Source organism: Raineyella sp., assembly GCF_034933565.1.
Taxonomy (GTDB): domain Bacteria; phylum Actinomycetota; class Actinomycetes; order Propionibacteriales; family Propionibacteriaceae; genus Raineyella.
This window is the reverse complement of record NZ_JAYFNG010000015.1, coordinates 1-57,671: the sequence shown is the minus strand read 5'-3', so window position 1 is coordinate 57,671 and position 57,671 is coordinate 1. Positions and strand designations below refer to the sequence as shown.

The following is a 57,671-nucleotide window of genomic DNA, read 5'->3' as shown; positions in this document are numbered from 1 at the left end:
GTCCGCTGATGGTCACGGCGGTGATCTGCGTCTTCATCGACCGCTTGGCCGCCGACTTGGCGCCGCGCAGCAGCTCGAGGGCCGCGGCGACGTCGGTCAGCACGTCCGGGTCGCCGACCGCGGTCAGCCCGTCGGTCAGCTCGCCGGGGGTCGGCCAGGCGGTGCGGTGCACCGAGCCCTCCTGCCACCAGGACCAGACCTCCTCGGTGACGAACGGCATGATCGGCGCGAACAGCCGCAGCTGCACCTTGAGGGCAAGGGCCAGGGCGTTCTGCGCCGAGGCGGCCTTCGCCTCGCCCTGCGCGCCGTACGCCCGCTCCTTGACCAGCTCGAGGTAGTCGTCGCAGAACTGCCAGAAGAACTTCTCCGCGGTCTCCAGCGCGACCGAGTAGTCGTACGCCTCGAAGGCCTCGGTGGCCCGGCGCACCACGTCGGCCAGCGCGGTCAGCATCGCCAGGTCCGCCGGCTCGGTGACGGCGGCGGCATCCGTCGCGGTGCCGTAGCCGAGGACGAACTTCGACGCGTTGAGGATCTTCATCGCCAGCCGGCGACCGACCTTCATCTGCTTCTCGTCGAACGGGGAGTCCATGCCCGGCCGGGCCATCGCCGCGCGCCACCGCACCGCGTCGGCCCCGAACTTCTCCAGGATCTCCGAGGGCACCACGACGTTGCCCTTCGACTTCGACATCTTCTTCCGGTCGGGGTCGACGACGAAGCCGGAGATCGTGGCGCGGGCCCACGGCAGTGAGTCGAACTCGAGATGCGACCGGACGATCCGGGAGAACAGCCAGGTGCGGATGATGTCGTGTGCCTGGGGGGCGATGTCCATCGGGAAGACCTTCCCGAACAGCTCCTCGTCGCGGCCCCAGCCACCGGCGATCCACGGGGTGAGTGACGAGGTGGCCCAGGTGTCCATCACGTCGGGGTCGGCGATGAATCCGCCCGGCCGGTTGCGCTGCGACTCGTCGTAGCCGGCGGGGCATTCGGAGGCCGGGTCGACCGGCAGCTTGTCCTCGTCGGCGATGATCGGGTGGTCGTGGTCGGGCTCGCCGTCGGCGTCCAGCCGGTACCAGACCGGGAACGGCACGCCGAAGTAGCGCTGGCGCGAGATCAGCCAGTCACCGTTCAGGCCACCGACCCAGTCCTCGTAGCGGTGCCGCATGTGTGCCGGCACCCAGTCGAGCTCCTCGCCGCGCTGCAGCAGCGCCTGCTTGAGGGCCTCGTCGTGGCCGCCGTTGCTGATGTACCACTGACGGGTGGAGACGATCTCCAGCGGCTTGTCGCCCTTCTCGTAGAAGTTCGTCTTGCGCTGGGTCGGCTCGGGATCACGGACGAGCTCGCCGTTCTCCCGCAGCATCGCCACGGTCTCCTCGCGCGCCGAGAAGGTCGTCTTGCCGGCGATCCGCTCGTACGCCGCCGCGTTGACCACCCAGTCGGGGGTCTCACGGGACAGTCGGCCGTCGCGGCCGATGATCGTCCGGGTGGGCAGGTTGAGCTCCCGCCACCAGGTGACGTCGGTGAGGTCACCGAACGTACAGCACATCGCGATACCCGACCCCTTGTCGGGCTCGGCGTCGCGGTGGGGCAGCACCGGCACCTCGACCCCGAAGACCGGCGTCGTCACCGTGCTGCCGAACAGCGGCTGGTAGCGCTCGTCGTCGGGGTGGGCGATCAGGGCGCAGCAGGCGGCCAGCAGCTCGGGCCGGGTCGTCTCGATCACGACCTCGCCGCCGTCGGGGCGGTGGAAGTTCAGCGCGTGGTAGAAGCCGGGGTAGTCGCGGGCCTCGAGCTCCGCCTGGGCGACCGCGGTCTGGAAAGTGATGTCCCACATCGTCGGCGCCTCGGACATGTACGCCTCGCCGCGCCGGAAGTTGTGCAGGAAGGCCCGCTGGGCGACGGCCTGCGACTCGTCGGAGATCGTCGTGTAGAGCAGGCTCCAGTCGACCGACAGGCCGACGTGCTTCCAGAGGTTCTCGAAGACCTGCTCGTCCAGGGCGGTCAGCCGGTGGCACAGCTCGACGAAGTTGCGGCGGCTGATCGACACCTGGCGCTTGGGGTCCGGCTTGGCCGGCGGGGTGAAGTCCGGGTCGTACGCGATCGACGGGTCGCACCGTACGCCGTAGTAGTTCTGCACCCGCCGCTCGGTCGGCAGGCCGTTGTCGTCCCAGCCGATCGGGTAGAACACCTCCTTGCCGCGCATCCGCTGGTAGCGGGCGATGACGTCGGTGTGCGTGTAGGAGAACACGTGGCCGACATGCAGGGAGCCGGAGACCGTGGGCGGCGGGGTGTCGATGGAGAACACCGAGGCGCGCGGCACGGACCGGTCGAAGGCGTACGTCCCGCCCTCGTCCCAGCGGCTGCCCCAGGTGTCCTCGAGCCCTTCCAGAGCGGGCTTCTCCGGTACTCGGGCCTCGCCTACCGGGGTGACCGCGCGGGGCGGTGCCGGGGTGGACGGGGTGTTCCGGAGGGGTTCGCTCATGGGGTGCATCTTACGGACCGGCCTCGCCCCCACGCACATCACAGGTGGGGGCGAGACCGGTCACGGCCGGGCACGAGAGCCGTCCCGGGTGGGGCGCCGGGAGAGTCCGGGGTGTCTCCGGGGCAGGCCCTGCCGGTCGGCCTGACAGAGCCCGGGAGGTTGGCCTGACGACTCCGGTCGGTTCGTCCGACGGACCGGGTCAGGTGGTCCGACGGGTTCCGGTCACTGCCCGGCGGCGGCCTTGGCGACGGCGGCACCGAACTGGTCGGCCGCGGTCAGCGTGGAAAGGTCCAGATTCTTGCCGTTCACCCGGACCGTCGGGGTGCCGGTCACCCCGTCCTTGGCGGCGGCGGTGTTCGTCCGGTTGGCGAAGCTCTTGTACTTGCCGGTGTCGTAGCACTGCTGGAACTGCGTCAGCTTGTCGCCGGTGGTGCCGAGCTGGGCGGGCAGCTGGTTGCGCAACAGGTCGTCGGAGTAGCCCTGACCCTCCTGGGTGGGCTGGTTGTTGAACACCGCCTGGTGGTAGGCGGCATAGTCGCCGACCTCGGCATAACAGGCCGCCGCGTTCGCCGCGCGGAGCGAGGCGTCGTTGCGCAGGTTGGTGTCCAGGAAGGTCATCGGCCGGTAGATCAGCTGGTAGTCACCGTGCTGGGCGCCGCCGACGATGTACTGACCGGCGGACCGCTCCAGCGAGCCGCAGCCCGGGCACTGGTAGTCGAAGAACAGCTCGACGACCGGCTTGCCGTCCGCCTTGCCCGGATTGACGATGATGCCGGTGCCCGCCGCCGTCGTGTTCGGCGGGACCGCGCCGTTCGCGGCCGGCTTGGAACGTCCCTGTGCCCAGACCAGACCGCCGATGACCAGGACGGCGACGGCGACGACCGAGACGGCCGTGATGACGATCTTCCGGGTCCGGGCGCGCTTCGCGTCGGCCTCGGCCTGTGCGCGCAGCTGGGCCCGGCGGTTGCTCGCCGGGGTGGGGCCTGCCGACTTCTTGCTGCTCATCCAGGAGCCTTCCTTCACTCGTTGCTGGCGGTGATCGTGTCATGCGGCCGGTCCGACCCGGCGTCGCATCGTGCGGGCGCCGGGCTCCTCCGGATCGTACGGCCGGTCGGAGCGCCGGTCGGCCGGGTCTCAGCGGCTCAGGAGCGCGGCCCCGACGGGTCCTCGCCCGTGCCACGCCGGTCGTCCGTGCCACGCCGGTCGTCCGGGTCGCGCGGGGCGTCGTCGAGGACCGTCGGGGTGACGGCGAACAGCCGATCCTCCGCGGCGAACGACGTACGGGGGCGGACGACCAGGAAGACGCCGAGGGCCGTCAGACCGACGTCGCGCAGGATCTCCAGGCCGTACTTCGTCTGGTTGGCCGCCACCTGGCCGCCACCGCCGAAGCACCCGCAGTCGATGGTGAGGCCCCGGGCCCAGGCCTGCGTGATCCCGGCGACGAACGCGACCATGAACAGACTGCCGACCAGAGCCGCCCACCGGGTGAACAGCCCGACGATGAGCAGCAGGCCGACGATGATCTCCAGTGGCGGCAGCGCGTGGCCGACCACCACGGCCAGCTCATACGGCAGCACCTGGTAACCGCGGACGGCGAGCACGGACTGCTCGAGGTCGGTGACCTTCAGCGCGCCCGCGACGACCAGGACGCCGCCCAGCCCGAGCCGGCACACCAGGCCGATCCGGTCCAGGAGGCGCGAGCCGGCGGGACCGGTGCCCGACGCGGGGGCGGGCGCGTCGAGAGAGTGGGTCGCGGGGATCATGTTGAAAGTCTAATGGGGGCCGGCAGGACTCCCGCGGCGGTGCGGGCCGGTCCGCCCGCCCCGGTGGCCCGGTGGCCCGGTGCGTGGTGGCCGGGCACCGTCGGTCCGCGGCAGCTGCCGACCGCGTGGCGCGTCTAGACTGCGGGACGATATGTCTGAGATTCCCCCTGACCCGTCGGCCGCGCTCAACGGCGAGGCCCACCACCGCGTCCTCACCGCGCAGCTCACCTCGCGGTGGCCCGAGCACCGGGTCGGCCCGTCCCTGGCCCGGATCGGGGCTCTGTGCGAGCTCCTCGGCGACCCCCAGCACACGATGCCGGTGATCCAGATCACCGGCACCAACGGCAAGGGCAGCACGGCGATCATGATCGACGCGCTGCTGCGCTCGGTCGGGCTGCGGACCGGCCGGTTCAGCTCGCCGCACCTCACCGACGTCCGGGAACGGATCAGCATCGACGGCGCCCCGATCAGCGTCGAACGGTTCGACGAGGTCTGGGAGGACATCGCCCCGTACGTGGCGATGGTCGACGAGCAGAAGCTCGACGGCATCCCGATGACGTTCTTCGAGGTGATCACCGGCATGGCGTACGCGGCCTTCGCCGACGCGCCGGTCGACGTCGCGGTCGTCGAGGTGGGGATGGGGGGTCGGTGGGACGCCACCTCCGTCGCCGACGCCTCGGTCGCGGTGTTCACCCCGATCAGCTACGACCACATGCACATCCTCGGCGACACCCTCACCGAGATCGCCACCGAGAAGGCGGGGATCATCAAGGACGGCAGCCACGTCGTGACCGCCGGTCAGGAGCTCGAGGTGGCCACCGTGCTGCTGCGCCGGGCGACCGAGACCGGCTCGCTGGTCTGCGCGGAGGGCGTCGACTTCGGCCTGATCGACCGGACGCCCGCGCTCGGCGGCCAGGTGATCGCGGTGAACGCCGGCTCCGGCCCGGTCCGCGACCTGCACCTGCCGCTCTACGGGGAACACATGGCGCACAACGCCGCCCTGGCGATCAGCGCCGTCGAGACCTTCCTCGGGATGAAGGCGCTCACCCCCGAGGTCATCCAGGACGGTTTCGACCAGGTCGTCGCCCCCGGGCGGATGGAGGTGGTCCGTACCTCGCCGACGATCGTCCTCGACTCGGCGCACAACCCGCACGGCGCCGCGGCCGTCGCCCGGACCGTCCAGGAGGCGTTCACCTTCAGCCCACTGATCGGCGTCTTCGCGGCGATGCGGGACAAGGACGTCCGCCAGGTCCTGGAGACCCTCGAGCCGGTGATGCACCAGATCGTCGTCACCACCGTCGCCTCGACCACCCGAGCCCTCACCCCCGAGGAACTCGGCGAGCTCGCCCGGGAGATCTTCGGCGGTGACCGGGTGCGGGTCGCGCCGACCATGGCCGACGCGCTGGAACAGGCCACCCTGATCGCCGACACACTGATGGCCGAGGGGGTCGATCCGCAGCTGCTGGCGGGGGAGGACGCGGTGCCGCCGACCCCGGGCATTCTGGTCACCGGCACGGTGATCGGGATCGGCGAGGCCCGTGGGATCCTCGTACCCGGGGAACGGGCCGCCGGCGAGAGCCGGACGGCCGCCCGGGCGGCGACCACCGACGTCGCGGCCCAACTGGAGATCGGCACCACCGGCTGGGGCGCCGAAGGGGAGGACTGACCGTGCTGCTGGGCAAGGACAACCCGATGATGCGGGTGCTGCTGATGACCCTCTACTGCGAGGTGGTCGTCTTCGGCCTGTCCCTCGCGGTGATGATCATGGTCGACGGCGTACGCCCGGCGCTGGCCGGTGCCTTCGGCGGCGCCGCGGCCCTGCTCGCGCTGGTGGCGGGCGTCCTGCTCAGGCGCGGCCCGTACGGCCAGGTGCTGGGCTGGGCCGCCCAGGTGGCCGGCATCGCCCTGGGGATCGTCAGCCCGATCATGTTCGTGGTCGGCGGCGTCTTCGCGGGCATCTACCTGGCCATGTACGTACTCGGGCGCCGGATCGAGACCGGCCGCACCGCCTGAGTCCGCTAGGGTGGCGCCATGACCGAAGCGCAGCGCACTCTCGTCCTGATCAAGCCTGACGCCGTCGCGCGGGGCCTCGTCGGACCGATCCTGGCGCGCTACGAGAGCAAGTCGCTGCGCATCGTCGCGATGGAGCTGCGGACGATCGACGCCGCCCGGTCCGACGCCCACTACGCCGAGCACCTCGAGCGGGACTTCTACCCCGGGCTGCGCGACTTCATCACCTCGGGCCCGCTGGTCGCCCTCGTCCTCGAGGGTGATGCCGCGGTCGACGCCGTCCGGGCCCTCAACGGGGCGACCGACGGCCGCAAGGCCGCGCCCGGCACCATCCGTGGTGACTGGTCGCTGTCCAACCAGGCCAACCTCGTGCACGGGTCCGACAGCCCGCAGAGCGCTGCGCGCGAGATCGCCCTCTGGTTCCCCTCCCTGGCCTCCGGGCCGGGCGGTCAGTGCCAGTCCTGATCGCCGCCCACTTCGGGCTGGCGATCCTGGCGCCGGCACTCAGTCGTCTCCTCGGTCGGCGCGTCTTCCTCCTGTTCGCCCTGGCCCCCGCCGCGGCCGCGGTGTGGCTGGCCACGCTCCACCCCACGATCACGGCCGGTGGGGCCTATGTCGTCCACCAGCCGTGGGTGCCCGGCATCGGCCTCACCTTCGACCTGCGGATCGGGCTGGTGCAGTGGGTGCTCGGCCTGGTGGTCAGCGTCGTCGGGGCGCTGGTGCTGTTCTACTGCCGCTGGTACTTCGCCGGCGGCCCGCCCCAGGCCCGGGTGGCGGGCCTGCTGGTGGCCTTCGCCGGGTCGATGCTCGGCCTGGTCAGCGCCGACAACCTGCTCTACCTGTACGTCTTCTGGGAGCTCACCACCGTCTTCTCGTACCTGCTGGTCGGGCACAACCCGCTGCGCGCCGCCAACCGCGGTGCCGCGCTGACCGCCCTGCTGGTGACGAGCTTCGGCGGCCTGGCAATGCTCGCCGGGCTGCTGATGCTGGGCGCGGCCGCGCACAGCTACTCGTTGGCCGCCGTGGTGGCGGCGGCACCGCGGGGGGCCGGCGTGGTCGGTGCCGTGGTGCTGGTGCTGCTCGGCGCCCTCACCAAGTCCGCCCAGGTGCCGTTCCACTTCTGGCTGCCCGCGGCGATGGCGGCGCCCACCCCGGTCTCCGCCTACCTCCACTCGGCGGCCATGGTGAAGGCCGGCGTCTACCTGCTGGCGGTGCTGGCGCCCGGTTTCGCCGGGGTGCCGGGATGGCGCCCGATCGTGATGACGGTCGGCGCCGTGACGATGGTGCTGGGCGGCTACCGGGCGCTGCGCCAGCACGACATCAAGCTCCTGCTGGCGTACGGCACGGTCTCCCAGCTCGGCTTCCTCGTCGTGCTGCTCGGCTCGGGCACCAGAGCCGGTGCCGTCGCCGGGCTGGCGATGCTGGTGGCCCACGCCGTGTTCAAGTCCACCCTGTTCCTCACCGTCGGCATCATCGACCGCTCGACCGGCACCCGCGACCTGCGTGAGCTGTCCGCCGTGGGACGCCAGCTGCCCTGGGTCGCGACCGCGGCCACGCTGGCCGGGATGGCGATGGCCGGCCTGCCGCCCACCGCCGGCTTCCTGGCCAAGGAGGCCGCCTTCGAGGCGGTGGTCAACTGGGCCGTGGACCCGGCCTCCGACGGCACCGGCATGCTCCCCGGACCCTCGATCGTGATGGCCGCGCTGCTGGTCGTCGGCTCGGTCCTCACCGTGGCCTACACGCTGCGTTTCCTGTGGGGTGCGTTCGCCACCAAGCCGGCGGTGCCGAAGCGGACCCTGGTCCAGGCTGTACCGGTCGGTTTCGCCACGGCGCCGCTGCTGCTGGGGGCGGTCTGCGTCGTCCTCGGCGCGCTCGGCCCGGAATGGACCGGGATCATCGCGCCGTACGGCGAGACCCTCCCGGTCGGCAAGGCGTCGCACGGGCTGACCCTGTGGAGCGGGTTCACCCCGGCCCTGGCGCTGTCGGTGTCGGCCTGGGTGCTCGGCGGCCTGATGTTCGTCCTCCGCGACCGGGTCAGCGCCCTGCAGGAGACGATGCCGGCGATCCCGCCGGCGGACCAGACCTTCCACCGACTCATCCGCTGGCTCGATCGGCTGGCGGTGGAGGTCACCTCGCGGGTCCAGCCGGGCTCGCTGCCGCTCTACCTCGCCGCCATCCTGGGCATGCTGGTGCTGTTCACCGGCACCGCGGTCTTCACCCAGACCGGCCTCGGCACCGGCGTACGCCTCTGGGACACGCCGGTGCAGGCGATCATCGGCGCGGTGATGTGCGTCGCGGCCTGGCTCGCCGCCAGCTCCCGTGGCCGGCTCAAGGCGGTCATCCTGGTCGGGGTGACCGGCTACGGCCTGGCCCTGCTGTTCCTCATCCACGGGGCGCCCGACCTGGCCCTCACCCAGGTGCTGACCGAGACGGTGTCGATCGTGGTGTTCGTCCTGGTGCTGCGGAAGCTGCCGAAGTACTTCACCGACCGCCCGCTGACCTCGATGCGGTGGTGGCGGGTCGTGCTCGCCATCGCGGTCGCCGGCACGGTCGTCGGCGCGGTCCTGGTCGCCGCCACCGCCCGGGTCGCCGAGCCGGTGTCCACCGAGCTGTACACCCAGGCCTGGGAGATCGGGCACGGCACCAACATCGTCAACGTCACCCTCGTCGACGCCCGTGCCTGGGACACCCTGGGGGAGATCTCCGTCCTGCTGCTCGCGGCCACCGGCGTCGCCTCGTTGATCTTCATCAGGGCCCGGTACAGCCTCCGGACGCCGGCTCCGACCCGGGCCCCGGCCGGCCGCGAGCCGACGGGCGCCGAGGGCCGGGGGACCCGCTACAGCTGGCTGCGCGGCGGTCAGGCGCTGTCCCCGCTGCGACGCTCACTGGTGATGGAGGTGGTCACCCGGCTGCTGTTCCCGGTGATGATGATCACCTCCGGGTACGTCCTGATGGCCGGCCACAACTGGCCGGGAGGTGGGTTCGCCGGCGGGCTGATCGCCGGGCTGGCGCTCGTGCTGCGTTACCTGGCCGGGGGCCGGCACGAGCTGGACGACGCCGCCCCGGTCGACGCCGGTGCGGTGCTGGGCTCCGGCATGGTGGTCGCGGTCGGCTCCGCGGTCGCGCCGCTTGCGGTGGGCGGCTCGGTGCTGGAGTCGTACGCGGTGGACATCCACCTGCCGTTCCTCGCCGAGGCGCACGCCTTCGGCCGGACATGGCCGTTGCTGGGCGACATCCACCTGGTCACCTCGGTCTTCTTCGACATCGGCGTCTACCTGGTGGTGATCGGGCTGCTGCTCGACATCGCCCGCTCGCTGGGCGCCGGCATCGATGTCCAGACCGAGCAGGACCGGGCCCCGCACCCGGCCGAGGGCGGCGGGGTCCGCGGCGGCCGTAGCGCACTGCGACTGCCGGGCCGCCCGTTCGAGGAACCCCGCGAGACGGAGGTGTGATGGCGCCCGACCTCACGCTCCTCCTCGTCGCCGGCTTCCTGATCGCCTGCGGGGTCTACCTGCTGCTGGAGCGATCGCTCACCCGGATCCTGATCGGGATCCTGCTCGCCTCGAACGGGGTGAACCTGCTCTACCCGATCATCGCCGGGCCGGCACGGCTGCCGGCCTTCATCGGCATCAGCCCGCGCGACGCGATCACCGACCCGCTGCCGCAGGCGATGGTGCTGACCTCGATCGTGATCACCCTGGCGACCACCGCGTTCCTCCTGACGATGGCCTACCGGGCCTTCCAGGTGAACGGCCACGACGAGGTCCAGGACGACGTCGAGGACGCCGTCATCCGCCGCCTGGCGCTGCTGGACGAGGCCTCCGAGTCGTACGACGCCGGGGTCATCAGTGGCGAGCCCGGTGAGGAGGCCGGCAGCGATCCTGCCGGGCAGGCGGGAGCGGGGACCGGCGCCGGGCCCGGTCCTGGGACCGGCCAGGGGACCGTCATCGGGACAGGAACGGGGGAGGGGGATCGATGACCTGGCTGGTGCCGATGCCGATCCTGCTGGCCCTCTTCGGGGCCGGTGTGACCCTGATCCTGGGGCGCCGGCCGAACGCCCAGCGTGCCGTGTCCGTCACCGTCCTGGCGCTGATCGTGGCCGTCGCCGCCGTGCTGGCGTACCGGGCCGATCGGGTCGGTACGCAGGTGGCCCGGATCGCCGGCTGGCCGGCACCGCAGGGCATCTCGCTGGTGGCCGACCGGCTCTCGACGCTGCTGCTGCTGGTGTCGTCGGTGATCTGCCTGCTGGTCCTGCTCTTCTCGCTGGGCCAGGAGGAGGAGCAGCGCCGCCGTGAGACGCCGATCTCGATCTTCCACCCGACCTTCCTGGTGCTCACCGCCGGGGTGTCGAACGCCTTCCTCACCGGCGATCTGTTCAACCTGTACGTCGGTTTCGAGATGCTGCTGTTCGCCTCCTTCGTGCTGCTCACCCTGGGCGGCACCGGGGAGCGGATCCGGGCCGGCACCACCTACGTCGTGGTGTCCCTGGTCAGTTCACTGCTCTTCCTGGTCGCGCTGGCGGCCGTGTACGCCGCGACCGGCACGGTCAACATGGCCCAGGCCGGGGCCCGGCTCGCCACGTTGCCGGTCGAGGTCCAGCAGGTGATCCACTTCCTGCTGATCACCGTCTTCGGGATCAAGGCCGCCGTCTTCCCGCTGTCCGCCTGGCTGCCGGACTCCTATCCCACCGCCCCGGCGCCGGTCACCGCGGTGTTCGCCGGCCTGCTCACCAAGGTCGGGGTGTACGCGATGATCCGGACCCAGACCGTGCTCTTCCCCGACAACGCACTGCAGGTGCCGATGCTGGTGATCGGCATCCTCACCATGGTGATCGGCATCCTGGGCGCCATCGCCCAGGGCGAGATCAAACGGATGCTCTCCTTCACCCTGGTCAGTCACATCGGCTACATGGTCTTCGGCATCGCGCTGGACTCCGACGCCGGCCTGTCGGGCGCGATCTTCTACACCGCGCACCACATCCTCGTCCAGACCGCCCTGTTCCTGGTCGCCGGTCTGATCGAACGCCGTGGCGGCTCGACCTCGCTGAACGAGCTGGGCGGGCTGGCGTCCGCCTCGCCGGTGCTGGGCGCGCTGTTCCTGGTCCCGGCGCTCAACCTGGCCGGTGTCCCGCCGCTGTCGGGCTTCATCGGCAAGGTCGGACTGCTGCGGGCCGGCCTCGGCGCCCACGACTGGCTGGCCGGGGTCGGAGTGGGGGCGGTGCTGCTGACCAGCCTGCTCACCCTGTTCGCCGTGGCGAAGATCTGGAACCGGGCGTTCTGGCAGGCGATGCCCCTGGTCGAGAACGAGGACGGCAAGCTGGTCGAGGCGGGCCTGCCGCTGCAGCCGTCGATGGCCGCCGTCGCGGGGGCGCTGATCGCCGTCAGCCTGGCCCTGACCGTGTTCGGCGGCCCGTTGTTCGGGTTCACCGACCGGGCGGCGCACGACGCGCGCAGCGGCGCGTACGCCGCCGCCGTGCTGCCGGAGGGGGTGCGATGAGCCGGGAGCCTCGCGGCGGGGACGGCAGCCGGGTGCCCACCCGGCGGGTCCGGCCCGGCTGGCGGTCGATCCTGATCGGCGTCCTGATCTGGTGCATCCTGTGGGGCCGCGCGGATGTGAAGACGATCCTCGGCGGTCTGATCGTCACCGGCGGGGTGGCGCTGCTGTTCCCGCTGCCGGCGATCCGTTTCCGCGGCCGGATCCGGGTGCTGGGCGTGATCCGGCTGGTCGGCAGCACGCTGCTGGACCTCGTCGAGTCGTCCTGGCGGGTCGCGGTGCTCGCCGTGGCGTGGCGCCGACCGGTCCGCAGCGCCATCGTGCGGGTGCGACTGCGGACGAACTCCGACCTGCTGATCGCGATGATCGTCGAACTCATCGGTCTGGTCCCCGGGTCGGTCGTCGTGGAGCAGACCCGTGCGCCGTCCCAGGTCTTCGTCCACGTCCTCGACGTCCGTGACCGGTCGCACCTGGACGAGGCGTACGCGACCGTCCGTACGGTCGAGGAACGGGTGATCCGTGCCTTCGGCACCGACGAGGAACTCGCGGCGCTGGGCTCCCCACCCGGCGCGGTCCCACTCGCCGGGGCGGTGACCGAGCCGGCGGCGGGTGCGCCGCGAGCCGTTGCCGGGGATCTCCCGTCGACCGATCCGGAGGTGGACCGATGACCGCGGTGGACAGCATCGAGGCGGTCCAGGGGGCGGTGGCGGTGGTGGCGGTCGCCGTCCTCGGTCTGGCCGCCGCCGTCACCCTGTTCCGGCTCGCGAAGGGGCCCACCAGTCTCGACCGGATCATCGCCAGCGACCTGATGGTCGGGATCGCGGTCGGCGGGCTGGCCCTCCAGATCGTCCTCAGCGACCGGCTCACCACACTGCCGATCCTGCTGGCGTTGTCCCTGGTCGGGTTCATCGGAGCGATCTCGATGGCCCGCTTCGTCCACGACCAGGTGCCCGGATCGGCCGGAGAGGTCGGGCGGCGCTCGCGTCGACGGGGCGAGGGACGCCGACCTACCGTGCGGGCGGAACGGCCGGCGTCGACCCCGCCCACGGCTCCCGGACCCGGCGGCCCGGTCACGCCACTCGGAGACAGCGGCCCGGACGTGCCCGCTCCCGGGGCAGCCGGCCCCGAGCCACCGGCGCGCCCGGAGACATCAGGAGGCCCGGAGACACCGGGGGACTCGGAGACATCAGGGGACTCGGAGACATCAGGAGGCCCGGAGAGGTCGGGGGCCCCGGACGGGTCGGGAGGGGCGGCATGATCGGCGCGATCCTCGATCTGGTGGCGGCGGTGCTGTGTCTTGTCGGGGCATTGCTGTGTCTCACCGCTGCGGTGGGCCTGGTCCGGTTCCCCGACCTGATCTCGCGGATGCACCCGGCGGCCAAGCCGCAGAGCCTCGGGCTGCTGGTGCTGCTGGTCGGGGTGGTGCTGCACGTACGGACCTGGTCGGCCTTCTTCCTGCTCGCCCTGGTCACCATCCTGCAGATGATGACGGTGACCCTGGCCTCCCATGTGGTGGCCCGCACCGGCTACCGGGCCCGGCTGGTCGACCCGCGCACGCTGGTCGCCGACGAGCTGGCGGAGGCGGTCGCGGAGCGGGCGCGTGCCGATCCCGAGGGCCGCGGCGGTCCCGGGGCCACCGGCTGAGAGGATCTGCGCATGACTCGTCCCGGTCGCACCGCCCTCCTCCCACCGCCCCCTGCGCTGCCGGTGCGGAGCCAGGACTACTACGGCTTCCTCCGGACGCCCCGGTACCGCTGGTGGAAGGGGCTGTTGGCGGCGCTGGCGCTGCTCGTCGGCTTCCTGGTGGTGGACGGCGTGCTGGCCGCCGCCGGCCTGATCGTCGACGTCATCCTCGGCGCCGTCAGCCCCCAGGACCTGCGCGGCGCGGCGAACGGGGTGATCCCCATCGGACCGGCCACCTTCATCGGCAACAACCTCGGGCTGGCGCTGCTCATCCCCCTGGTGATGCTGCTCGCCCGGGTGTTCTTCGGCCAGACCCCGGGGTGGTCGGCGTCGGTCGTCGGTCGGTTCCGGTGGCGCTGGCTGGGCTGGTGCCTGCTGGTGGTCGGGCTGCCCTGGTGCGTGCTGCTGACGGTCTCCACTGCCGCCACCGGAGGGTTCCCGACCCCTGTCCTCACCCCGTCGGTGTGGCTGATGCTCGGTCTCACCTTGCTCACCACCCCGCTGCAGTGTGCGGGGGAGGAGTGGGCGTTCCGCGGCCTGCTGCCGCGCTGCTTCGCGGCGATGGTGCCGCAGCCGGCGGTGGGCACTGTGGTGGGCGTGGCGGTGTCGTCGCTGCTGTTCATGACCGCTCACGCCGCCGCGGACCCGTGGTTGAACGCCTTCTACTTCGGCTTCGGTCTGGTGATGAGTGCCCTGACCTGGCGGACCGGCGGCCTGGAGGCCGCAGTGATGTTCCACACGGCCAACAACCTGACCGGCCTCATCCCGGTGGTGCTGACCGGTGACTATGCGTCGATCGGCGACCGGGGTGCGGGCTCCGGTTCCCCTGCGGTGCTGCTCCCGCTCGCCGTCGGCGTCGGACTGGTGTTCCTCACTGATCTGGTCCGCCGCCGACGGGGAGTGACCCGGACGGCCGCCCCCGGCCTCGACCTGCTGCCGCCACCGGCCATGACCTCCCTCCCGCCGGCCGGGATGTCGTTCCCACCGGCGGGGACATCCCTCCCACCGGCCAGGGACTCGGACAGTCGGGAATCGGGGGATAGTCTGGGCCCCTATGAGCATCGCGACCAGCCACCCGGACCTGGCGGCGAGCAGCGGCCCTGAATCGCTGTTCCCGCGACTCGAGCCCCTGCTGGCGCGGGTCAGCAAGCCGATCCAGTACGTCGGCGGGGAGCTGAACTCCGTCGTCAAGGAGTGGGGGAGCACCGACGTACGCTGGTGCCTCTGCTATCCCGACGCGTACGAGGTGGGACAGCCCAACCAGGGCGTGGCGATCCTCTACGAGATCCTCAACGAGCGGGAGTGGATCCTCGCCGAGCGGACGTACACCGTCTGGCCGGACCTGGCCGCGATGATGCGCGAGTCGGGTGTGCCGCAGTTCACTCTCGACACGCACCGGCCGGTCCGGGCCTTCGATGTGCTCGGCTTCAGCTTCTCCACCGAGCTCGGCTACACCAACATGCTCGAGACGATCGACCTGGCCGGCATCCCGTTGCACGCGGCCGACCGTGGCGAGGACGACCCGATCGTGCTCGCCGGTGGTCATGCCGCCTTCAACCCGGAGCCGATCGCCGACTTCCTCGACGCCGCGGTGCTCGGCGACGGGGAGGAGGTCTCGCTGGCGATCTCGGCCGTGATCCGGGAGTGGAAGGCCGAGGGCCGGCCCGGTGGTCGCGATGGGCTGCTGCTGCGGTTGGCGGAGTCGGGCGGGGTGTACGTGCCGCGGTTCTACGACGTGGACTACCTGCCGGACGGCCGGATCCGCCGGCTGGCGCCGAACCGTCCCACCGTGCCGTACGCGGTCCGCAAGCACACGCTGATGGACCTCGACCGGTGGCCCTACCCGAAGCACCCGCTGGTCCCGCTCGCCGAGACGGTCCACGAGCGCTACTCGGTCGAGATCTTCCGCGGGTGCACTCGCGGCTGCCGGTTCTGCCAGGCCGGGATGATCACCCGTCCGGTGCGGGAACGGTCGATCGAGACGATCGGCGCGATGGTCCAGGCGGGCCTCGAGGCGACCGGTCTGGAGGAGGTCGGCCTGCTGTCACTGTCCTCGGCCGACCACTCCGAGATCGCCGAGGTCACCAAGCAGCTCGCCGACCGCTACGAGGGGTCGAACGTGTCGCTGTCGTTGCCGTCGACGCGGGTCGACGCCTTCAACATCGACCTGGCCGACGAGCTGTCCCGCAACGGCCGACGCTCCGGCCTGACCTTCGCCCCCGAGGGCGGCTCGGAACGGATGCGGCGGGTGATCAACAAGCAGGTCGATGAGGAGGACCTGATCCGTACGGTCGCCACCGCGTACTCCAACGGCTGGCGCAACGTGAAGCTGTACTTCATGTGCGGCCTGCCGACGGAGACCGACGAGGACGTCCTGGCGATCGCCGACCTGGCCCGCAAGGTGATCGAGACCGGTCGGAAGGTGTCAGGGCGCAAGGACATCCGGTGCACGGTCTCGATCGGCGGGTTCGTGCCGAAGCCGCACACGCCGTTCCAGTGGGCCCCCCAGCTCGATGTCGAGACCACCGACCGGCGGCTGGAGCGGCTCCGCGACGTGATCCGGGCCGACAAGCGCTACGGGCGCTCGATCGGCTTCCGCTATCACGACGGCCAGCCGGGCATCGTCGAGGGGATGCTGTCGCGCGGCGACCGCCGGGTCGGTGCGGTGATCGAGGCCGTCTGGCGCGACGGCGGCCACTTCGACGGCTGGTCGGAGCACTTCTCCTACGAACGCTGGGTGCGGGCGGCGGAGCGGACCCTCGCCCCGCAGGGCGTCGGCATCGCCTGGTACACGACCCGGGAACGCGACTACGACGAGGTGCTGCCCTGGGACCACCTGGACGCCGGTCTCGACCGCGACTGGCTGTGGGACGACTGGCAGGACGCCCTCGACGAGCAGCCGGTCGACGACTGCCGCTGGAACCCCTGCTACGACTGTGGCGTCTGCCCGCAGCTGGACACCGAGATCCAGGTCGGTCCGAGCGGCCGTACGCTGCTGCCGCTGAGCCCGGTCCGCAACCCACTGGCTGCGGACTGAGAGCTCACCCCGACTGCTCCGAGCGGCCCACTGTGAGTGTCGGCTCACTGCGAGGCTCGGAGCAGTTCACTGCGACTGCTTCGAGCGGCTCACCACGAGTGTTCCGCGGGCTCACGGCGATCAGGCCGGGGGCTCACCTCGCTCGTTCCGAGGGGGTGGTGACGAGGGCGCGCGTCTCCATGGTCGCCTCGGTGGTGTCCGTCGAGCCGGACTCCGCAGAACGGGACTCCGCAGAACGGGACTCCGTCGAGCCGGACGCCGCGGCGCCGAGCGGGGTGGCAGGCGCTGCCCCGGCGCCGGCGGAACGCACCGGAAGGAGCTCGGGACGTCGCCGCCCGGCGACGTCCTCGACCCAGCCCAGGCACAGGATGGCGACGAGCAGCACCGCCAGGGTCGCGCCGAAGGCGATCAGGCCGGACTGCCACGGGGACGTGCCGGCCTTGCCCAGGATGCCGAACTTCCGGAGACTCCACAGCGCCACGAAGATCGCCGTGTTGCCCCACAGATAGATCGTCATGGCCCGGCGGTTGGAGAGGGTCACCCACTGTGAGAGCACCGGGACGCGGCTGACCCACTGCAGCGTCAACGGCAGGCGCAGGAGGATCATCGTGAAGCCCAGGTTGTAGAGAGCGGTCGCCATCGGGATGTCGGACACGTTGAACAGTCCCTGGCCCGGGCCGTGGAACAGCAGCGACCACGTCAGGGCGGCCACCGCCAGCAGGGCGCCGATGAGGACGGTCCTGGCGATCGAGAGACGGCGCAGGAGGCCGTCGTGGTGGTAGAAGCCGACCATCCAGCAGGCCGCGTACGTGGACACGGAGAGGACTCCGTCGGCGAGGGCGCTGTCGAGGGTGAGGATGTGTCCCGCCTCCAGCAGGAGCACCCCGAAGGGGAACACCATCATCAGCCGGCGCCAGTGACGCCACAGCCACAGCATCGGGCCGGACAGCAGCATCAGCCACAGGTACGTGCGGATGTACCACAGCGGAACGGCCCAATCGGCCCCGAGGTCACTGGCCGGCGGCTTGACCAGCGGGAAGACCCACCCCAGCACGGTGAGATCGAGCGGGCTCGCGTCCTCGCTCGTCGCGGTCCAGCCGGTCGCCAGCATGATCGGCACCAGGACCAGACCCATCGCCCACAGGGGTGGCAGGAGCCGACGCAGGCGCTTCCTCACCACCGGGCCGATCCCGGTGGTCGACCTGTCCAGGGACGCGGCCATCAGCGAACCCGCGAAGGCGAACATCACCCCCATCGACGGGAAGAGCAGCGGAAGCCAGGCCCACCCGAAGAGGTGGAACAGCAGGACACGGGTGAGTGCCACGGATCGCAGGACATCGATGTAGCGGTTGCGCATCCGGCCACTGGCGGCCGGGGACGGTGAACCCGCCGGCGATGGTGGGACGGCCGGAGACGGTGAGCCCGCGGCGGGGAGCGAGGAGTTGCCGGTCGGGGTCGCCGACTGATCGACCGCAGTCATGATGAGGCTCCTGCCCATGAGGGCCGACCGGCCGGCGCGGAGCCGCGGTCGGCGTCCATCGATCCGGTGCGCTCGAGCTTGTTCCACCTGACCTTGGTGCCCTTCCAGGCGGCGAACACCGATGCGTAGAGCAGGTAGGCGCGCAGCGGCTCGTACATCAGGCGGTAGATCGGCACCATCCACAGATGCGCCCAGTCCTCGTGCATCATCCGGATGGACAACACCACGAACAGCAGCTGGACGCCGACGAAGATCGCGAAGAAGGTGAGCGCGATCCGCGGCCCCTCCCGGTCGAGGCTGAGCACGGCCATGAGCGTGGTGAAGGGGATGAACACCAGCGGGATGAGCAGCGACAGCAGGTAGTTCGGGAGCACATACCAGCCCAGGCCCGGATGCTTGGGATTGAACAGCAGCCCGCGGTGCTTCCACATCGCCTGCATGGTGCCGTACGTCCAGCGAACTCGTTGCTTGAGCAGGTCATCGACCGACTCGGGCGCTTCGGTGAAGGCATAGGCCTCATCGTCCTGGGCCACGCGCCACCCGAGCTCGTGCAGCGTCAGGGCCAGATCGCAGTCCTCGGCCAGGTTGTCGGTGGCGTATCCACCGGCACTGGCGATCGCCGACTTGCGCCACGCCGCGCACGCGCCCGGAATGATCGAGATGCCCTCGATCGCATCCTGCGCCGAGCGGTCCAGCCCGATCTGGGTGAGGTACTCCAGGGCCTGCCACCGGGTCAGGAGATTCGTCCCGCGGTTGCCGACCCGGACCACCCCCGCGACCCCGCCGAGCGTGCCGTCCGGGTCGTTGGCGAAGTGCCGCACTAGGTTGCCGACGGTGTCCTCGGTGACGATGGTGTCGGCGTCCAGGGTGACGATGATCTCCCCCTGGGCCAGGGTCAGCCCGTTGTTCAGGGCCTGGGACTTGCCGGCGTTGGGCTGGCTGACGAGGCGGACCCGGGGGTCCTGGGCGGCCAGCGTCGCGATGATGCCGCCCGTGCCGTCGGTGGAACCGTCGTCGACCACGAGGACCTCGGTGATCGGGAACCGCGACGCCAGGACGGTCCGGATCGTACGTTCGATCACGGGTGCCTCGTTGTAGGCGGCGAGGAGCACGCTGACCGGAAGATCCATCTGCGCCGCATCGGGCCAGACCACCTTGCGGCGGCGACGGAAGCGGCCCACCGCGAGGATGGCGTTCAGACCGCCGAACACGATGGTCAGCAGCACCGTCAGCCCGAACATGACGACCATGATCCGGGTCGGCCAGGTGTTGACGGCGGTGAGCGTGAAGAGGGCGGCCCGGTCGGCCCGGGGCACTGCGGCCGGCGCATTCACCGGCCCGATCACCGGGTTGGACTCGGCCATCGAGGTGAACGTGTAGCCGTACTTCTTGGCCTCAGGCACCAGCCGCTTCGTGATGTACTCGATGCCGCGCTCGCGATTGGGGCCACCCGCGTCGTGCATGAGCACCGTGAAGTTGTTGTCCGAACTGAGGTCGGGGAGACTGATGTCCGCGGCGGTCGCCCGAGGATCAGTGGCATGCTGCCAGTCGAGGGTGTCGAAGTCGTACGTCGCGTGGGCGTAGCCGATCCGCTGGGCGCGCAGGAGTGCCTCGAGCTGGTCCTGGGAGGTGCCGATGCCGCTGCCGTCGTCGTACGGCATCCGCCACAGGGTCGTCGTGTACCCGGTGATCGCTCGGATGACACGTTCGGTCACCACCAGCTCGAAGGTCTCGCGCCATCGCGGCACGGCACCGAGGTTGGGGTGGTAGATGGAGTGGCTGGCGATCGTGTGGCCCTCCGCGACCATCCTGCGGACGATGTCCGGGTGCAGGATGATGTTGCGTCCCTGCATGAAGAACGTGGCGTGGATGCCGTTCGCCTTCAGGGCATCGAGGAGTTCCGGGGTCACCTTGCCGTCGGGTCCGTCGTCGAAGGTCAGCGAGAGCGTCTTCCGGACGTCCGCGCCGTAGCCGTACGACTGGACCGCGTACGGCTTGTCCTTGACCTTCTCGGCTTCCTCCGGCGTCAGCGTGGCGAGACGCTGGCGCGTGAAGGGCTCGATCGCCTCGACGTGGCCGTTGACGTGGGTCAACTGGACGATACGGAGCATGGGCCCCACGCCGAACGACGGCACATCGGTGCCCAGGTCGGCGGCGGTGAGCTGTGAACTCTTCGCGTTCGCCGGGGCGTGCAGCGGCCGCATACCGATGCTGAGCAGGTAGCCGCCGCCGACGATCGCCACGGCCAGGAACACGGCCAGGACATATCGCGTGCGGCGCCATCGCCTCCCCTCAGGGTCAGCGAAGATATGGGTCCCGGAGACGCGGGACGTGTTTCGGGCAGCCTTCGGCCGCGGAGTCGTTCTGGACACTATGTTCTTACCCCCCGTAAGAGCTGTGTGGAGCCTGAGCGTTTTCCCCGATGGTGGAGGTTCCCCCCCGATGGTGGAGAGGAGCAGCGGTCTTCCTCGGGAAGCCTACCCGGCCCCACGACAGGGGTGAAATCCCGGCCCATCGTGGATCCGGCGGTCACGGGGTCGAGGGGGCGGAGGTCGGCACAGGCTGGGACGGTTGGGTCGTAGGACCCGGGGCAGAGGACGGGGACGCGGGGACGACCGGGACAGTGGGTGACACGACATCCGGCGGCGCGAGCGAGGCCGAGGGATGCAGTGCCGACGCCGCCGGGGGAGCGGGGGCGTCCGGGGCTCCCGCCGTCGAACGCCCGGCCGAGGTGGCCGGCGGCGTGCCCTTGACGGCGACGGGGGCCAATGAACTCCGTGGCGGCCTGGTGGCGTACGAGGACGTGTCGAAGTCCTCCACCGGGCGGCCTGTGGTGGCCACCTTCATGTAGTCCAGCCAGGTCATCGTCGGGTAACCGGCTCCGAAGAAGGTCTGGTCCCCCGGCGCACGATAGGGGTCGAGGTCCGCGGTGCCGTCGTCGCCCGCCACGAACATCACTGCGGTCGAGATCTGCTTGGTGTAGGCGACGAACCAGCCCGCCGCGATCCGGTCGCCGACACCGGCGGTGCCGGTCTTGCCCGCCACAGGACGTCCCAGCGCGGAGGCACGGGCACCGGTGCCCTCGTTGACGACCGACTCCAGGGCGTACGTGGTGTCGGCCGCGGTCTTCGCGTCCACGGTGTTCTGCTCGGCAGGATCGGCCTGGTAGAGGACGTTCCCGGCACTGTCCTTGACCTCACGGATGACATGGACGCCATTGCGGACGCCGCTGTTGGCGAGGGTGGCGTACGCGTTGGCCATGTCGACCGGGCTCGCCTCCGCTCCGCCCAGGGCGACGCGGTCGGTCGGATCCCAGCCGCCCGCCCGAGGGACACCGGCGTCGTTCGCGGCCCGGATGACCTCCTGCGGACCGTTCTTCATCTTCGAGGTCAGGTCCACGAAGGCGGTGTTGATCGAGGCCGCGGTCGCCTGCAGCAGGGTCACGGTGCCGTACTGGATGCCGAACTCGTTGCGGACAGGCTGGGACTCTCCCCGGGGAGTGAAGCTGTCGCCGCGCAGTGGGGTGTCGAGTGTGAAGCTGTTGCGGATCCCTGCGACGAGGCCGAACGCCTTGAACGTCGAGCCGGTCATCCGGGCCGTGGTGGCCCAGTTGCGAGAGTTCTTCACGAAATCGTCACCGCCGTACAGGGCGATCAGCCCACCTGTCTCGGTGTCGACCGACGCGATCGCGGCATGGACACCGGCACCCTGCTGCTTGCGTGCCCCGGCCGCGTCGGTCGCCTGGCCCTGGTAGGTCCGGGCCGCCTTCTCCGCGGCCGCCTGGGCCGCCGGCTCGAACGTCGTGGTGATCTGCAGGCCCCCACCGTTGATCTGGGCGTCGGTGAAGTCGAGGGACCGCAGCTCCTTTTGGGCCATGTGGACCAGGAACCCCCGTGGGCCCGCGTAGACGGCCTGCGGCGGGACGTTCGCCAGTGTCGGCAGTGCACCCCGGTATTCGTCGAACTGCTGCTGCGTGATCGACTTCTCCCCGAGCATGCCCGAGAGCACGTACTGGTAGCGGGACTCGAGGCGGGCCGTGTTGTCCGCGGTGATGCTGGGATCGAGCAGACTGGGGTTCTGGACGACCGCCGCGAGCACGGCCGCTTCGGGCACCGTCAGATCCTTGGCATCCTTGCCGAACCAGCTCTGGGCCGCGGTCTGGACGCCGTACGCTCCGCGACTGAAGTAGACAGTGTTGAGGTAGTCCGTGAGGATCTCGTCCTTCGACTCCCGGTTGTTCACCTTCAGCGCCAGCACCACTTCCTTCAGCTTGCGGGTGACGGTGCGCTCCGATGTCAGGTACATCAGCCTGACGTACTGCTGGGTGATGGTCGAGCCGCCCTGCAGGTCACGGCCGGTCACGATCGCGCCGAGGGCACGGGCCATGCCGGTGGGAGAGATCCCCGGGTTCGTCCAGAACGTACGGTCCTCAGCGGCGACCGCCGCGTCCTTCATCGCCCGGGGGATCTGCTCACTCGGCACGGCGATGCGGTTCTGTTCTGCCAGCGCGGCGAGCTCGGTCGTCCCATCGGCGAAGTAGAGGCGAGACTGGCTGGACTGGAAGCTTGCGTTCGGGTCGGGGAGCCGTGTGACGCCGTACAGGCCGCCGAAGGCCAGGCCGGCGGCCAGCGCGAGGCCGACGACTCCGGCCACCAGCCCGACGAGGATCTTCTTCCCGACAGCGAGCTTCGCCCACCGTGACGTGGCAGGGCTGTTCTCGGCACTGTCGGCCACGTTGGCACTGTCGGCACGGTTCTCGGCACTGTTGTCGGCCATGTCAGCCATGGATCTCCTGGGTGATCGACGATCTGCGGCGGGTCTCATCGGGAGTGACCACAGAGGGACAGGGGGTGTGCTTGCCCGGGGCGTTCGGCTCGCGGGCCGTGACAGTCAGGGGGTCTGCGAGGCGCGATGGTCACGGGGTCCGCAGACCGCGGCAGTCATGGGGTGCACAGGGGGGACACCTCGAGGCGGAAGTGGTCGCCATAGATGTCCCAGGCCAGTGGGGCGCGCAGGTCCAGCTCTCCCGCGGCCAGCAGGCCCCGTTGGGCGGTGGACACCCGGGTGGCGGTCCCGGATGAGACCTCCTGCAGCATGTACGCCTCCCGGGCGGTCAGCCAGGCCTCCAACCAGGTCTTCTCCTGGCCGCCCTCGGACGGCGGCCGGGCATGCCGCCGGGCGTCGTCATGGATGGTGCGGAAGCCGCTCTCGCCGTGCTGGATCATCGCGTCGTAGTAGGCGAACTGCCCGAAGGACCGCAGTCCGTCCCGGTCGGCGGCCTGCAACGCCGGGGTCAGGTACCAGTCGTGGGCCAGCTGGAGCTGGGTGTCGCGGAAGACGGAGTCGGTCGCCGCCGCCTGCCAGGCCTGGACGAACGCCGGGCCGAGTCCGGCCTGCGAGGAGGTCCCGTTCACCGCCTCGAGCGCGGACCGGTACGGTGCCAGCTTGTTGTCATCGGGCCGGGCGGCGGCATAGCGGCGGACCAGTTCGAGCATGCTGGAGGTCTTCGAGGTGAAGCCGATGATCCCGCCGGTGTAGCCCCGATTCCACTGGTCGCTGCCCTCGACGTTGTACTGGAGGAAGCCGACCTGGTCCTCCCAGTACAGCGAGGAGTTCTCCGCCGAGGAGACCATCATCTGGGCCACCGCCTGCTTGCGCGGATTGCTGTGGAGATCTCCGCTCAGCGCCAGCGGCGACACACATCTGACGAACTGGCTGTGTCGGGGTAGCGACGGCTGCACCACTGTCAGCAGTCCCATGACCAGCACCAGCGCACCGATGACAGCGGCGACCCAGCTGATCCGACGACGACGGCGGCCGCGGCGCCGGCCGGGGCCGGCATCACCCGACGCAGCCGTGCCGACCGCCCGACGACGTCGCGCTCCCGCTGACGGGTCATGCCGGTCACCCGGGACGTCAGTCCCGGTCATCGGGCCACCAGGGCCGGGCGGGAACGGCTCTCACCGGTGGTGCGCTGAGTGCTCAGGACGACCGTCACGGCGAGAAGGCCGCCAAGGGCCTTCGGGAGAGGCCGACGCCTGCCCGCCGGATCAACGCGGACGATCTTCCGCTGGCCGGGGACCGGTCGCCGGATCCTGGCACAGCGCCGCAGAGCCGAATCTCTCAACAATGGTCGTTCCCCCCCAGGTCGGCCAAGGTGTCGCGCCTGCCCACGTGAGTGGGCCTGCGCCGGTTACCTCGCCCCAACGTAACCCAACCGACCCGGCTGGACAACCGGGCGTTCCCGGCCGCCCACCGGCATCGCGGTCAGGCGGCCGGCGGTCAGGCGCCCGGAGCGGGGGGAGCGGGGGCGTGGGGACGCCGGCGGGAGGGGCGGGGAAACCGAGGCGCCCGGGAGGGGTCAGTCCGCGATGACCTTCGGGTACCGCGGATCCCACATCTGGTCGTAGACGCCCTGGATCCGGTCGCTCAGCGGGCGAGTGGCCAGGCCTTCCTCCTCCGCGGCGGCGACGACGGCCAGCGCGACGGTCGCCGAGACCGCCCGCAGGTCGTGGATGCCGGGCAGCAGCGAGGCGCCCCGGACGTTGGTGCGGCTGAGCGTCGCCACCGCCCTGGCCGAGGCGGCGATCATCCCGTCGGAGACCCGGGTGGCGCGGCAGGCGGCGACGGCGAGCCCGATGCCGGGGAAGACCAGCGCGTTGTTGGCCTGGGCGATGGTGTGGCGGACCCCGTCGTATTCGACCGGCCCGAACGGCGACCCGGTGGCGATCAGCGCCCGCCCCTCGGTCCAGGCCAGCAGGTCGGCCGGGACGGCCTCCGCCTTCGTCGTCGGGTTGGACAGCGGCAGGATGATCGGACGCTCGACGTGGGCGGCCATCTGACGGATGACCGGCTCGGTGAAGGCACCAGGCTGGGCGGAGGTGCCGATCAGCACGGTGGGTCGGACGTTGCGGACCACGTCCGCGAGGTCGTACCGGCCGGGGGCGGTGAGCTCCCAACCGCTCAGCTCCGCGTCCCGGCGGGCGTACTCCACCTGGAACGGGCGCATCCGGTCGCCGAGGCCCTCCCGTAGCAGGCCCCGCGACCCCAGGCACCAGAAGCGCCGGTCCGCCTCTGCCACGCTGAGGCCGTCGGCGACCATCATGTCCCGGAGCAGGTCGGCGATGCCGATGCCGGCGGTCCCGGCGCCGTACACGACGATCCGCTGCTCGTCGAGGCGCCCACCGGTCGTCCGTAGTGCCGCCAGCACGGCAGCCACCACCACGGCCGCGGTGCCCTGGATGTCATCGTTGAAAGCGCAGTAGTCGCCCCGGTAGCTGTCCAGGACCTTGTGCGCGTTCGCGGCCCCGAAGTCCTCGAAGTGGACCATCGCGTGCGGGAACATCGAGGTCGCCGTCTCCATGAACTGCTGGATGAACGCGTCGTAGCGCTCGCCGCGGACCCGGGAGTGCCGCTCACCCAGGTAGTGCTCACTGCTCAGCAGGGCCACGTTGTTCGTGCCGACATCGAGGACGACGGGCAGCACCCGCTGCGGATGGATGCCGGCGGCGGCGGTGTAGACGGCCAGCTTGCCGACCGCGATCCGTACGCCACCGACGCCCTGGTCGCCGATGCCGAGGATCCCCTCGGAATCGGTCACCACGATCAGGTCGACGTCCTCGGGTGCCTGACCGTACGCACCGAGTGCCTGGACCATGTCCTCGGGGTGGTCGATCGACAGGAAGACACCGCGCGGACGCTGCATCCAGAAGCTGTACTTCTCGATCGCCTCGCCGATCGTCGGGGTGTAGACGATCGGCAGCATCTCCTCCAGGTGCTCGGCGAGCAGCCGGTAGTACAGGACCTCGTTGCGGTCGTGCATCGCCTCGAGGTAGTTGTTCTTGGCCAGGTCGGTGGGCTGCTCGAGGTACTGCTCGTAGACCTTCTTGAGCTGGGAGTTCAACGAGGTCACGCCCGGCGGGAGGAGCCCCGCGATGCCCAGGGCCTCCCGGTCCGCGTGGCGGAAGGCGGTGCCCTGGTTGATCATCGGCAGCGCGAGGACGTCACGCCCCCGCACATGGATGTGGACGGTCTCGCCATCGGGACCGTGCAGGAATTCGTACGGAGCAGTGCCCATGGTGGCAGTCTACCGAGGGTCTACGACAGCGGCCGTGGTGGGCCGGTCGCGACGGCCGGCTCGGCCGGCCCGGCTGTTGCCCGGTCCGGCGGTTGTTCGCTCCGGAGGTGCCCGGTCCGGCGGTTGTTCGCTCGGGAGGTGCCCCTCCGGCGGTGGCACGGCCCGACAGTTTCGCGGCCCGCCGGGCAGGGGAGAGGCGGCGCTCAGCCGGGGTGGTCCTGGCTGCGGGTGGGATCAGGCCAGGCCGGTGAGGCCGTCGACGCTCCCGGTGGCCGGCATCCCGGCCAGGACGTACTGGTCGTAGACGTCCTCCCAGGTGCAGAGGTCACGCGGTTGCTCGCCCTGCAGGCACAACTCGAGGCGGCCGAGGCAGGTGGTCCAGCCCGCGGCGTTGAGCGCGGCCAGATCACGGTCGGCGAGGTAGATCGTCATGGTCAGCAGCGTCGAGTCGCCGTCCGGCACCAGGTCGAACCAGACCTCGTCGGCGCCGAAGGTGAACCCGAGTCGTTCGGCCTCCTCGTACGCCAGGACGGTGCCGAGCATCGGGTCGAAGCCCTCGTTCCCGAAGAACACCGTGCCGCCCTCGCGGGGCTCCAGCGTCACCTGGGCCGGGAACCACCGATCGAGGCGCGCGGTCTCGGTGAGTGACAGCCACACCCGGCGTGGCGGCCGGGGGTGATGCAAGGTGAAGCGTACGGCGGGGCGGCCGTGCAGGGTACGGAAGGATCCGAGGTTCATCGGCTGGCTCCTGGGAGGGTGATGCGGAGGACATCCACACGTCGGTCCGGGTGCGCCGCTGCACGGTGGCGGAAGGGTCCCCGACGGGGCGGGATCCACCGTCCACGATAGGTGGATCGCCGGCGTCGCGCCCGTCGCGTCCCGCTGGGGCAGCGGCGACCGGTGCCGCCGGGTAGGCTGGCGCCTCGTGGCATCCCAGCAGCAGCCCGAACAACAGGCCCCACCGGTCCAACGGCTCCGGATCCGGTACGCCAAGCGCGGCCGGGCACGGTTCGCTTCGCATCGTGACGTCGTACGGGCCTTCGAGCGGGCGCTGCGACGGGCGCACGTCCCGATGGCCTACTCCTCGGGGTTCAATCCGCACCCGCGGATCTCGTACGCCAACTCCTCGCCGACCGGGGCCGCGACCGAGGCGGAATACCTCGAGATCGGGCTGGCCGAGACCTGCGATCCGGACAAGGTGCTCACCGCTCTCAACGAGGCGATGCCGGACGGGCTGGTGCTGGTCGAGATCCGCGACGCCGTCGCGGGCAAGGTCAGCGACGGGCTGGAGGCGTCCGTCTGGCGGGTGGAACTGCCCGGCGCGGATGGGCGGGCGATGGCCGACGCGGTCCGGCTGTTCCTGGATCGCGACGAGCTGGTCACCGAGCGGATGACCAAGAACGGCCCGCGATCGTTCGACGCCCGGGCCGATGTGAAGGGGATCAGCGCGTACGCCACCGGCGGGGTGCCGATGCTCGACCTGGTGATCGCCCACGGGGAGCCGCTGGTGCGCCCCGACGATGTGCTGCGGGTGCTGCACGAGCTGCACCCGGACTTCGCCATTGCCGACCCGGCCAGGATCACCCGGCTGATCCAGGGCCGCCTCGAACTGGGCAGGGTGATCGCGCCCTGGTGATCACCCGGGCGCTGATTGCCAGGGCATTGATCACCAGGTGCTGATTGCCAGGCGTTGATCACCGGCGCGCCGACCGATCGGGCGGCTGTCCGGTGCGCGAGGTCGGGCCACCACGCCCGACCGGGGTCGGGTCAGATGCGTGACCGAGGCCGGGTCAGATGCTCGACCGGGGTCGGGTCAGGCGCCGATCAGGTCGGAGGTGCTCGCGGTGCTGCGGGCCTCGGTCGGCCGCCGTACGGACAACGCGAGATCGGTGGCGGCGATCATCACCAGGCACACCCCGAGCAGGTGCACGATGATCAGCCCGCGCGGCAGGCCGGCGAAGTACTGCACATAGCCGACCGCGCCCTGCAACAGCAACACCCCGAGCAGGGCGTACGACTGGCGACTGCGCAGCTTGACGACCAGATAGATCGTCACCGCGACCAGCAGCCACACGCTCATCGCATGGACCTTGGCGATGGTCTCCAGCTCGAGCCCGGTGCGCGGGGAGGTCAGGTCACCGGCATGCGGACCGGAGCCGGTGACCAGGGTGCCGAGGTAGACCGCGACCCAGGTCAGCGCGTACGCCACCCGGGTGAGGGCGACCGGGAGGGGGGCCACCACCGTGGTCGGCCGGCGCCGGGCCAGGGCGAGGGCCCAGGTGCAGATACTGATCAGCGCCGCGGACAGCAGCAGGTGGATGGCGACCAGGTAGGGGCTGAGCCGCACCCACACGGTGATGCCGCCGACGACCGCCTGCAGGACGATGCCGACCATCACCAGCAGGCTGAGCGTCCGGACCCGCGGCACCGGGGCGCCGTTCTCCCGGGTGCGCCAAGCGGCGATGATGGTGCCGATCGCGACGACGATCAACACGAAGGTGAGCAGCCGGTTGCCGAACTCGATCGCCCCGTGCAGGCCGTTCGCCGGCAGCGTGACGTAGGAGTCCGGGGTGCACTTGGGCCACTGGGAGCAGCCGAGTCCCGAGCCGGTGACACGGACGATGCCGCCGGTGAGGACGATGCCGCTGTTGGCGATGAGGTTGGCCAGCGACCAGCCACGCAGTGCGCGGGGGGTGCCGAACAGGCGGGTCATGAGGTCCAACGGAACGCCTTTCGTGCGGCCAGTGCGCCGAGCACCGACCAGATCAACCCGACGATGAGTGGCTGCCACAGCACGGTGCCGTCGGACCAGGCGCGGAGCGACTCCCCGACGGCGGCGGTGGGCAGCAGCGCGATCACGGGACGTACGACCTGCGGGTAGCGGGCCAGCGGCAGCATCACCGCGCCGCCCATCAACAGCACAAGATAGATGAGGTTGGCCAGGCCGAGGGTGACCTCCGCCCGCAGTGTGCCACCCAGCAGCATCCCCAGCGCCGCGAAGGCCAGCCCGCCGAGCACCGTGGTGACCGCCGCCACCAGCGTGGGGGCCACCCCGCCGACCGGGCGCCAGCCCAGGGCCAGGGCGACCACGGCGAGGACGGCCAGCTGGCCGATGGTGACGAGCACCAGGGAGAGAGCCTTGCCGAGCAGCAGCCCGCTACGCCCCAACGGGGTGGGGGAGAGCCGCTCGAGGACGCCGTAGCGCCGCTCGAAACCGATGTTGATCGCCAGCGAGGTGAAGCAGGTCGACCACACCGCCAGCGCGAACACCGAGGGGGCGAGCTCGCGGAACCCCAGCCCCATCGCCGGCCCGAACCACTTGCCGCCGACCAGGAACGCGATCGGGATGACCAGGGCCAGCAGCAGCTGTTCGCCGTTGCGGACCATCAGCTTGGTCTCGGTCAGGGCATGGCTCCACACCCGACGCCCGGCGGGAGCCGCCCCGGGAGCGGGGGAGTAGTCGGGCGTGGTCACGGGGCCTCCTGTCGTGGATGGTGCCGAGGTGCCCCTCGTGGGTGCATCCGGGCGTCTCATGGGTGCATCCGGGCGTCGGTGTTGGCCAGGAACACGTCCTCCAGCGACTCGCCGTCGGCGGTCAGCTCCTCGACCGTGCCGGACAGGGCGATCCGGCCGTGGTCGATGATCCAGATCCGGTCGGCCAGCTCGGCCGCCTCGTCCATCAGGTGCGTGGTGAGCAGCACCGACACGCCGGCGTCGCGCAGCTCGCCGATCAGGGCCCAGACCGAGCGGCGTGAGTGCGGGTCCATCCCGGCGGTCGGCTCGTCGAGGAAGACGAGATCGGGGCGCCCGACGAGTGCGCCGGCCAGGTTGACCGCCTGCTGCTGGCCACCGGAGAGCCGCCGGTAGGGGGTGGCGGCGAAGTCGTACAGCCCGAGTCGCTCGGCCAGCGGCTCGATCGGCAACGGGTGTGCGTACAGCGACGCGAGGTAGCGCAACAGTTCCAGCGGACGTACGCCGGACCAGGCGCCGGTCGACTGCGGCATCATCCCGACCCGACCGGTGGCGCAGGCGCCGGCCACGTCGTCACCCATGATCCGGACCGTGCCGGCCTCGGGGGTGAGGATGCCGGTGCAGCACCGGATCATGGTCGTCTTCCCGGCGCCGTTGGGGCCGAGCAGGGCGGTCACCCGGTCCTGCTCGGCGCGCAGCGAGAGGTGGTCGATGATGGTGCGCCCGCCGAGGCGTACGACCAGGTCGTCGATCTCGAGGGCGGCGGGGGTGTCGGGCACCCGACGAGTCTAGGTCGGGCGAAGCTGAGAAACGGGTGAGGGAGGCCGGGTGGACGCGGCTACGTGGCGTCCGTCACAACCGGTCGACGGGTGCTGCCGCGGAGGTGCCGCGCCCTGTCAGACCGTTGGCTCTCGCGTCAGACCGTCTGCGTGCCCGCGGACGTTCCGTCGCCTCCGCGGACGTCGGTTGGTTTCGGCGGACGTTGGTGGGTCCCCTCAGGTGCTTCCGCGGACGTTGGTGAGTTCCCGCGGATACCTCGGTGTCCGCGGGAACAGCGCAAAGTCCGCGGGAACCGACGGAGCTCGCCGCATCGATCTGTATGGGCATCCTGTACGGGCATCGGCTTGCGGGTCGGGTCTGCCGATACGTCCGTCCGGCCAGGGGCCGGGCCCCGCCGGTCGGGTTCCTCCGGTCACCACCGCCCGGGGCCGGTCGGGTTCGTCCGGTCACCGCCCGGGGCCGCCGGTACATCCCATGGCATCGATCTGTTCTGATGTCACGCCCTGTTCGCCAGGGCGGTCACCCCCTTCACGACCGACGGTCCGGCCCCTAGCCTGAACGGGCGATCCCGCGGCAGGGCACACCGGGCCCGCAACGACGCGCCCCGAAAGGAAACACGAGGATGAGCGAGCAGAACCCCGAGATCGGCCGGTCCGTGCAGACCGGTGACATCGTCACCAACTACCACGACGTCGGCGAAGGCGCGCCGGTGCTGCTGTTCCACGGCTCCGGGCCGGGCGTCAGCGCATGGGCCAACTGGCGGCTGCTGATCGGCGCCCTGTCGCCGAAGTACCGGATGCTCGCCCCTGACTTCGCCGGCTTCGGCTTCTCCGAGGTGCCCGACGGCATCACCTACAGCCGCCAGGTCTGGCTGGACCAGATGATCGCCTTCATGGACGCGACGGGTGTGGAGAAAGCGTCGGTGGTCGGCAACTCGTTCGGCGGCTCGATGGCGCTGGCACTCGCCATCCACCACCCCGAGCGGGTCGACAAGGTCATCCTGATGGGCGCCGCCGGCGTCCCGTTCGAGCTGACCGACGGTCTGGACCGGGTCTGGGGCTACCAGCCTTCGATCGAGAACATGGGCCGACTGATGCGCGAGACCTTCGCGTACGACCCGTCGCTGATCACCGACGACCTGGTCCGGATGCGCTACGAGGCCAGTATCCGCCCCGGCGCCCAGGAGGCGTTCTCCGCCATGTTCCCCGAGCCCCGCCAGAGCGGGATCGACGGGCTGGCGCACGCCGAGGCGGACGTCCGGACGATCGGCCATCCGACACTGGTCGTCCACGGCCGCGACGACAAGGTCATCCCGCTGACGAACTCGCTGACCCTGCTCGACTGGATCGACAACAGCCGGCTGCACGTCTTCGGCCGCTGCGGTCACTGGACCCAGATCGAGAAGGCCCAGGAGTTCGCGCAGCTGGTCGACAACTTCCTGGAGGGCATCGGCTGAGCCCACGACCCGCGCGGGGAGTCTCGCCCCGGGGCCGACATCGCTCGGCTCCGGGGCGAACCATGTCCGGCCCTGGCGTGCGGCTCGCCCGGCCGCGAGGCGAACCACGTCCGGCCCTGGCGTACTGCACGCCTGGCCCCGGGCGAGACGTGTCCGGCTCCGGGGTGCACCACGCCTGGGCTCCGACATGTCCGGTCCCGGGGGCGAAGCCCGTCCGCCGGATGCCCGGTGCGCGCCGGCTCAGCGTCCAGCATGCGGTTTTGGCACGCAGCTGTTTTGACTTCGTGGTGATTAAGACAACAATGGCGTTGTGAAATCCTCCCGGGTGGACGTGACGCGCCCGTCCGGTGGCCTCGAAGCCACCGCGACGGAGCGTACGACCCTGCCCACCCCGAGCGTCCGCGACGCCGAGCAGACGACCCGGGAGCGGGTGGCCCGCTCGATCCTCGAGCACGGTCCCTCGACCGCCGGTCAGCTCGCCGACCGTCTGGACCTCACCCCGGCCGCCGTCCGCCGCCACCTCGCCTACCTCGAGGAGGAGGGCGACCTGAGCAGCGAGGAGCAGCGGGTCTACGGGTCCCGCGGTCGCGGGCGTCCTGCCAAGGTCTTCCTGCTCACCGACGCCGGCCGCACCCATTTCCCCTCCGCGTACGACGAGCTGGCGATCCAAGCACTGCGACAGCTGCAGGCGCTGGCCGGTGACCCGGCGATCGAGCGGTTCGCCGAGGACCGGGTCTCCGACGTCGTCCGGCGCTACCAGCTGATCCTCGAGGAATCCGCTGCCGAGGGGGAGGCGATCGCCGCTCCCGATGCGCTTGCCCGGGCCCTGAACGACGAGGGCTACGTCGCGACGATGCAGCCGTCCCGCAGCGGCGAGCAGCTCTGCCAGCACCACTGCCCGGTCTCGCACGTGGCGGAGGAGTTCCCGGAGCTGTGCGCCGCCGAGACCGAGGTCTTCTCGCGGCTGCTCGGCGTCCACGTCCAGCGCCTCGCCACCATCGCCGACGGCAACGGCGTCTGCACGACGCACATCCCCGACCCGGCCGTCCTCGCCGGGCGACGCCACACCATCCCCCAGACCGACGCGCCCGCTCCCGCGGGACGCACTCAGACTGACGCGTCCGCTTTCGCGGCGCGTGCCCAGACCGACGCGCCCGCTCCCGCGGGGCGTGCCACCACCGATGCCACCCACCAGGAGGGCTGACCGATGACGCAGGTGACCAACGAGCCGCAGCTCACGCAGGCCGAGCAGATCGATGCGCTCAGCCACTACGAGTACGGCTGGCACGACCGTGACGAGGCGGGTGCCTCCGCCCAGCGCGGGCTCAACCCTGCCGTCGTGGGCAACATCTCCGGGCTCAAGCACGAGCCGGAGTGGATGCTGCAGCGCCGGCTCAAGGCGCTGAAGCTGTTCGAGCGCAAGCCGATGCCGACCTGGGGTGCCGGGCTCGACGACATCGACTTCGACAACATCAAGTACTTCGTCCGCTCCACCGAGAAGCAGGCCCAGTCCTGGGAGGATCTGCCGGCGGACATCAAGAACACCTACGACAAGCTGGGCATCCCCGAGGCCGAGAAGGCCCGGCTGGTGGCCGGTGTCGCCGCGCAGTACGAGTCCGAGGTCGTCTACCACAAGATCAACGAGGAGCTGGAGCGCCAGGGTGTCATCTTCCTGGACACCGACACCGGCCTCAAGGAGCACCCGGAGATCTTCCAGGAGTACTTCGGCACCGTCATCCCGGCCGGCGACAACAAGTTCGCCTCGCTGAACACCGCCGTGTGGTCGGGCGGCTCGTTCATCTACGTGCCCAAGGGCGTGCATGTCGAGATCCCGCTGCAGGCCTACTTCCGGATCAACACCGAGAACATGGGCCAGTTCGAGCGGACGCTGATCATCGCCGACGAGGGCTCGTACGTGCACTACGTCGAGGGCTGCACCGCCCCGATCTACAAGTCCGACTCGCTGCACTCCGCGGTCGTCGAGATCATCGTCAAGAAGAACGCCCGGGTGCGCTACACGACGATCCAGAACTGGTCGAACAACGTCTACAACCTCGTCACCAAGCGCGCCGTCTGCGAGGAGGGTGCGACGATGGAGTGGATCGACGGCAACATCGGATCCAAGGTGACGATGAAGTACCCGGCGGTCTACCTGATGGGTGAACACGCCCGCGGCGAGACCCTGTCGATCGCCTTCGCCGGCGAAGGGCAGCACCAGGACCCCGGCTCGAAGATGGTGCACCTGGCCCCCAACACCTCCAGCTCGATCGTCTCGAAGTCGGTCGCCCGGGGTGGTGGTCGGTCCTCGTACCGCGGCCTGGTCCAGGTCGAGGAGGGCGCGTACAACTCGAAGTCGTCGGTGCGCTGCGACGCCCTGCTGGTCGACACCATCTCCCGCTCCGACACCTACCCGTACGTCGACATCCGCGAGGACGAGGTGTCGATGGCCCATGAGGCCACCGTCTCGAAGGTCTCCGAGGACCAGCTGTTCTACCTGATGTCGCGCGGCATGGCCGAGGACGAGGCGATGGCGATGATCGTGCGCGGCTTCGTCGAGCCGATCGCCAAGGAGCTCCCGATGGAGTACGCCCTCGAGCTCAACCGCCTGATCGAGATGCAGATGGAGGGGGCCGTCGGCTGATCCCGGACCCCGCCGCCCCACCCGTACGACCCGAGAAAGTGACCCCGTTGTCCGTCGATACCGCTTCCACCCCAGGCCTGTCCACCGCGCCGTCCACCGGTGCCGTGGCCCCTGCCCAGCGCATCCCCAGCCTGCCGAAGATCGCCTCCCACCTGCACGCCACTCCGTCCTGGGACGTCGCTGACTTCCCCGTCCCCCGGGGGCGCGAGGAGATCTGGCGGTTCACGCCGCTGAAGCGGCTGCGGGGCCTGCTGGAAGCCGGTGCCACCGGCGACCGGCTGCGCTGGGAGACCAGCCTGCCCCAGGGGGTCACCCTCACCCGGATCAGCAGTGCGGAGGCCCGGGCCCTGGGCGGTCGCGCCCCGATGGACCGGCTCGCGGTCCTCGCGGCGGCGAACGCCGACGGTGCCGTCCGGGTCGACATCCCGGCGGAGACCGAGTCGGCCGAGCCGGTCATCCTCACCCTCACCGGAGAGGGCGCCGACACCGTCGTCCACGAGCACGTCGTCATCACGGTCGGCCACCACGCCACGGCGACCATCGCCCTGGAGCATTTCGGCTCGGCGACGTACGACGCGTACGTGTCCGTCCTGGTCGGCGAGGGCGCCACGGTCAACCTCGTGGAGCTGCAGCTGTGGGACGAGGACGCCGTGCACACGGGGCAGACCTCGGTGCAGGTCGGCCGGGACGCCTCGGTGCGGGCCGTCACCGCCACCCTCGGCGGCGACCTGGTCCGGCTCACCCAGACCACCGACTACGCCGGGGTGGGCGGCGAGCTGCACCAGTACGGCATCTACTTCGCCGACGCCGGCCAGCACCTCGAGCACCGCCTGCTGGTCGACCACGCCACCCCCAAGTCGGTCTCCCGGGTGGACTACCGCGGGGCGCTGCAGGGCAAGGACGCCCACACCGTCTGGATCGGTGACGTGCTGATCCGCAAGACGGCCGAGGGCATCGACACGTACGAGTCGGACCGCAACCTGGTCCTCACCGATGGCTGCCGCGCCGACGCCGTGCCGAACCTGGAGATCGAGACCGGCGAGATCGGCGGCGCCGGGCACTCCGCCACCACCGGCCGGTTCGACGACGAGCACCTGTTCTACCTGCAGAGCCGGGGGATCCCGGAGGCGGAGGCACGACGCCTGGTGGTGTTCGGTTTCTTCACCGAGATCATCAACAAGATCGGCGTCCCCGACATCGAGCAGCGCCTGCTGGCCGCCGTCACCGAGGAGCTCTCGGCCACCGTCGGTGCCGACCCGGCCTCGGCGCCCACCGCCTGATCGGCCCCCAGCCCCTGATCGACATGCACAACCCGGTCGACGTCCCCGCCTGATCGACCCCCTCGTCCCGACTTCATTCCCACACAGGAGAACCCACCCATGGCAACCCTCGAGATCCACGACCTGCACGTCCAGGTGGAGACCGACAACGGCCCGAAGCCCATCCTCAAGGGCGTCGACCTCACTATCCGCTCCGGCCAGACGCACGCGATCATGGGCCCGAACGGCTCCGGCAAGTCGACCCTGGCCTACACGCTGGCCGGGCACCCGAAGTACACCGTCACGGCCGGCACCGTCACCCTCGACGGTGCGGACATCCTCGCGATGACCACCGACGAGCGGGCCCGGGCCGGCCTGTTCCTCGCCATGCAGTACCCCGTCGAGGTGCCCGGTGTCTCCGTCGCCAACTTCCTGCGCACCGCCAAGACCGCCGTCGACGGTCAGGCGCCGAAGATCCGCACCTGGACCAAGCAGGTCACCGAGGCGCTGGGCCGGATGGACCTCGACCCCAGCTTCGCGCAGCGGTCGGTCAACGAGGGCTTCTCCGGCGGTGAGAAGAAGCGCCACGAGATCGCCCAGCTGGAGCTGCTCAACCCGAAGGTCGCGATCCTCGACGAGACCGACTCCGGCCTCGACATCGACGCCCTGCGGGTCGTCTCCGAGGGCGTCAACCGGTTCGTCGGGCAGGGCGACCGCGGCGTGCTGCTGATCACCCACTACACGCGGATCCTGCGCTACATCAAGCCTGACGTCGTGCATGTCTTCGTCGACGGCCACATGATCACCCAGGGCGGCCCCGAGCTGGCCGAGGAGCTGGAGGCGGAAGGCTACGACAAGTACGTGAAGGCGGCCCGCGTCGATGCCTGACACCCTGATGTCCACCGGCGGTGCGGTGGTCGACGGGTACGACGTCGATGCCGTACGCCGGGACTTCCCGGCCCTGGCGCGCACCGTCGGCGACCACCCGCTGGTCTACCTGGACTCGGCGAACACCTCGCAGAAGCCCCGCCAGGTGATCGAGGCGCTGACCGACTTCTACGCCCACCACAACGCCAACGTGGCCCGTGCCATGCACATGCTCGGCGCGGAGGCGACGGCGGCGTACGAGGGCGCGCGGGCGAAGATCGCCACCTTCATCGGGGCCGCCGAGGCCCGCGAGGTGATCTTCACCAAGAACGCGTCCGAGGCACTCAACCTTGCCGCGCACACCCTCGGGTCCCGTCTCGGTCCCGGCGACGAGGTGGTGATCTCCGTGATGGAGCACCACTCCGACATCGTGCCGTGGCAGCTCGTCTGCCAGCGCACCGGTGCCACCCTGCGCTGGTTCGACGTGACCGAGGAGGGCCGCCTCGACCTGGTGAAGGCCGAGGCCGAGGGCCTGGTCAACGAACGCACCAAGGTCGTCGCGATCACCCGCCAGTCGAACGTGCTCGGCACCATCAACCCGGTGGTCACGATCGCCCGGATGGCGCACGCCGTCGGCGCCGTGCTCGTCGTCGATGCGTCCCAGTCGGTGCCGCAGATGCCGACCGACGTCGCCGGGTGGGAGGCTGATCTGGTCGCCTTCACCGGCCACAAGATGGTCGGCCCGACCGGTCTGGGCGTGCTGTGGGGCCGCTACGACCTGCTCGAGCAGCTGCCGCCGTTCCTCGGTGGCGGCGAGATGATCGAGGTTGTCCGGATGGAGGGGTCGACGTACGCCCCGCCGCCGTACCGGTTCGAGGCGGGCACCCCGCCGATCGCCGAGACGGTGATGCTGGCGGCCGCGATCGACTACCTGAACGGCATCGGGATGGACCGGATCGCCGCCCACGAGCAGCGGATCACCGCGTACGCCCTCGGCCGGCTGGCCGACGTGCAGGGGCTGCGGATCCTCGGGCCGACCGAGGCGGTCGACCGGGGCGGTGCGATCTCGTTCAGCCTCGAGGGCGTCCATCCGCACGACGTGATGACGATGCTCGACTCCCGTGGCGTCGCCGTCCGCGGTGGGCATCACTGCGCCCGGCCGTTGCACGACCGGTTCGGGGTGCAGTCCTCGACCCGGGCGTCGTTCTATCTGTACACCACCGAGGCGGAGGTGGATGCGCTGGCGGAGGCCCTCGACTACACGCGGGACTTCTTCACCCGTCCCCGGACGTCGACGCACGGTCGCCGCAGGAGGGCCGGATGAACGTCGAGGAGATGTACCAGGAGATCATCCTGGACCACTACAAGGAGAAGCACCACAGCGGCCTGCGCGATCCGTACGCCGCCGAGGTGCACCACGTCAACCCGAGCTGCGGTGACGAGATCACCCTGCGGGTCGCCCTCGACGGCGACACCATCGCCGACGTGTCGTACGACGGCGAGGGCTGCTCGATCTCCCAGGCGTCCACCTCCGTGATGACCGATCTGGTGATCGGGCGCAGCGTCGAGGCCTCACAGGTGTTGTACGCACACTTCAAGGAGATGATGGAGTCGCAGGGCCGGATCGAGCCCGACGAGGACGAGTTCGAGGACGGCATCGCCTTCGCCGGGGTGTCCCGGTTCCCGGCCCGGGTCAAGTGCGCACTGCTCAGCTGGTCGGCGCTGCGGGACGCCCTGATGCGGGCCACGTCCACGACCGGATCCGCCACGACCGGACCCGCCACCGTGGCAGCTGCGACGACCGCACCCGACACGGGCCCAGCCGCCACGACCGGACCCGCCACCACAGCCCCCGCCCCGAAGGAGGACCTGGCATGACCGAATACGTCGAGCGCCCCGCAGACATGGTGCGGGACCGCGAACTCATGGGCGACGCCCCCGCCACGATCGGGGCCTCCGGGGCTTCCCGGTTGTCAGAGGACGAGGTGCTCGAGGCGCTGAAGGACGTCGTCGACCCCGAACTCGGCATCAACGTCGTCGACCTGGGCCTGATCTACGGGGTGCACGTGGAGGAGGACTCCAGCGTCGTCGTCGACATGACACTGACCAGTGCCGCGTGCCCCCTGACCGATATGATCGAGGACCAGGCGGACGCTGCCCTGGAGGGGTTGGTCAACGGCCTGCACATCAACTGGGTGTGGATGCCGCCGTGGACGGCCGCGAAGATCACCGACGACGGCCGCGACCAGCTGCGGGCGATGGGTTTCAACGTCTGACCTGACAGGAGAGAGATGACCGACCGGCGGCCGCGTAACGTCCCAGTGGATCTGGCGCGGGCGTTGGCCATCCTGATCGTCGTCTGGTTCCACCTGTCGTACTTCCAGCTCGTCCTGACGATGGCGCCCGATCGGGCGCCCCACCTCACCCTGACGATGCGCTCGGTCGGGCCGGCCGGGTGGGTGGGCAGCTGGTTCCTCCAGGTGATGCCGCTGTTCTTCGTCGCCGGAGGCTTCGCCAACACCCAGGTCGTCGACCGGGTCGTCCGGGAGGGCCGTACGTACGGCGGCTACCTCGCCGAGCGGGCCCATCGGCTGATCGGGCCGCTGACGGTCTACATCGGCTTCGTGACGATCACCGCGACCGTCCTGGGCTGGACCGGGCACCTGGCCACGGCGCTGTACCTGAGCCGGATGGCCACCCAGGTGCTGTGGTTCATCTCCGCGTACCTGGTCATCGTGCTGGTCGCCCCGCTGATGGTCCGGGCCCACGACCGCTGGGGCCTGCGGGTCCCGATCGTCCTGCTGGCCCTGTGCCTGCTGGTGGACGCCGCCGGCATGCTCACCCGGAACGCGGAGATCCGGGACCTCAACCAGCAGTTCGTCTGGCTGTTCGCGCACCAGTTGGGCATCGGCTACGCGCGCGGCTGGCTGCACCGCGGGCCCGTACGCCGCAGTGTGATCACTTTCGTCGCCGCCGCCGTGGGGATCGTCGCCCTGCTGTACCTGGCCCCGTACCCACGCGCCGCCGTCGGAGTGGGCGACCAGGACACCTCCAACCTGTTGCCGCCCACCACCCCGATGGCCCTGCTCGCACTCGCCGAGTTCGCCCTGCTCGCGCTGTCCGAGCGGTATTTCGGCGAGCGACTGCGCCGCGTCGCCGGACTCCAGAAGGTGCTCGGGGTGGTCAACGCGCTGGCCATGACGATCTACCTGTGGCACATCCCGATCATCGCGCTGGCGGTGGCGATCCTGCTGGTGCCGAGCCTGGTGGTGGGGCACCCGGTCCCGTACCTGCTCACCACGCCGATGTACTGGCTGGTCTCCGTCCCGCTGTTGGTCCTCCTGGTGCCGCTGATCGGCCGGGTCGAACGCTCGCTCATCCCACCGCTGGGCCAGCGCCAGTCGGGACGCCTGGCGTTCTACGGCACGATCCTGCTCTTCATCGGTCTGGAGGTCATCCGACGCAACGGGATGATGCTGCACCCGCAGGCGCCCGCCGCCACCCTCGGCACGCTGTTGTTCATGGTGGGGGCCTGGTCGGTCCGGCTGGGGAGTGACCTGCCGGCGAGCCGCCGGGAACTGCTCCACCCCGGTGGGCGTCGGCGCGAGGCGGGGAACCCTGGCGGACGGGCATAGGATGGCGCGGTGCTGATAGCCCGCGATCTCGAAGTCCGTGCCGGAGCCCGTCTTCTCCTCGAGCCCGTCTCCTTCCAGGTCACGCCGGGCGACAAAATCGGTCTGGTCGGCCGCAACGGCGCCGGCAAGACCACGATGACGAAGATCCTGGCCGGCGACTCGCTGCCCGCGGGCGGAGAGATCCAGCGCACCGGCCAGATCGGCTACCTTCCTCAGGACCCGCGCTCCGGTGACCCCGAGGAGCTGGTCCGTGACCGCATCCTCGGCGCCCGCGGGCTCGACCACATCCTGCGCCGGATGAAGGCGGCCGAGGTGGCGATGGCCGAGGCGACCGAGGACGACGTCCGCGACGCGGCGATGGCCACGTACGCGAAGACCGAGACCCAGTTCCTCACTGCCGGCGGCTACGCGGCAGAGTCGGAGGCGCACCGGATCGCGGCGAACCTGGCGCTGCCCGACCGGGTGCTCGGCCAGCAGCTGAAGACCCTCTCCGGCGGTCAGCGCCGGCGTGTCGAGCTGGCCCGCATCCTGTTCTCCAACGCCGACACCCTGCTGCTCGACGAGCCGACCAACCATCTCGACGCAGACTCCATCGTCTGGCTGCGCGGCTTCCTGCAGAGCTATTCCGGCGCGCTGCTGATGATCTCCCACGACACCGACCTGCTCGGCGCGACGGTCAACAAGGTCTTCCATCTCGACGCCAACCGGGCCGTCCTCGACGTCTATGCGATGGACTGGAAGCGCTACCTGACCCAGCGGGCCGCCGACGAGGCCCGCCGCAAGCGCGAGCGACACAACGCCGAGCGCAAGGCCGACCAGCTGATGGCGCAGGCCGACAAGATGCGGGCCAAGGCGACGAAGGCCGTCGCCGCGCAGAACATGGCCCGGCGCGCCGAGAAGCTGCTGGCCGGTCTGGAGGAGGAACGGCAGTCCGACCGGGTGGCGAAGATCCGTTTCCCGGAGCCGGCGCCCTGCGGCAAGACCCCGATCCGCGCCGAGAACCTGTCCAAGTCGTACGGCTCCCTGGAGGTCTTCACCGGCGTCGACCTGGCCATCGACAAGGGCTCCCAGGTCGTCATCCTCGGTCTCAACGGCGCCGGCAAGACCACCCTGCTGCGGATGCTGGCCGGGCTCGAGGAGCCCGACACCGGCGAGGTGATCCTCGGCCACGGCGCCCGCGTCGGCTACTATGCGCAGGAGCACGAGACCATCGACGTGTCCCGGACCGTGCTGGAGAACATGGTCTCCGCCTCCCCGGACCTGAACAACACCGAGGTGCGCAAGATCCTCGGGTCGTTCCTGTTCACCGGTGACGACGTCGAGAAGCGGGCCGGGGTGCTGTCCGGCGGCGAGAAGACCCGCCTGGCCCTGGCGATGCTGGTGGTCTCCGCGGCCAACGTCCTGCTGCTCGACGAGCCGACCAACAACCTCGACCCCGCCTCCCGGGCCGAGGTGCTGAACGCGATCAACACCTACGCCGGGGCGATCGTGCTGGTCACCCACGACGAAGGGGCGGTCGAGGCGCTCGAACCGGACCGGGTGCTGTTGCTGCCCGACGGTGACGAGGACCTGTGGAGCCCCGAGTACGCCGAGCTGATCTCGCTGGCCTGATCCGGCCGACCGGTACGCCGCCGTACGCCATCCGGTCGTGCGTCATCTGGTCGTGCGGTACGCCGCCGTACGCCATCCGCCGTCATCCGGTCTGCGTCATCCGTCGTCCGGTGCCCGATGCACGCCACCGACGCCCTCGACGCCCGACCGCTTCGTGTGACACCGACGGGGTCCGATGCGGGCCGAGGAGGGCGGGCCCGCGACCCCGGGCCGTACTGGGGCTCGCTGCTAGCATGGGCGTCTGGTCTGACGAGGCGGGAGACGGAATGGTACCGGGCGCCAAGGGGTCGCGCATGACGGGCGAGGAGCGCGAGCGGCTGATGCTCGCGTTCGTGCGGCGGTACCGCGCGGGAGAGACCGTCGAGGCCCTCGCCGCGGCCGCCGGACGTCCCGAGGCATTCGTCGAAGGGCTGCTGAGGGAGGCCGGGGTCGCGCTGCGCCGCGGCCGGCCTACGCCGTCCCCGATGCCCGACGGATCGGCCCCCGGCATGCCTGTTCCCGAGCCCGCTGTCCTCCCGCCGATGGTCGGGGCCGTCGGCGTGGTGCCGGTCACCGGCACCGCCGGCGTGGAGTCGGCTTCGGGAGCCGACGGTGTCGAGTTGGCCACGGATATCGACGGCCTGGAGTTGGCATCAGGCATCGCCGGTGTCGAGTCGGCTTCGGGCATCGCCGGTGTCGAGGCTTCTGTGGGCATTGCTCGCGTCGAGCCGGCCTCGGGCACGGTCCCGACCGGCCAGGACGGGACCCGTGACCTGGATTGGTCCCCGCCGCCGCTGACCGACTGGGGCCTGCCCACGCCGCCGCTCAAGGTGCTGGTGAAGAGGAAGCCCAAGGCCCGCGAGAAGGCGCTGGCGGCGGCCACCGCCCGTCGCAAGCGCGAGGCGAGCCCCGACCATGACGGCACGGGCGCGCCCGGTGCGTCCTTCGCCGGAAAGAAGGCGGCGGGCGGCAAGAAGAAGTCCCGCAAGAAGCCGAAGAAGTCCGGGCACCGGTGAGCATGTCGTCCCCCATCCACGTCATGCGGCAGATGACCAAGGGTGGTCCACTCGGTGACCAGAAGCTGTCGAAGGGCACGTTCCGGCGCGTGGTGGCGTACGCACGGCCGTTCTGGGGCCTGATCGGCGTGTTCGTCGCGGTCGTCATCGTCCAGGCCGGCCTCGCGGTGGCGCCACCGCTGCTGTTCCGGGAGATCATCGACCGCGGCGTGCTCGGCCGCGACCGGCAGGTCGTGGTGACGATGGCCCTGGTGGTGGCGGGCATCGCCGTCACCAATGCGGTCGTCGGGCTGCTGCAGCGCTGGTGTTCCTCGAAGATCGGCGAGGGCCTGATCTACAACCTGCGTACGGCTGTCTTCGACCATGTCTCCGGCATGCCGATCGCGTTCTTCACCCGGACCCAGACCGGCAAGCTGGTCTCCCGGCTGAACTCCGACGTCATCGGGGCCCAGCGGGCGTTCACCTCCACCCTCTCGGGAGCGGTGTCGAACATCTTCGGGTTGATCCTCACCCTGGCCGCCATGCTCGCGCTGAGCTGGCAGTTGACGGTCGGGGCGCTGGTCCTACTGCCTGTCTTCGTCATCCCGGCGCGGATGGTCGGGCGCAAGCTGGCCGATCTCACCCGCCAGCAGATGAGCGACAACGCCGAGATGTCCGCGACGATGACCGAGCGGTTCTCCGTTTCCGGTGCGCTGCTGGTCAAGCTGTTCGGGCGCCCCACCGAGGAACACGACCGGTTCGCCGCCCGGGCGGCCGACGTCCGTGATGTGTCGGTGGCGATGGCGATGAACGGGCGGTTCTTCATCACCTCGCTGACCCTTGTCGCGGCGCTCGCCACCGCGCTGGTGTACGGCGTCGGCGGCCTGATGGCGGTCGACGGTGCCCTGACCGTCGGCACCCTCACCGCGTTGGCCGGGCTGTTGACCCAGCTCTACGGTCCGCTGACCGCGCTGACGAACATCCGGATCGATGTGATGGGGGCCCTGGTCTCCTTCGAGCGGGTCTTCGAGATCCTCGACCTGCGCCCGGCGATCGCCGAGAAGCCGGGCGCCGTCCCGCTCAGTGGTGAGGCCTCGGTGGAGTTCGACGACGTCCGGTTCGCCTACCCGCGGGCGGAGGAGGTCTCGCTCGCCTCGTTGGAGTCGGTCGCCGTGCCGGAGCACACGCCGGGCGAGCCGGTGCTGAAGGGGATCAGCTTCCGGGTGGCTCCGGGCAGCACCACCGCCGTCGTCGGGCACTCGGGGTCCGGTAAGACCACCCTGACCCACCTGATCGCCCGGTTGTACGACGTGACCGGGGGAGCGGTCCGGATCGGCGGCACCGACGTGCGTGACCTGCGCATCGCCGCCCTGCAGGACGCCGTGGGCTACGTCACCCAGGACGCCCACATGTTCCACGACACCGTCCGGGAGAACCTGCGCTACGCCCGCCCGACGGCGACCGACGCCGAGCTGTGGCAGGTGCTCGAGGCGGCCCACATCGCCGACCTGGTCCGCCAGCTCCCCGACGGCCTCGACACCCTGGTGGGGGAGCGCGGCTACCGCCTCTCCGGCGGCGAACGCCAGCGGCTGGCCATCGCCCGGCTGCTGCTCAAGGCGCCCCCCATCGTCGTCCTCGACGAGGCCACGGCCCACCTCGACTCCGACTCCGAGGCCGCGGTGCAGCGTGCCCTCGACGCGGCGATGGAACACCGGACGAGCCTGGTGGTGGCCCACCGGCTGTCCACGATCCGCAACGCCGACGAGATCCTCGTGGTCGAGGACGGACGGATCGTCGAGCGGGGCACTCACGCCGAACTGCTGGGCCTCGACGGGACGTACGCCGAGCTCTACCGCACCCAGTTCGCCGAGCCGGACCACCGCGCCGGCTCCGCCACAGTCTGAGCGGGCTCGGTCCGGTCGGCCGCCTCGGGAAGGCCTCCGATCGGGCTGATGGGTCCCGCCTGTGCTGTGCAGTCCGGGCTTGTGCCGTGCTGTTCAGGCCCGGGTGAACTCCCAGAGTCGTACGGCCACCTCGACCTCGGACGGTGCGCCGGCCGCAGGATCCGGCCCCTCGGCGGCTCCGGCCCGCTGCTCGGAGCGCCGGTGGAACGCATTCGGGCCCATCCCGACCAGATCGGCCACCGCCGCGGGCGTGAGCCGCAGCGTGAAGCGGATGTCCGTGCTGTCGGCCGCGACCAGATGTCCGGACATCCGCGCCAGCAGGTGGGCCTCCTTGTCCTCCTCGATGTCGAGCAGACCAAGGGTGGAGCGCAGCCCGGCGAGGTGGTCGGGCAGGGGGGCGACCACGAGCGCCCGGCCGTGCGGGGCGAGGACCCGGGCGAACTCCGCCGGGTTGCGCGGCGCGAAGACCGCCAGCAGCACGTCGATGCTGCCGGTGCGGACGGGCAGACCGGCCCAGGTGTCGGCGACGACGGCGCCGATCCGGGGGTGGGCCCGGGCAGCCCGTCGGGCGGCGGCGGGGGAGATGTCCAGGGCGAGACCGCGGTCCCGGTCGGTGAGACAGCCGGCGAGGTAGTAGCCGGTGCCGGCACCGGCCTCCAGCATCGTCAACGATCCGGCCGACACGTCCGGTGACGGTTGCCGGGCCGCCGTACGCACCGCCTCTCGGATCGGGGCGTACGCCCCCGACCCGAGGAACCGTTCGCGCGCCGCCACCATCCCGGCGGTGTCGGCGTGCCGCGGGACCCCACCCGGCAACAGATTGACGTAGCCCTGCTTCGCGAGGTCGAAGCTGTGCCCACGCGGGCAGCGCACCGTACGTCCCTGCAGTGCCAGGCCGTGCACATCCGCAGCCCGACACTGCGGGCAGAGCAGCAGGTCGGCGACGTCGGCCAGCACAGCGGGCCTCAGCGGGTGGTGTCGGAGACGGGCCGTCCGACCGCCGGCGGTGCCGCTCTGTCGGTGGCCGGCCGGCCGGTGACCGTCCCGCTGGTGGCGGTCCGGTCGGCGTCCGCCCCGTCGGTGCTCGTCGCTCCGGCGTCCCGGGCACCGGTGAGCTCTGCGCTGTCGTCGCCCGTGCTGTCGACCGCGCCGTCTGCGGCCACGTCATCGGCGGCCTTCGTGCGGCGCTTCCGCCGGCCGGTGACGATCTCGCGGGCGTCCTTGCCGATCAGGATGAACGTGCCGCCGATGCCGATCGCCGCGAAGCAGAACCACTGGATGGCGTAGGAGAGGTGCGGCCCCTCACTCAGTTCGGGAAGGGCCACCGGGACAAGGCCGTCGGACGGGGCCGGGGTGATCGAGGTGGCATTGAGGTAGCCGTCGACCAGCGGGCGCCCCGACCAGGTGGCGATGGCTGCCGGGTTGACCAGCCGGGTCGAGCCCTCGGTCGGCACGATGGCGTTCTGCGGCCCGGGCTCGTCGGCGCTGACGTAGCCCTCCACGGTCACCGGGCCGGTCGGTGGGGCGGGGATCGCGGAGGCGGCGGGCAGCGGCCCGTTCGACGGCCGCGGTGCGAAGCCACGATCGACCAGGACCCACCCGCCGGAGGCGGTCTGCAGTGGCACGACCACCTCGTAGCCGGTGTCGCCGTTGTTGGTGCGGTAGCGCACCTGCACCTGGTGAGCCGGGTCGAAGGTGCCCTCCACCCGTACCTTCCGGTACTGCTTGTCGGCCGTGATCTCGCGGCCGAACACCTCGTCGAAGGACGCCACCGGCTCCTGTTGCTGGGCGACGATCGTCGCGTTGCGCGCACGCTTCTCGGCCAGTCGGCGCAGCTGCCAGTCGCCGAGCTGGATGAAGGCGGTCACCAGGACGACGGCGAAGATGACCAGTGCGACCCAGCGCTTCCAGTACGTGCCCACCCCCCGAGAGTAGCCGTGCCCACCGACGCGGCCGCCCCGCGTCCCGTGGCATGACGCTGAGGGACCTGCCGGGCAGCCCGGGAGGCTCTGCAGAGTCTCAGGACTGGTGCAGACCGACGGGCTCAGGGGTAGTGCAGACCGGCAGGCTCAGGACTACTGCAGATCGGCGTCGAGGTCCGCGGCGTCGGCATCGCCGTCGGCCGACTCGTCGGTCTCGGCCGTACGGTCGTCGAGGCTGAGCACCAGGGCGGTCGTCTGCGCCGCGACCTTGCCCAGGCTCCCGCCCCGGCCGACCGCCACACCGACCAGGAACAGGGTGAGCGGGGACGCGGCACGTTCCACCTGGTGCGACGCGTCGCGGGCGAGGTCGAGGATGGTCAGGATGTCGTCCTTGCTCAACTCGAAGTCATCGGTGTCGATGTGATGGGCCAGGATGTCGATCCAATCCTTGAGGCTCGCCCACTCCTCCGTCATCGTTCTCCTCCAGCCGGGTCGGTGTGTCTCGATCATGGCATGGCGTTCCGGGGAGTCGTCGACGGGGGTGGCTCACCCCTGGGGGGTCTGGCCTACACTCCACTCATGCCTCGGCACGGGAACGTACGGACCATCCTGCCGCTGGCGGACGCCTACGGGCGGGTCGCCACAGACCTCCGGGTGTCCCTCACCGACCGCTGCAACCTGCGATGCACCTATTGCATGCCGCCCGAGGGGCTGGACTGGATGCCGGACGACCGGCTGCTCACCAACGAGGAGCTCGTCCGCCTGGTCCGGATCGGGGTGGAGCGGCTCGGGATCAGCAGCGTACGGCTCACCGGCGGTGAGCCATTGCTGCGCCGGGACCTGTCGCTGATCATCGCCGCGATCGCGGAGCTGTCGCCGCGCCCCGTCATCGCGCTGACCACCAACGGGATCGGTCTCGCCTCGCGGGCCGAGGATCTGCGGGCCGCCGGCCTGGACCGGATCAACGTCTCGCTCGACACCCTCGACCCGGAGCGTTTCCGCACTCTGACCCGCCGCCGGCGCCATGCCGACGTCCTCAGCGGGATCCGCGCGGCGAAGCAGGCGGGCCTGGAACCGGTGAAGATCAACTCGGTGCTGATGCGGGGCATCAACGACGACGAGGCGCCGGCTCTGGTCGAATGGGCCGGACGGGAGGGCGTCGAGCTGCGGTTCATCGAGCAGATGCCGCTGGACGCCCAGCACGGGTGGCGCCGCGACCGGATGGTCACCGCCGACGAGGTCCTCGCGTCCCTGGCGGGACATGCGCTGCACCCGGTCGCCGCCGAGGGACGGGCCCGGGGCAGCGCCCCCTCGGAGCTGTTCCGCGTCGGGGACACCGAGCAGTTGGTGGGCATCATCGCGTCGGTGTCGCGGCCGTTCTGCGGGGCCTGCGACCGGGTCCGGCTGACCGCCGACGGCCAGGTCCGCAACTGCCTGTTCTCCCGCACCGAGGACGACCTGCGCTCGGCGTTGCGCGCGGGCGCCGGCGACGAGGAGATCGCCGAGCAGTGGGCCCGGGCGGTCGCCGGCAAGCATCCCGGCCACGGGATCAACGACCCCAGCTTCCTGCAGCCCGACCGGCCGATGTCGGCGATCGGGGGCTGATCACTTCCCGGGAGCCCCCGCGTCGGGGGAGTCCGTGCCCTTGTCGTCCTTGTTGTCCTGGTCGGAGCCGGGGGCGGGTTCGGACTCGCCGGGGATGATCACCGGCGGCGCGGCGTCGGGACCCTCCAGCGCCGCGTGCCCGGGTTCCTCGGGCGGCACGTCCGGCAGCTGCTGGCCCTTGTTGAGGCGCAGGTCCACCGCGTTGGCGATGACGACGGCGATGGCGGGCAGGAAGGCGGCGCCGGCCACGGCGATCCATCGCCACACCCCGTGCAGGAAGACCGCAGCGATGAAGCAGATCACCCGCAACGACATCATCGCCAGGTATTCCATCTGACGACGGTTGAGATCTTCCTCGGGGTTGCGTGGGGCGCTGGTGATCAGCGGGGGATGGTGCTTCCCCGGCCGTCGGCCCGCTGACCTTGCCACCCGGCCACTATACGGCCGCGGAACCGGCCGTCGAGGGTCGTACGCAGCGGGCCGGAACGCCGCCGCGTGGGGGTCCGTACGCGCCGCCGGCCGCGTCCCGGACGGACGGGCGTCGACCGGCCGCCCGCGCCCCTGCTGCTAGCGTGTGGCCGGTGAGCACTGCATCTGAGGCCCCCGCCGTGGGCCGCGTCGCCCTCGTCACGGGCGGCAATCGCGGCATCGGGCGCGCCATCGCCGCCCGCCTGGTCGCCGAGGGTTACCGCGTCGCCGCGACGTCGCGCAGCGGGGAAGTGCCGGAGGGCGTCCTCGGCGTGCCCTGCGACATCACTGACCAGGAGCAGGTCGAGGCTGCCTTCGCCACCGTGGAGAAGGAGCTGGGCCCCGTCGAGGTGCTGGTGGCCAACGCCGGCATCACCCGCGACACGCTGCTGATGCGGATGCGGGACGACGACTGGGACGCGGTCATCGACACCAATCTCACCGGGACCTTCCGCGTCGTCCGCCGGGCCGCCCGCGGCATGATGAAGGCCCGGTTCGGGCGGATCGTGCTGATCTCGTCGGTGGTCGGCCTGATCGGCAGCGCCGGGCAGGTCAACTACGCCGCCTCGAAGTCGGGCCTGATCGGGATGGCCCGCTCGGTCGCGCGGGAGCTCGGCTCCCGCGGCGTGACGGCCAATGTCGTCGCCCCCGGTTTCATCCGCACCGACATGACGGCGGGGCTGGGTGAGGACCTGGTCGCGAAGTACAGCGGGCAGATCCCGGTCGGCCACCTCGGTGAGGTCGACGACATCGCCAACGCCGTCGCCTTCCTGGCGGCCGACGCGGCGGGTTACATCTCCGGTGCCGTGCTGCCCGTCGACGGTGGCCTCGGCATGGGTCACTGAGCCACAGCAGAAGGAGCACAGCATGGGAATCCTCGAGGGCAAGAACATCCTCGTCACCGGCGTGACGATGAACACCTCCATCGCCTACAAGGTGGCGGAGATCGCCCAGGCGGAGGGGGCGACGGTGATCGTCTCCAACTTCGGGCGCGCGATGAGCCTCACCCGCCGCGTCGTCCAGAAGCTCGACCCGGTGCCGCCGGTGCTGGAGCTCAACGCCACCGATGCCGAACAGCTCGACGGTCTCGCCGATGTCCTGCGTGAGCACGTCGACCGGATCGACGGCATCGTGCACGCCATCGCGTACGCGAACCCGCAGACCGCCCTCGGCGGTGGCTTCATGACCACCGGCTGGGACGACGTCGCGACCGCCCTGCAGACCTCCTCCTACTCGCTGGTCTCGCTGGTCCGCGCCTGCAAGCCGCTGATCACCGGCCCGGCCAGCGTCGTCGGCCTCACCTTCGACGGCTCCGTCGCCTGGCCCACGTACGACTGGATGGGCGTCGCCAAGGCCGCCCTCGAGGCCGCGAGCCGTTACATGGCCCGCTACGTCGGTGCGGACGGCATCCGGACCAACATGGTCTCGGCGGGCCCGATCGACACCCTCGCCAAGAAGGCCATCCCCGGCGGGTCCGAGTTCAACGACGTTTGGGCGGACCGGGCACCGCTCGGTTGGGATCCCACCGACGCGACGGCCACCGCCAAGGCCGTGGTCGCGCTGCTGTCCGACTGGTTCCCGATGACCACCGGTGAGGTCATCCACGTCGACGGTGGGCTGCACGCGACCGGCGCCTGATCCGTCCGGTCATTGCATCCTCCGGCCGTCCCGCTCGCTGCGGGGCGGCCGGAGTCGTCATTTCTGCAGGTGGTCCGGGTGCCGGGGCCGTGGCCGGGCCATCGGACCGGCGAGGCACCCGGGTCGGGCGGCACCCGGGTCGAGCGAGGCACCCGGTCGGGTGCGGGCGGTCGCGTGGGTTCAGGACGGTGGCCAGGCGCAGGAGGCTTCCAGGTTGTCCAGGGCCGCGTTGAGCAGGGCCCGCAGTGCCCGGGCCCGGACCTCGACCGCATGGGCGTGCAGCAGGCCGGACTCGTCGGCCAGCCCGGCCTCGCAGGCCTCGACCAGCCGGAGCGCCCGGGCGGCCGCCTGGCGCTGACGACTCGGGTAGTCCGGGGGGAGCACCGGGCCGTCGCCCTCGGGTCGGCGACCGGAGGCCATGCCCAGCTGGTCCAGTTCACGGGTGGCCGCGTGCATCGCCTCGGTGAGGGCGTGTTCCGCCTCGACCGAGGAGACCGGTGAGAAGGGACGCTCGGCGGGCAGGATCTGCCACTGGATGGCGGGCCCCACTCGGACGGGGACCCAGGCCGCACCGCCGGCGCGGGGGATCACCGCGGCACCGGCCGCCAGCGCCGCCCGGGTCAATGGCATTGGGCCACGCAGCGGGCCGAGTCTGCCGGGACGCGGCAGGGCGAGGATCCAGTCCTCCGGGCAGTGGACCAGGGCGGCGCGCATGGCCTCGTCGAGGGGGCTCGATCCCTCGTCGGTCAGCCCGAGCAGCGCATCGGGGTCGCTGACGTGGTGCGCGGCATCGGCGCCCCGGACGGTCCGGGCGGCCACCTCGACGCTCGGCACCGAGCGCCCGGCATCTGCCGCCGGAGACGATCCGTGGCGCAGCACGTTCAGATACGTCACCAGGCGGATCGCGGCGAGCAAGGTCACGTCGTCAACCGTACGTCACCGGTGCCTGACCGCTGCACGTCGTGGGCGTGCGAGCGCGCGCCTGCTGCGCCCGCCGGCTGTACGTCTGCGCCGCCGACCGTGGGGTGAACGGCACTTGTCGGGCGCACGGCTACGGCGCCCGCTGGGCGAACGTCTGCGGCGTCCGCGCGAGCGGTCGACCGGTCCGGCGGGTCACCGGGAACGGCGGTCGCGACCGGGAGCGGTGGGTAGGGAAAGGGGCCCGCCCGTGCGGCGAGCCAGGTGCGCGGGGCGCGGCTCGGGCATGTAGGTTCAGGGCCATGGTCGCTGTGGTGGATCTGGTCGATGTGAGTGTCAGGCGGGGAGACACCGTGATGCTCGAGGGCATCAACTGGCAGGTCGGGGAGTCGGACCGCTGGGTGGTCCTCGGCGCCAACGGCGCCGGCAAGACCACCCTGCTGCGGCTGCTGACCGGCGACCTCTACCCGACCACCGGGATGGCCGGGGTCCTCGACGAGGTGCTCGGGGCGGTGAACATCTTCGACCTGCGCCCGCGCATCGGCCTGGTCTCCCAGACCTTCCAGGAACGCGTGCCGCGCGGTGAGACGGTCCACGACCTGGTGGTGTCCGCGGCGTACGCGGTGGTCGGACGCTGGCATGAGGAGTACGAGAGCTTCGACCACGAGCGGGCCGACGCCCTGCTCGACCGGTTCGGGATGCTGGCGCTGCGGGACCGTACGTTCGGCACGCTCAGCTCGGGGGAGCGCAAGCGCGTCGAGATCGCCCGTGGCCTGATGGTCGACCCGGAGCTGCTCCTGCTCGACGAGCCGGCCTCCGGGCTCGACCTCGGCGGCAGGGAGAAGCTGGTGACCCTGCTGGGCCACCTCGCCGCCGACCCGGCGGCACCCGCCAGCGTCATGGTGACCCACCATGTGGAGGAGATCCCGCCGGGCATCACCCACGCCATGCTGCTGAAGAAGGGACGGATCGTCGCCAGCGGCCCGGCCCGCGAGGTGCTCACCGAGCCGCTGATGAGCGAGACGTTCGACCTGCCCCTGCGGCTGATCATGAGCCAGGGGCGATTCACTGCGAGGGCACGCTAGATGTCGATGCATCTGCAGGACTGGTTCTACCTGAACATGTGGGCGCTGTGGATCACCGGGGTGATCCTCGCGCTGACGATCGAGCTGCTCCAGCGCGACCGCCGCGCCTTGGCCTGCGCCGCCGGCTGCGCCATCGCAGCCGTGGTGTCGGCCGTCGCCCCCGCCACCTGGTGGCTGCCCTGGCTGGTGGCGATCCTGGCCGTCTGGACGTTCTGGATGGTGCTCCGCCCGCGTCGGTCCTGAGCGCGGCACAGATCAGTCCTGGTCAGCGGTCCTGGGCCACCCGGTCGGGCGCGTGGTGCGGACCGGTCCTGGGCCACCGGTCCTGGGTCACCGGTGCTGCTCATCGGTCCTGATCACTGTCCGGATCGGCGGTGCTGACCTCCGGTCGGGACGGCCACCCGCAGGACGCGTCCTCGTCCGGCGGTGATCACGGGGCAGACTGGGAGGGATGTCAACCTCAGCGCTCACCCTGATCACGATCACCGATCCCCACGACGACCGCGTCGCCGACTACGTCCGGCTGCGCGACGTCTCGCTGCGCCGCTCGCTCGAGGCCGAGCACGGACTGTTCATCGCCGAGGGGGAGAAGGTGATCCGCCGGGCGCTCGAGGCGGGCTACCCGCCGCGGTCGTTCCTGCTCGCGCCTCGCTGGATCGACTCACTGTCCGACGTCCTCGGCCAGCATCCGGGCGTGCCGATCTACGTCGTCACCGAACAGATGGCCGAAGAGATCACCGGGTTCCACGTGCACCGCGGTGCACTGGGGTCGATGCGGCGACAGTCCGGCCGGGCGATGGCAGACCTGCTCGGTCTGCAACGCCTGGTGGTGTGCGAGGACATCGTCGACCACACGAACGTCGGCGCCATCCTGCGCTCGGCGGCGGGGATGGGCTGGGACGGCTGCCTGCTCGCTCCCCGGGCAGCGGATCCCCTCTACCGGCGCGCCGTCAAGGTGTCGATGGGGGCGGTGTTCTCCCTGCCGTGGGCCCGGATCGAGTCCTGGGCCGACGCGGTCCCGACTCTGCGGGACGCCGGATACCTCACCCTGGCGATGGCTCTCAGCGACGACTCACGACCGCTGCCGGACGTCGCGCGGGGGCTGGCTGCGGACCGGAAGGTCGCGATCCTGCTCGGGACCGAGGGCGGCGGGCTGTCCCGGCGCTGGATGGAGCAGGCCGACATTGTCGTCCGCATCCCGATGGGTCACGGCATCGACTCGCTCAACGTCGCGGCGGCCTCGGCCGTGGCCTGCTACGCCCTGGGCCCCGCCGGGCGGAGCGGAGTCGCTGTCGGGTAGGCCGGAGTCGCTTCGGGTGGGGCGGAGTCGCTTCGGGCAGACCCGAGCCGCCGCCATCGGGTCGGCGGTCGGCTGACCGGCCGGGGCCCCGTCGTACGTCGGGGACGATTCGAGCAGGCCGTACGTCAGAGACGATCTGGTCAGGCCGAGGTGCGCTTCGGGGTGACGGGCCAGTCCTCCGGGTAGAGGTGGGCCAGTGCGTCGTGGGCCTGGTAGAGCTTCTTGCGTGTCCGGGTCGACAACCGGTCGCCGAACACCATGCCGTGGAGATGGTCGGTCTCGTGCTGCAGGCACCGCGCCAGCAGCCCGGTGCCGTGGATCTCGATCGGGTTGCCGTCGGCGTCCTGTCCGCGGCAGATCGAGTGGTCGGTCCGGGCGAGTGGCGCATACCCGCCGGGCAGCGACAGGCAGCCTTCATCGGCGGACTCCAGCACCCGGTCGCGGCCCTCGGGCAGCTCGACCACGGGATTGCAGACCACGCCCACCTGCGAGTGGTTGTCGCCGTCCGGGCAGTCGTACACGAAAACCGCCAGGTCGATCCCCACCTGGGTCGCCGCCAGGCCGACGCCCTGCGCCGCCTCCATGGTGGCGAACATGTCGCGCACCAGCGTCCGCAGCTCGTCGTTGAACTCGGTCACCGGTCGGGTCGGGGCGTGCATCACCGGCGTCCCCCAGCGGGTGATGGGGCGGACCGTGCCGCCAGTGGTGAGCTCGCCGAGGCTCGTCATGCTGCGTCCTGTCTCTCGGAGGGGCGTTTCTGAAGATTGCGGACCCCACTCTAGGCGTGTCGGCGTGGCACGCTTGCACCGGAACGTGACCCGGCGGAAGGTGCGGTGCATGGGGACAGGCAGCGGCGGTGAGCCTGCGCAGCGACTGCCCGCTGACCTGCAGGCCGCCCTCAGGGCCTATCGCAGCCATCTCGAGGGGGAACGCCACGTCGCGGCCAACACCGTCCGCGCCTACCTCGGTGACCTGACCGAGCTCTTCGGGCATGTCGCCGTGCACGGGGTCGTCACCCCTGCCGAGATCACGATTGCCGATCTGCGCGGCTGGCTCGCCGCCCAGCAGGCCACCGGTGCGTCCCGCGGGACCCTGAGCCGGCGGGCCTCGGCCGTCCGGGGTTTCTTCGCCTGGGCCCGCCGCGACGGGCTGGTGCCGGTCGATCCGAGCCTGCGGCTGGCGTCGCCGAAGGCGGCCCGGCCGTTGCCCGTCACCCTCGACCAGCAACAGGCCGCCGCCCTGATGGACGAGGCTCGGCTCCGGGCGGCCGAGCAGCCCGGTCCACTGGGCCTGCGCGATGTCGCCGTCCTCGAGATGCTGTACGGGGCCGGATTGCGCGTCTCGGAACTCTGCGACCTCGACACGACCTCGCTCGACCGTGACCGGCGACTGGTACGCGTCCATGGCAAGGGGGACAAGGACCGGATGGTGCCGATGGGTCGGCCTGCCGTGGACGCCGTCGACGGCTGGCTCGCCCGGCGCCCGGAACTGGCCGCCGCCTCGAGCGGCCACGCGCTGTTCCTCGGTGCCCGCGGGGCCCGGATCGACCCGCGGGTCGTCCGGCGTCTGGTGCATCGTCACCTCGGCCTGGTGACCGGTGCACCCGACCTCGGCCCCCACGGGCTGCGCCACGCCATGGCCACCCATCTGCTCGAGGGCGGGGCCGATCTGCGCAGCGTCCAGGAGATGCTCGGGCACGCCTCGCTGGCCACGACGCAGATCTACACCCACGTGACGGCGGACCGACTGCAGCAGGCGTTCCGCCAGGCCCACCCCCGGGCCTGACCCACGTCGTCCCATCCCGGCAGCTCTGTCCCGGCCGCCACGCCCCACCCGCCTCATCCCAGCCTCGTGGGGTCGATCAGCACCCCGTCCTGCCAGGCCATCAGGTGCAGATGACAGCCCGTCGACAGACCGGTGGAACCGACCGCCCCGACCACCTGCCCCCGCTGCACGGTCGCGCCGACACCCACCCCGTACCCTCGGGCGTGGTTCATCGAGGTGACCAAGTGGTGCCCGCCGACGGTGCCGTGGTCGATCCGCAGCCGCCAGCCGTAGGCGGGATGCAGGACCACCTCGGTCACGGTGCCGGCGAGTGGCGCCCGGATGGGGGCGCCACAGGGGGCGCCGTGGTCCACGCCGTCGTGCAGCTTGCGGACGCCCGTGACGGGGTGCACCCGCATTCCGAACGGGGAGGTCACCGGCCCGGCGACAGGCGCCGACCAGCCACCCCCACCGGTGGCCGCCGGCACCGCGCCGGAGCCGGCCGCCCCGGCGGCCGCGATCGCCCTTTCCATCGCCTCCCGGCGTGCTGTTGTCACCTCGTCGGCGCCGACCAGCCGGACCGGCGGTCCACCGGGGACGACGGGCAGCAGCAGCGGGTCCAGGTACTCCTGGCCGCGCCGCAGGCCCCAGTGCAGACAGGTCGCCGGGGCGCAGCTCGGGTGACCTGCCTGCAGGGTCCCGAGCACCTCACCGGTGGCGACCGACTGCCCGACCCGGACCGCGGCGTCCACCGGCTCGTACGTCGTCCGGGTGGCGCCGTGGTCGACCACCACGACGCCACGCCCGGCCAGGTCCCCGGCGTACGTGATCGTCCCGGCTGCGGCCGCGAGCACGGGTGCGCCCACCGCCGCGGCGAGGTCGATCCCGCGGTGCCCGGGCAACCAGGGGTCCGGCGGAGGGCTGAAGGGGCGCAGCAACGGGCCGGGGACGGGCAGGACACCGGCGGGCACACCGTCAGGGCCCGACCGGATCGGCACAGCGGCCGCCGGGCGGGCCGGACCGGTGAGGAGCCCGGCCCCGGCGAGCAGGGAACCGAGCAGCGCCAGCACGAGGCCGCGGGGCAGGAGTCGTCTCACGTCAGGAAGACTGGGACGCGCGAGCCGGGCGCCGTCGCCGGCCCCCGAATCTGTGCACAAGAGATCCGGGATCGGGCAGCCTGTGGACGGACGTGGCGGAGAACCGACGCAGTGGAGGGCCGACGCTGGGGAGGGCCGACGCAGTGGAAGGCCAACGCCGGGGAGCACCGCGCGCTGCGGGGCGTACGGGCCCGACTGGCATCGTTCCCGGGGCCGCCCTAGACTGTCCGGAGCACCTCGAACCATTCGGGGTGACTTCGCATGCAGTCCCGCCGGTCGGATCCACGCCTCGACGTGGGCGGACCGGGCGTCCCGTACGGTCCCTTGTGGGTGAGGACGTGACTGCATCAGGCGGTGCCGAGAGTCGGTACCGGAGAACCGTCGGGCGCTTCTGCGCGCCCACGAGGAGGAAACGGCCATGGCCGTCGTGACTGCCCGCGAGCTGCTCGAGAACGGTGTCCACTTCGGGCACCAGACCCGTCGTTGGAACCCGAAGATGAAGCGCTTCATCTTCAACGAGCGCAACGGCATCTACATCATCGATCTGCAGCAGTCGCTCAAGTACATCGACAAGGCGTACGCCTTCGTCAAGGGGACCGTCGCCCGCGGCGGTCAGGTGCTGTTCGTCGGCACCAAGAAGCAGGCCCAGGAGGCCATCGCCCAGCAGGCCACCCGGGTCGGCATGCCGTACGTGAACCAGCGCTGGCTGGGTGGCATGCTCACCAACTTCCAGACCATCTCCAAGCGGATCTCCCGGATGAAGGAGCTGGAGGCGATGGACTTCGACAAGGTGCAGGGCTCCGGCCTCACCAAGAAGGAGCTCCTCGGCCTGTCCCGCGAGAAGGACAAGCTGGCCAAGGACCTGGGCGGCATCCGCGACATGACCCGCACCCCGCAGGCCGTCTGGATCGTCGACACCAAGAAGGAGCACCTCGGCGTCGACGAGGCGCGCAAGCTGCGCATCCCGATCGTGGCGATCCTCGACACCAACTGCGATCCCGATGAGGTCGACTACGCCATCCCCGGCAACGACGACTCCATCCGGTCCGTCTCCCTGCTCACCCGGGTGATCGCCGACGCCGTGGCCGACGGTCTGATGTCGCGCTCCGCCGGTGAGACCACCGCCACCACGGCCGCAGAGCCGATGGCCGAGTGGGAAAAGGAGCTTCTCAACGCCGGGGCCGAGGAGGCCGCCAAGGCCGAGGCTGCTCCCGCCGCCCCGGCCGCTCCCGCCGCCCCGGCCGCCCCGGCCGC

The 57,671-nt window shown here is 70.9% G+C and carries 50 protein-coding genes and 1 pseudogene (1 of these 51 running past the window's edge); 32 read left to right on the top strand and 19 right to left on the bottom strand.

Features of this window, described 5'->3' with window-relative positions:
* The 3 genes and pseudogenes from valS to VB059_RS05485 form a co-directional block, all read right to left on the bottom strand.
* Positions 1 to 2,479: the 5' portion of a valine--tRNA ligase gene (gene valS / locus VB059_RS05495; protein WP_323421016.1), read on the bottom strand. 146 nt of this gene lie to the left of the window's left edge; the window shows 2,479 of its 2,625 coding nt (coding positions 1–2,479); the start codon lies at positions 2,477 to 2,479; its stop codon lies off the left edge, out of view.
* Between the two features lie 222 nt (positions 2,480 to 2,701).
* On the bottom strand, positions 2,702 to 3,484 hold the full coding sequence (locus VB059_RS05490; protein WP_323421015.1) for a DsbA family protein: 783 nt from the start codon (positions 3,482 to 3,484) through the stop codon (positions 2,702 to 2,704).
* A gap of 257 nt (positions 3,485 to 3,741) precedes the next feature.
* Positions 3,742 to 4,170 (bottom strand): annotated as a pseudogene (locus VB059_RS05485) (DoxX family protein); the annotation flags it as partial.
* 223 nt (positions 4,171 to 4,393) lie between these two features.
* Here VB059_RS05485 and VB059_RS05480 point away from each other — a divergent pair.
* Genes VB059_RS05480 through VB059_RS05430 form a run of 11 tightly spaced genes read left to right on the top strand, consistent with a single transcriptional unit; the run spans position 4,394 to position 16,465 of the window.
* Positions 4,394 to 5,908 (top strand): folylpolyglutamate synthase/dihydrofolate synthase family protein, encoded by a 1,515-nt coding sequence (locus tag VB059_RS05480; RefSeq protein WP_323421013.1) that lies wholly within the window; start codon positions 4,394 to 4,396, stop codon positions 5,906 to 5,908.
* A 2-nt stretch (positions 5,909 to 5,910) separates the two neighbouring features.
* Positions 5,911 to 6,255 (top strand): DUF4233 domain-containing protein, encoded by a 345-nt coding sequence (locus VB059_RS05475; protein ID WP_323421012.1) that lies wholly within the window; start codon positions 5,911 to 5,913, stop codon positions 6,253 to 6,255.
* An 18-nt stretch (positions 6,256 to 6,273) separates the two neighbouring features.
* A complete protein-coding gene (gene ndk / locus VB059_RS05470; protein ID WP_323421011.1) occupies positions 6,274 to 6,717 on the top strand; it encodes a nucleoside-diphosphate kinase in 444 nt (147 codons plus the stop codon).
* Entirely contained in the window at positions 6,705 to 9,704 is a 3,000-nt protein-coding gene (locus VB059_RS05465; RefSeq protein WP_323421010.1) for a Na+/H+ antiporter subunit A, read from the top strand. Before ndk ends, VB059_RS05465 begins: the two co-directional genes overlap by 13 nt.
* On the top strand, positions 9,704 to 10,231 hold the full coding sequence (locus tag VB059_RS05460) for a Na(+)/H(+) antiporter subunit C (RefSeq protein ID WP_323421009.1): 528 nt from the start codon (positions 9,704 to 9,706) through the stop codon (positions 10,229 to 10,231). The genes VB059_RS05465 and VB059_RS05460 overlap by 1 nt, the downstream gene beginning before the upstream one ends.
* Entirely contained in the window at positions 10,228 to 11,748 is a 1,521-nt protein-coding gene (locus tag VB059_RS05455) for a Na+/H+ antiporter subunit D (RefSeq protein WP_323421008.1), read from the top strand. The genes VB059_RS05460 and VB059_RS05455 overlap by 4 nt, the downstream gene beginning before the upstream one ends.
* Positions 11,745 to 12,413, top strand: a complete 669-nt coding sequence (locus tag VB059_RS05450) for a Na+/H+ antiporter subunit E (RefSeq protein WP_323421007.1) — start codon at positions 11,745 to 11,747, stop codon at positions 12,411 to 12,413. The genes VB059_RS05455 and VB059_RS05450 overlap by 4 nt, the downstream gene beginning before the upstream one ends.
* A complete protein-coding gene (locus tag VB059_RS05445; protein WP_323421006.1) occupies positions 12,410 to 13,003 on the top strand; it encodes a monovalent cation/H+ antiporter complex subunit F in 594 nt (197 codons plus the stop codon). The genes VB059_RS05450 and VB059_RS05445 overlap by 4 nt, the downstream gene beginning before the upstream one ends.
* The gene (gene mnhG / locus VB059_RS05440) at positions 13,000 to 13,389 is read left to right on the top strand and encodes a monovalent cation/H(+) antiporter subunit G (protein WP_323421005.1); all 390 of its coding nucleotides are present in this window, start codon (positions 13,000 to 13,002) and stop codon (positions 13,387 to 13,389) included. Before VB059_RS05445 ends, mnhG begins: the two co-directional genes overlap by 4 nt.
* Positions 13,390 to 13,401: 12 nt before the next feature.
* Positions 13,402 to 14,532 (top strand): type II CAAX endopeptidase family protein, encoded by a 1,131-nt coding sequence (locus tag VB059_RS05435; protein ID WP_323421004.1) that lies wholly within the window; start codon positions 13,402 to 13,404, stop codon positions 14,530 to 14,532.
* Positions 14,483 to 16,465, top strand: coding sequence for a TIGR03960 family B12-binding radical SAM protein (locus VB059_RS05430; protein ID WP_323421003.1), 1,983 nt, complete (start codon positions 14,483 to 14,485; stop codon positions 16,463 to 16,465). Before VB059_RS05435 ends, VB059_RS05430 begins: the two co-directional genes overlap by 50 nt.
* Positions 16,466 to 16,598: 133 nt before the next feature.
* Here the strand turns inward: VB059_RS05430 and VB059_RS05425 are convergent, their stop codons facing one another.
* The 6 genes from VB059_RS05425 to VB059_RS05400 form a co-directional block, all read right to left on the bottom strand.
* Complete coding sequence (locus VB059_RS05425; protein WP_323421002.1) at positions 16,599 to 17,945, bottom strand: acyltransferase; 1,347 nt, start codon at positions 17,943 to 17,945, stop codon at positions 16,599 to 16,601.
* Positions 17,942 to 20,200: a bifunctional polysaccharide deacetylase/glycosyltransferase family 2 protein gene (locus tag VB059_RS05420; protein ID WP_323421001.1), complete on the bottom strand. Its 2,259-nt coding sequence runs from the start codon at positions 20,198 to 20,200 to the stop codon at positions 17,942 to 17,944. Before VB059_RS05420 ends, VB059_RS05425 begins: the two co-directional genes overlap by 4 nt.
* 274 nt (positions 20,201 to 20,474) lie before the next feature.
* The gene (locus VB059_RS05415; protein WP_323421000.1) at positions 20,475 to 22,730 is read right to left on the bottom strand and encodes a transglycosylase domain-containing protein; all 2,256 of its coding nucleotides are present in this window, start codon (positions 22,728 to 22,730) and stop codon (positions 20,475 to 20,477) included.
* Positions 22,731 to 22,885: 155 nt separating this feature from the next.
* Positions 22,886 to 23,704: a chitosanase gene (locus VB059_RS05410; protein ID WP_323420999.1), complete on the bottom strand. Its 819-nt coding sequence runs from the start codon at positions 23,702 to 23,704 to the stop codon at positions 22,886 to 22,888.
* 602 nt (positions 23,705 to 24,306) lie between these two features.
* A complete protein-coding gene (locus VB059_RS05405) occupies positions 24,307 to 26,022 on the bottom strand; it encodes an NAD-dependent malic enzyme (RefSeq protein WP_323420998.1) in 1,716 nt (571 codons plus the stop codon).
* 234 nt (positions 26,023 to 26,256) lie between these two features.
* A complete protein-coding gene (locus tag VB059_RS05400) occupies positions 26,257 to 26,760 on the bottom strand; it encodes an SRPBCC domain-containing protein (RefSeq protein WP_323420997.1) in 504 nt (167 codons plus the stop codon).
* A gap of 187 nt (positions 26,761 to 26,947) precedes the next feature.
* On the opposite strand from VB059_RS05400, the gene VB059_RS05395 reads away from it, so the two are divergent.
* Positions 26,948 to 27,658 carry a TIGR03936 family radical SAM-associated protein gene (locus VB059_RS05395; protein WP_323420996.1) on the top strand — a complete coding sequence of 237 codons (711 nt, stop codon included), beginning with the start codon at positions 26,948 to 26,950 and terminating at the stop codon, positions 27,656 to 27,658.
* Positions 27,659 to 27,835: 177 nt separating this feature from the next.
* Here the strand turns inward: VB059_RS05395 and VB059_RS05390 are convergent, their stop codons facing one another.
* From VB059_RS05390 to VB059_RS05380, 3 genes are read right to left on the bottom strand one after another with little or no spacing between them, the layout of a single operon-like run.
* Positions 27,836 to 28,735 carry a COX15/CtaA family protein gene (locus tag VB059_RS05390; RefSeq protein ID WP_323420995.1) on the bottom strand — a complete coding sequence of 300 codons (900 nt, stop codon included), beginning with the start codon at positions 28,733 to 28,735 and terminating at the stop codon, positions 27,836 to 27,838.
* Positions 28,732 to 29,556 (bottom strand): ABC transporter permease, encoded by an 825-nt coding sequence (locus VB059_RS05385; RefSeq protein ID WP_323420994.1) that lies wholly within the window; start codon positions 29,554 to 29,556, stop codon positions 28,732 to 28,734. The genes VB059_RS05390 and VB059_RS05385 overlap by 4 nt, the downstream gene beginning before the upstream one ends.
* The gene (locus tag VB059_RS05380) at positions 29,553 to 30,272 is read right to left on the bottom strand and encodes an ABC transporter ATP-binding protein (protein ID WP_323420993.1); all 720 of its coding nucleotides are present in this window, start codon (positions 30,270 to 30,272) and stop codon (positions 29,553 to 29,555) included. The genes VB059_RS05385 and VB059_RS05380 overlap by 4 nt, the downstream gene beginning before the upstream one ends.
* Positions 30,273 to 30,895: 623 nt before the next feature.
* On the opposite strand from VB059_RS05380, the gene VB059_RS05375 reads away from it, so the two are divergent.
* The 12 genes from VB059_RS05375 (at position 30,896) to VB059_RS05320 (ending at position 44,620) form a co-directional block, all read left to right on the top strand.
* Positions 30,896 to 31,729, top strand: a complete 834-nt coding sequence (locus tag VB059_RS05375) for an alpha/beta hydrolase (protein ID WP_323420992.1) — start codon at positions 30,896 to 30,898, stop codon at positions 31,727 to 31,729.
* 310 nt (positions 31,730 to 32,039) lie between these two features.
* Positions 32,040 to 32,933 carry a metalloregulator ArsR/SmtB family transcription factor gene (locus VB059_RS05370; RefSeq protein ID WP_323420991.1) on the top strand — a complete coding sequence of 298 codons (894 nt, stop codon included), beginning with the start codon at positions 32,040 to 32,042 and terminating at the stop codon, positions 32,931 to 32,933.
* 3 nt (positions 32,934 to 32,936) lie between these two features.
* Complete coding sequence (gene sufB, locus VB059_RS05365) at positions 32,937 to 34,370, top strand: Fe-S cluster assembly protein SufB (RefSeq protein ID WP_323420990.1); 1,434 nt, start codon at positions 32,937 to 32,939, stop codon at positions 34,368 to 34,370.
* 104 nt (positions 34,371 to 34,474) lie between these two features.
* Positions 34,475 to 35,650, top strand: coding sequence for a Fe-S cluster assembly protein SufD (gene sufD, locus VB059_RS05360; protein ID WP_323420989.1), 1,176 nt, complete (start codon positions 34,475 to 34,477; stop codon positions 35,648 to 35,650).
* A gap of 99 nt (positions 35,651 to 35,749) precedes the next feature.
* Positions 35,750 to 36,517: a Fe-S cluster assembly ATPase SufC gene (gene sufC / locus VB059_RS05355; RefSeq protein ID WP_323420988.1), complete on the top strand. Its 768-nt coding sequence runs from the start codon at positions 35,750 to 35,752 to the stop codon at positions 36,515 to 36,517.
* Positions 36,510 to 37,820 carry a cysteine desulfurase gene (locus VB059_RS05350; protein WP_323420987.1) on the top strand — a complete coding sequence of 437 codons (1,311 nt, stop codon included), beginning with the start codon at positions 36,510 to 36,512 and terminating at the stop codon, positions 37,818 to 37,820. Before sufC ends, VB059_RS05350 begins: the two co-directional genes overlap by 8 nt.
* Positions 37,817 to 38,374, top strand: a complete 558-nt coding sequence (gene sufU / locus VB059_RS05345; protein WP_416339504.1) for a Fe-S cluster assembly sulfur transfer protein SufU — start codon at positions 37,817 to 37,819, stop codon at positions 38,372 to 38,374. Before VB059_RS05350 ends, sufU begins: the two co-directional genes overlap by 4 nt.
* Positions 38,375 to 38,421: 47 nt before the next feature.
* Positions 38,422 to 38,772: a metal-sulfur cluster assembly factor gene (locus VB059_RS05340; protein WP_323421022.1), complete on the top strand. Its 351-nt coding sequence runs from the start codon at positions 38,422 to 38,424 to the stop codon at positions 38,770 to 38,772.
* Between the two features lie 15 nt (positions 38,773 to 38,787).
* Positions 38,788 to 40,131, top strand: coding sequence for an acyltransferase (locus tag VB059_RS05335; protein WP_323420986.1), 1,344 nt, complete (start codon positions 38,788 to 38,790; stop codon positions 40,129 to 40,131).
* A gap of 9 nt (positions 40,132 to 40,140) precedes the next feature.
* Positions 40,141 to 41,742 (top strand): ribosomal protection-like ABC-F family protein, encoded by a 1,602-nt coding sequence (gene abc-f / locus VB059_RS05330; protein WP_323420985.1) that lies wholly within the window; start codon positions 40,141 to 40,143, stop codon positions 41,740 to 41,742.
* A gap of 233 nt (positions 41,743 to 41,975) precedes the next feature.
* The gene (locus VB059_RS05325; RefSeq protein ID WP_323420984.1) at positions 41,976 to 42,737 is read left to right on the top strand and encodes a helix-turn-helix domain-containing protein; all 762 of its coding nucleotides are present in this window, start codon (positions 41,976 to 41,978) and stop codon (positions 42,735 to 42,737) included.
* 2 nt (positions 42,738 to 42,739) lie between these two features.
* Entirely contained in the window at positions 42,740 to 44,620 is a 1,881-nt protein-coding gene (locus VB059_RS05320; protein ID WP_323421021.1) for an ABC transporter ATP-binding protein, read from the top strand.
* Between the two features lie 93 nt (positions 44,621 to 44,713).
* On the opposite strand, the gene VB059_RS05315 is transcribed toward VB059_RS05320, so the two are convergent.
* From VB059_RS05315 to VB059_RS05305, 3 genes are all read right to left on the bottom strand, one after another.
* The gene (locus VB059_RS05315; protein WP_323420983.1) at positions 44,714 to 45,577 is read right to left on the bottom strand and encodes a putative RNA methyltransferase; all 864 of its coding nucleotides are present in this window, start codon (positions 45,575 to 45,577) and stop codon (positions 44,714 to 44,716) included.
* A gap of 8 nt (positions 45,578 to 45,585) precedes the next feature.
* A complete protein-coding gene (locus VB059_RS05310; RefSeq protein WP_323420982.1) occupies positions 45,586 to 46,542 on the bottom strand; it encodes an SURF1 family protein in 957 nt (318 codons plus the stop codon).
* Between the two features lie 153 nt (positions 46,543 to 46,695).
* Entirely contained in the window at positions 46,696 to 47,016 is a 321-nt protein-coding gene (locus VB059_RS05305; RefSeq protein ID WP_323420981.1) for a DUF6457 domain-containing protein, read from the bottom strand.
* Between the two features lie 105 nt (positions 47,017 to 47,121).
* Here VB059_RS05305 and moaA point away from each other — a divergent pair, with 105 nt between their 5' ends.
* Positions 47,122 to 48,147: a GTP 3',8-cyclase MoaA gene (gene moaA / locus VB059_RS05300; protein ID WP_323420980.1), complete on the top strand. Its 1,026-nt coding sequence runs from the start codon at positions 47,122 to 47,124 to the stop codon at positions 48,145 to 48,147.
* Here moaA and VB059_RS05295 read toward each other — a convergent pair whose 3' ends face one another.
* The gene (locus VB059_RS05295; RefSeq protein WP_323420979.1) at positions 48,148 to 48,576 is read right to left on the bottom strand and encodes a DUF3099 domain-containing protein; all 429 of its coding nucleotides are present in this window, start codon (positions 48,574 to 48,576) and stop codon (positions 48,148 to 48,150) included.
* Between the two features lie 152 nt (positions 48,577 to 48,728).
* Between VB059_RS05295 and fabG the strand changes: the two genes are divergently transcribed.
* Positions 48,729 to 49,460, top strand: coding sequence for a 3-oxoacyl-[acyl-carrier-protein] reductase (fabG, locus tag VB059_RS05290; protein ID WP_323420978.1), 732 nt, complete (start codon positions 48,729 to 48,731; stop codon positions 49,458 to 49,460).
* A gap of 22 nt (positions 49,461 to 49,482) precedes the next feature.
* Positions 49,483 to 50,253, top strand: a complete 771-nt coding sequence (fabI, locus tag VB059_RS05285; RefSeq protein ID WP_323420977.1) for an enoyl-ACP reductase FabI — start codon at positions 49,483 to 49,485, stop codon at positions 50,251 to 50,253.
* A gap of 180 nt (positions 50,254 to 50,433) precedes the next feature.
* On the opposite strand, the gene VB059_RS05280 is transcribed toward fabI, so the two are convergent.
* On the bottom strand, positions 50,434 to 51,174 hold the full coding sequence (locus VB059_RS05280; protein ID WP_323420976.1) for a hypothetical protein: 741 nt from the start codon (positions 51,172 to 51,174) through the stop codon (positions 50,434 to 50,436).
* Between the two features lie 299 nt (positions 51,175 to 51,473).
* Here VB059_RS05280 and VB059_RS05275 point away from each other — a divergent pair, with 299 nt between their 5' ends.
* The 3 genes from VB059_RS05275 (at position 51,474) to VB059_RS05265 (ending at position 53,556) form a co-directional block, all read left to right on the top strand.
* Positions 51,474 to 52,256: an ABC transporter ATP-binding protein gene (locus VB059_RS05275; protein WP_323420975.1), complete on the top strand. Its 783-nt coding sequence runs from the start codon at positions 51,474 to 51,476 to the stop codon at positions 52,254 to 52,256.
* Positions 52,257 to 52,499 carry a hypothetical protein gene (locus VB059_RS05270; RefSeq protein WP_323420974.1) on the top strand — a complete coding sequence of 81 codons (243 nt, stop codon included), beginning with the start codon at positions 52,257 to 52,259 and terminating at the stop codon, positions 52,497 to 52,499. It abuts the gene before it with no gap.
* A gap of 208 nt (positions 52,500 to 52,707) precedes the next feature.
* A complete protein-coding gene (locus VB059_RS05265; RefSeq protein ID WP_323420973.1) occupies positions 52,708 to 53,556 on the top strand; it encodes an RNA methyltransferase in 849 nt (282 codons plus the stop codon).
* Between the two features lie 140 nt (positions 53,557 to 53,696).
* Here VB059_RS05265 and def read toward each other — a convergent pair whose 3' ends face one another.
* Positions 53,697 to 54,284, bottom strand: coding sequence for a peptide deformylase (gene def, locus VB059_RS05260; RefSeq protein WP_416339503.1), 588 nt, complete (start codon positions 54,282 to 54,284; stop codon positions 53,697 to 53,699).
* Between the two features lie 109 nt (positions 54,285 to 54,393).
* Here def and VB059_RS05255 point away from each other — a divergent pair, with 109 nt between their 5' ends.
* Positions 54,394 to 55,341: a tyrosine recombinase XerC gene (locus VB059_RS05255; RefSeq protein WP_323420972.1), complete on the top strand. Its 948-nt coding sequence runs from the start codon at positions 54,394 to 54,396 to the stop codon at positions 55,339 to 55,341.
* A gap of 53 nt (positions 55,342 to 55,394) precedes the next feature.
* On the opposite strand, the gene VB059_RS05250 is transcribed toward VB059_RS05255, so the two are convergent.
* Positions 55,395 to 56,417, bottom strand: coding sequence for a peptidoglycan DD-metalloendopeptidase family protein (locus VB059_RS05250; protein ID WP_323420971.1), 1,023 nt, complete (start codon positions 56,415 to 56,417; stop codon positions 55,395 to 55,397).
* Positions 56,418 to 56,835: 418 nt separating this feature from the next.
* On the opposite strand from VB059_RS05250, the gene rpsB reads away from it, so the two are divergent.
* A partial coding sequence (gene rpsB, locus VB059_RS05245) for a 30S ribosomal protein S2 (RefSeq protein WP_323420970.1) occupies positions 56,836 to 57,671 on the top strand: 836 nt, incomplete at its 3' end.

Bases quoted from the DNA above. Each gene is read 5' to 3' on its own strand.
- VB059_RS05490 (WP_323421015.1), bottom strand. From the start codon at position 3,484: ATGAGCAGCAAGAAGTCGGCAGGCCCCACCCCGGCGAGCAACCGCCGG.
- VB059_RS05480 (WP_323421013.1), top strand. From the start codon at position 4,394: ATGTCTGAGATTCCCCCTGACCCGTCGGCCGCGCTCAACGGCGAGGCC.
- ndk (WP_323421011.1), top strand. From the start codon at position 6,274: ATGACCGAAGCGCAGCGCACTCTCGTCCTGATCAAGCCTGACGCCGTC.
- VB059_RS05460 (WP_323421009.1), top strand. From the start codon at position 9,704: ATGGCGCCCGACCTCACGCTCCTCCTCGTCGCCGGCTTCCTGATCGCC.
- VB059_RS05455 (WP_323421008.1), top strand. From the start codon at position 10,228: ATGACCTGGCTGGTGCCGATGCCGATCCTGCTGGCCCTCTTCGGGGCC.
- VB059_RS05450 (WP_323421007.1), top strand. From the start codon at position 11,745: ATGAGCCGGGAGCCTCGCGGCGGGGACGGCAGCCGGGTGCCCACCCGG.
- VB059_RS05445 (WP_323421006.1), top strand. From the start codon at position 12,410: ATGACCGCGGTGGACAGCATCGAGGCGGTCCAGGGGGCGGTGGCGGTG.
- mnhG (WP_323421005.1), top strand. From the start codon at position 13,000: ATGATCGGCGCGATCCTCGATCTGGTGGCGGCGGTGCTGTGTCTTGTC.
- VB059_RS05435 (WP_323421004.1), top strand. From the start codon at position 13,402: ATGACTCGTCCCGGTCGCACCGCCCTCCTCCCACCGCCCCCTGCGCTG.
- VB059_RS05430 (WP_323421003.1), top strand. From the start codon at position 14,483: ATGAGCATCGCGACCAGCCACCCGGACCTGGCGGCGAGCAGCGGCCCT.
- VB059_RS05425 (WP_323421002.1), bottom strand. From the start codon at position 17,945: ATGACTGCGGTCGATCAGTCGGCGACCCCGACCGGCAACTCCTCGCTC.
- VB059_RS05415 (WP_323421000.1), bottom strand. From the start codon at position 22,730: ATGGCTGACATGGCCGACAACAGTGCCGAGAACCGTGCCGACAGTGCC.
- VB059_RS05410 (WP_323420999.1), bottom strand. From the start codon at position 23,704: ATGGGACTGCTGACAGTGGTGCAGCCGTCGCTACCCCGACACAGCCAG.
- VB059_RS05405 (WP_323420998.1), bottom strand. From the start codon at position 26,022: ATGGGCACTGCTCCGTACGAATTCCTGCACGGTCCCGATGGCGAGACC.
- VB059_RS05400 (WP_323420997.1), bottom strand. From the start codon at position 26,760: ATGAACCTCGGATCCTTCCGTACCCTGCACGGCCGCCCCGCCGTACGC.
- VB059_RS05390 (WP_323420995.1), bottom strand. From the start codon at position 28,735: ATGACCCGCCTGTTCGGCACCCCCCGCGCACTGCGTGGCTGGTCGCTG.
- VB059_RS05385 (WP_323420994.1), bottom strand. From the start codon at position 29,556: ATGAGACGCCCGGATGCACCCACGAGGGGCACCTCGGCACCATCCACG.
- VB059_RS05375 (WP_323420992.1), top strand. From the start codon at position 30,896: ATGAGCGAGCAGAACCCCGAGATCGGCCGGTCCGTGCAGACCGGTGAC.
- sufB (WP_323420990.1), top strand. From the start codon at position 32,937: ATGACGCAGGTGACCAACGAGCCGCAGCTCACGCAGGCCGAGCAGATC.
- sufC (WP_323420988.1), top strand. From the start codon at position 35,750: ATGGCAACCCTCGAGATCCACGACCTGCACGTCCAGGTGGAGACCGAC.
- VB059_RS05350 (WP_323420987.1), top strand. From the start codon at position 36,510: ATGCCTGACACCCTGATGTCCACCGGCGGTGCGGTGGTCGACGGGTAC.
- sufU (WP_416339504.1), top strand. From the start codon at position 37,817: ATGAACGTCGAGGAGATGTACCAGGAGATCATCCTGGACCACTACAAG.
- VB059_RS05340 (WP_323421022.1), top strand. From the start codon at position 38,422: ATGGGCGACGCCCCCGCCACGATCGGGGCCTCCGGGGCTTCCCGGTTG.
- VB059_RS05335 (WP_323420986.1), top strand. From the start codon at position 38,788: ATGACCGACCGGCGGCCGCGTAACGTCCCAGTGGATCTGGCGCGGGCG.
- VB059_RS05325 (WP_323420984.1), top strand. From the start codon at position 41,976: ATGGGCGTCTGGTCTGACGAGGCGGGAGACGGAATGGTACCGGGCGCC.
- VB059_RS05320 (WP_323421021.1), top strand. From the start codon at position 42,740: ATGTCGTCCCCCATCCACGTCATGCGGCAGATGACCAAGGGTGGTCCA.
- VB059_RS05305 (WP_323420981.1), bottom strand. From the start codon at position 47,016: ATGACGGAGGAGTGGGCGAGCCTCAAGGATTGGATCGACATCCTGGCC.
- moaA (WP_323420980.1), top strand. From the start codon at position 47,122: ATGCCTCGGCACGGGAACGTACGGACCATCCTGCCGCTGGCGGACGCC.
- fabI (WP_323420977.1), top strand. From the start codon at position 49,483: ATGGGAATCCTCGAGGGCAAGAACATCCTCGTCACCGGCGTGACGATG.
- VB059_RS05275 (WP_323420975.1), top strand. From the start codon at position 51,474: ATGGTCGCTGTGGTGGATCTGGTCGATGTGAGTGTCAGGCGGGGAGAC.
- VB059_RS05270 (WP_323420974.1), top strand. From the start codon at position 52,257: ATGTCGATGCATCTGCAGGACTGGTTCTACCTGAACATGTGGGCGCTG.
- VB059_RS05265 (WP_323420973.1), top strand. From the start codon at position 52,708: ATGTCAACCTCAGCGCTCACCCTGATCACGATCACCGATCCCCACGAC.
- def (WP_416339503.1), bottom strand. From the start codon at position 54,284: ATGACGAGCCTCGGCGAGCTCACCACTGGCGGCACGGTCCGCCCCATC.
- VB059_RS05255 (WP_323420972.1), top strand. From the start codon at position 54,394: ATGGGGACAGGCAGCGGCGGTGAGCCTGCGCAGCGACTGCCCGCTGAC.